Origin of the sequence: Amycolatopsis coloradensis (assembly GCF_037997115.1) — a bacterium.
In the GTDB taxonomy this organism is placed as follows: domain Bacteria; phylum Actinomycetota; class Actinomycetes; order Mycobacteriales; family Pseudonocardiaceae; genus Amycolatopsis; species Amycolatopsis coloradensis_A.
Map to the genome: position 1 here is coordinate 2,738,449 of NZ_CP150484.1, position 55,635 is coordinate 2,794,083.

The 55,635-nt window shown below is 69.3% G+C and carries 54 protein-coding genes and 2 pseudogenes (2 of these 56 cut by a window edge); 26 read left to right on the forward strand and 30 right to left on the reverse strand.

Annotation, left to right across the window (positions count from 1 at the left end; all coding sequences use genetic code 11):
* A protein-coding gene (locus LCL61_RS12995; RefSeq protein WP_340687074.1) for an acetyl-CoA C-acetyltransferase crosses the window boundary here: on the reverse strand, positions 1-139 show its start. The gene continues 1,082 nt to the left of window position 1, outside the view; 139 of the gene's 1,221 nt are visible here — the first part of the coding sequence; the start codon lies at positions 137-139; its stop codon lies off the left edge, out of view.
* A gap of 181 nt (positions 140-320) precedes the next feature.
* Between LCL61_RS12995 and LCL61_RS13000 the strand changes: the two genes are divergently transcribed.
* From LCL61_RS13000 to LCL61_RS13020, 5 genes are all read left to right on the forward strand, one after another.
* Entirely contained in the window at positions 321-1,691 is a 1,371-nt protein-coding gene (locus LCL61_RS13000) for a cystathionine beta-synthase (protein WP_219148392.1), read from the forward strand.
* 233 nt (positions 1,692-1,924) lie between these two features.
* A complete protein-coding gene (locus tag LCL61_RS13005; protein ID WP_340687075.1) occupies positions 1,925-3,334 on the forward strand; it encodes a hypothetical protein in 1,410 nt (469 codons plus the stop codon).
* 152 nt (positions 3,335-3,486) lie between these two features.
* Positions 3,487-4,047 carry a hypothetical protein gene (locus LCL61_RS13010; protein WP_340687076.1) on the forward strand — a complete coding sequence of 187 codons (561 nt, stop codon included), beginning with the start codon at positions 3,487-3,489 and terminating at the stop codon, positions 4,045-4,047.
* A gap of 43 nt (positions 4,048-4,090) precedes the next feature.
* Positions 4,091-4,663, forward strand: coding sequence for a hypothetical protein (locus tag LCL61_RS13015; RefSeq protein ID WP_340687077.1), 573 nt, complete (start codon positions 4,091-4,093; stop codon positions 4,661-4,663).
* 51 nt (positions 4,664-4,714) lie between these two features.
* Positions 4,715-5,872: a cystathionine gamma-synthase gene (locus tag LCL61_RS13020; protein WP_340687078.1), complete on the forward strand. Its 1,158-nt coding sequence runs from the start codon at positions 4,715-4,717 to the stop codon at positions 5,870-5,872.
* A 131-nt stretch (positions 5,873-6,003) separates the two neighbouring features.
* Here LCL61_RS13020 and LCL61_RS13025 read toward each other — a convergent pair whose 3' ends face one another.
* The 7 genes from LCL61_RS13025 to hppD all read right to left on the reverse strand — a co-directional run bounded on the left by LCL61_RS13025 (position 6,004) and on the right by hppD (position 15,735).
* Positions 6,004-6,282: a hypothetical protein gene (locus LCL61_RS13025; RefSeq protein WP_016337207.1), complete on the reverse strand. Its 279-nt coding sequence runs from the start codon at positions 6,280-6,282 to the stop codon at positions 6,004-6,006.
* Positions 6,283-6,391: 109 nt separating this feature from the next.
* Entirely contained in the window at positions 6,392-7,243 is an 852-nt protein-coding gene (locus LCL61_RS13030) for a ferredoxin (RefSeq protein ID WP_340687079.1), read from the reverse strand.
* Between the two features lie 11 nt (positions 7,244-7,254).
* Positions 7,255-8,805, reverse strand: coding sequence for a TNT domain-containing protein (locus LCL61_RS13035; protein WP_340687080.1), 1,551 nt, complete (start codon positions 8,803-8,805; stop codon positions 7,255-7,257).
* A gap of 36 nt (positions 8,806-8,841) precedes the next feature.
* Positions 8,842-13,434, reverse strand: coding sequence for a DNA/RNA non-specific endonuclease (locus LCL61_RS13040; RefSeq protein WP_340687081.1), 4,593 nt, complete (start codon positions 13,432-13,434; stop codon positions 8,842-8,844).
* Positions 13,434-13,748, reverse strand: coding sequence for a type VII secretion target (locus tag LCL61_RS13045; RefSeq protein ID WP_219148401.1), 315 nt, complete (start codon positions 13,746-13,748; stop codon positions 13,434-13,436). Before LCL61_RS13045 ends, LCL61_RS13040 begins: the two co-directional genes overlap by 1 nt.
* Before the next feature lie 32 nt (positions 13,749-13,780).
* Positions 13,781-14,323 carry a YbaB/EbfC family nucleoid-associated protein gene (locus LCL61_RS13050; protein WP_340687082.1) on the reverse strand — a complete coding sequence of 181 codons (543 nt, stop codon included), beginning with the start codon at positions 14,321-14,323 and terminating at the stop codon, positions 13,781-13,783.
* Positions 14,324-14,535: 212 nt separating this feature from the next.
* Positions 14,536-15,735, reverse strand: coding sequence for a 4-hydroxyphenylpyruvate dioxygenase (gene hppD, locus LCL61_RS13055; protein WP_340687083.1), 1,200 nt, complete (start codon positions 15,733-15,735; stop codon positions 14,536-14,538).
* A 122-nt stretch (positions 15,736-15,857) separates the two neighbouring features.
* Between hppD and LCL61_RS13060 the strand changes: the two genes are divergently transcribed.
* Positions 15,858-16,331, forward strand: coding sequence for an Lrp/AsnC family transcriptional regulator (locus LCL61_RS13060; RefSeq protein ID WP_034305441.1), 474 nt, complete (start codon positions 15,858-15,860; stop codon positions 16,329-16,331).
* Here the strand turns inward: LCL61_RS13060 and LCL61_RS13065 are convergent.
* From LCL61_RS13065 to LCL61_RS13075, 3 genes are all read right to left on the reverse strand, one after another.
* Entirely contained in the window at positions 16,328-17,131 is an 804-nt protein-coding gene (locus LCL61_RS13065) for an MBL fold metallo-hydrolase (protein ID WP_340687084.1), read from the reverse strand. The two genes, LCL61_RS13060 and LCL61_RS13065, sit on opposite strands and share 4 nt — an antisense overlap.
* A gap of 171 nt (positions 17,132-17,302) precedes the next feature.
* Entirely contained in the window at positions 17,303-17,803 is a 501-nt protein-coding gene (gene greA, locus LCL61_RS13070; RefSeq protein ID WP_016337198.1) for a transcription elongation factor GreA, read from the reverse strand.
* 199 nt (positions 17,804-18,002) lie between these two features.
* Positions 18,003-18,458, reverse strand: coding sequence for a DUF4307 domain-containing protein (locus LCL61_RS13075; protein WP_125674051.1), 456 nt, complete (start codon positions 18,456-18,458; stop codon positions 18,003-18,005).
* A gap of 144 nt (positions 18,459-18,602) precedes the next feature.
* Between LCL61_RS13075 and mca the strand changes: the two genes are divergently transcribed.
* A complete protein-coding gene (mca, locus tag LCL61_RS13080; RefSeq protein ID WP_340687085.1) occupies positions 18,603-19,496 on the forward strand; it encodes a mycothiol conjugate amidase Mca in 894 nt (297 codons plus the stop codon).
* Complete coding sequence (locus tag LCL61_RS13085) at positions 19,497-19,814, forward strand: hypothetical protein (RefSeq protein WP_340687086.1); 318 nt, start codon at positions 19,497-19,499, stop codon at positions 19,812-19,814.
* A 215-nt stretch (positions 19,815-20,029) separates the two neighbouring features.
* On the opposite strand, the gene LCL61_RS13090 is transcribed toward LCL61_RS13085, so the two are convergent.
* The gene (locus LCL61_RS13090; RefSeq protein WP_340687087.1) at positions 20,030-22,522 is read right to left on the reverse strand and encodes a polynucleotide kinase-phosphatase; all 2,493 of its coding nucleotides are present in this window, start codon (positions 22,520-22,522) and stop codon (positions 20,030-20,032) included.
* Positions 22,519-23,887: pseudogene (locus LCL61_RS13095) on the reverse strand (3' terminal RNA ribose 2'-O-methyltransferase Hen1). The gene LCL61_RS13090 and the pseudogene LCL61_RS13095 overlap by 4 nt, the downstream one beginning before the upstream one ends.
* A 63-nt stretch (positions 23,888-23,950) precedes the next feature.
* On the opposite strand from LCL61_RS13095, the gene LCL61_RS13100 reads away from it, so the two are divergent.
* The 4 genes from LCL61_RS13100 to LCL61_RS13115 all read left to right on the forward strand — a co-directional run bounded on the left by LCL61_RS13100 (position 23,951) and on the right by LCL61_RS13115 (position 30,082).
* Complete coding sequence (locus LCL61_RS13100) at positions 23,951-25,957, forward strand: thioredoxin domain-containing protein (protein WP_340688564.1); 2,007 nt, start codon at positions 23,951-23,953, stop codon at positions 25,955-25,957.
* A gap of 121 nt (positions 25,958-26,078) precedes the next feature.
* On the forward strand, positions 26,079-26,639 hold the full coding sequence (locus LCL61_RS13105; RefSeq protein ID WP_340688565.1) for a hypothetical protein: 561 nt from the start codon (positions 26,079-26,081) through the stop codon (positions 26,637-26,639).
* Positions 26,640-26,708: 69 nt separating this feature from the next.
* Complete coding sequence (locus tag LCL61_RS13110; RefSeq protein ID WP_340687088.1) at positions 26,709-28,064, forward strand: glycoside hydrolase family 28 protein; 1,356 nt, start codon at positions 26,709-26,711, stop codon at positions 28,062-28,064.
* A gap of 131 nt (positions 28,065-28,195) precedes the next feature.
* Complete coding sequence (locus LCL61_RS13115; RefSeq protein WP_340687089.1) at positions 28,196-30,082, forward strand: acyl-CoA dehydrogenase; 1,887 nt, start codon at positions 28,196-28,198, stop codon at positions 30,080-30,082.
* Here the strand turns inward: LCL61_RS13115 and LCL61_RS13120 are convergent.
* Both LCL61_RS13120 and LCL61_RS13125 read right to left on the reverse strand, forming a co-directional pair.
* On the reverse strand, positions 29,970-30,467 hold the full coding sequence (locus LCL61_RS13120) for a potassium channel family protein (RefSeq protein WP_340687090.1): 498 nt from the start codon (positions 30,465-30,467) through the stop codon (positions 29,970-29,972). The genes LCL61_RS13115 and LCL61_RS13120 overlap by 113 nt on opposite strands.
* Before the next feature lie 184 nt (positions 30,468-30,651).
* Positions 30,652-31,101, reverse strand: a complete 450-nt coding sequence (locus LCL61_RS13125) for a pyridoxamine 5'-phosphate oxidase family protein (protein ID WP_340687091.1) — start codon at positions 31,099-31,101, stop codon at positions 30,652-30,654.
* A gap of 507 nt (positions 31,102-31,608) precedes the next feature.
* On the opposite strand from LCL61_RS13125, the gene LCL61_RS13130 reads away from it, so the two are divergent.
* The 3 genes from LCL61_RS13130 to LCL61_RS13140 are packed head-to-tail and all read left to right on the forward strand — an operon-like array spanning position 31,609 to position 33,409.
* Positions 31,609-32,562 (forward strand): hypothetical protein, encoded by a 954-nt coding sequence (locus tag LCL61_RS13130; protein ID WP_340687092.1) that lies wholly within the window; start codon positions 31,609-31,611, stop codon positions 32,560-32,562.
* A complete protein-coding gene (locus tag LCL61_RS13135) occupies positions 32,552-32,938 on the forward strand; it encodes a roadblock/LC7 domain-containing protein (RefSeq protein WP_340687093.1) in 387 nt (128 codons plus the stop codon). Before LCL61_RS13130 ends, LCL61_RS13135 begins: the two co-directional genes overlap by 11 nt.
* A 48-nt stretch (positions 32,939-32,986) precedes the next feature.
* Positions 32,987-33,409: a hypothetical protein gene (locus LCL61_RS13140; RefSeq protein ID WP_340687094.1), complete on the forward strand. Its 423-nt coding sequence runs from the start codon at positions 32,987-32,989 to the stop codon at positions 33,407-33,409.
* 470 nt (positions 33,410-33,879) lie between these two features.
* On the opposite strand, the gene trhA is transcribed toward LCL61_RS13140, so the two are convergent.
* Positions 33,880-34,521, reverse strand: coding sequence for a PAQR family membrane homeostasis protein TrhA (gene trhA, locus LCL61_RS13145; protein WP_037342457.1), 642 nt, complete (start codon positions 34,519-34,521; stop codon positions 33,880-33,882).
* Between the two features lie 131 nt (positions 34,522-34,652).
* Between trhA and LCL61_RS13150 the strand changes: the two genes are divergently transcribed.
* Complete coding sequence (locus tag LCL61_RS13150; protein WP_061986121.1) at positions 34,653-35,429, forward strand: isoprenyl transferase; 777 nt, start codon at positions 34,653-34,655, stop codon at positions 35,427-35,429.
* A gap of 60 nt (positions 35,430-35,489) precedes the next feature.
* Here the strand turns inward: LCL61_RS13150 and LCL61_RS13155 are convergent, their stop codons facing one another.
* A complete protein-coding gene (locus LCL61_RS13155) occupies positions 35,490-35,738 on the reverse strand; it encodes a hypothetical protein (protein WP_340687095.1) in 249 nt (82 codons plus the stop codon).
* 726 nt (positions 35,739-36,464) lie between these two features.
* On the opposite strand from LCL61_RS13155, the gene LCL61_RS13160 reads away from it, so the two are divergent.
* Entirely contained in the window at positions 36,465-37,751 is a 1,287-nt protein-coding gene (locus LCL61_RS13160; RefSeq protein WP_340688566.1) for a PhoH family protein, read from the forward strand.
* A 52-nt stretch (positions 37,752-37,803) separates the two neighbouring features.
* Here the strand turns inward: LCL61_RS13160 and LCL61_RS13165 are convergent, their stop codons facing one another.
* Entirely contained in the window at positions 37,804-39,243 is a 1,440-nt protein-coding gene (locus tag LCL61_RS13165; RefSeq protein WP_340687096.1) for a GuaB1 family IMP dehydrogenase-related protein, read from the reverse strand.
* A gap of 35 nt (positions 39,244-39,278) precedes the next feature.
* Between LCL61_RS13165 and LCL61_RS13170 the strand changes: the two genes are divergently transcribed.
* Positions 39,279-39,755: a DUF309 domain-containing protein gene (locus LCL61_RS13170; RefSeq protein ID WP_340687097.1), complete on the forward strand. Its 477-nt coding sequence runs from the start codon at positions 39,279-39,281 to the stop codon at positions 39,753-39,755.
* Here LCL61_RS13170 and LCL61_RS13175 read toward each other — a convergent pair.
* A complete protein-coding gene (locus LCL61_RS13175) occupies positions 39,735-40,145 on the reverse strand; it encodes a helix-turn-helix domain-containing protein (protein ID WP_340687098.1) in 411 nt (136 codons plus the stop codon). The two genes, LCL61_RS13170 and LCL61_RS13175, sit on opposite strands and share 21 nt — an antisense overlap.
* Here LCL61_RS13175 and LCL61_RS13180 point away from each other — a divergent pair.
* Together LCL61_RS13180 and LCL61_RS13185 are read left to right on the forward strand one after the other, a co-directional pair.
* On the forward strand, positions 40,137-40,511 hold the full coding sequence (locus LCL61_RS13180; protein WP_340687099.1) for a nuclear transport factor 2 family protein: 375 nt from the start codon (positions 40,137-40,139) through the stop codon (positions 40,509-40,511). The genes LCL61_RS13175 and LCL61_RS13180 overlap by 9 nt on opposite strands.
* Before the next feature lie 74 nt (positions 40,512-40,585).
* A complete protein-coding gene (locus LCL61_RS13185) occupies positions 40,586-41,815 on the forward strand; it encodes an NADH:flavin oxidoreductase/NADH oxidase family protein (RefSeq protein WP_340687100.1) in 1,230 nt (409 codons plus the stop codon).
* Here LCL61_RS13185 and LCL61_RS13190 read toward each other — a convergent pair.
* A complete protein-coding gene (locus LCL61_RS13190; RefSeq protein WP_340687101.1) occupies positions 41,759-42,460 on the reverse strand; it encodes a Pr6Pr family membrane protein in 702 nt (233 codons plus the stop codon). The two genes, LCL61_RS13185 and LCL61_RS13190, sit on opposite strands and share 57 nt — an antisense overlap.
* Positions 42,461-42,577: 117 nt before the next feature.
* Here LCL61_RS13190 and LCL61_RS13195 point away from each other — a divergent pair, with 117 nt between their 5' ends.
* From LCL61_RS13195 to LCL61_RS13205, 3 genes are all read left to right on the forward strand, one after another.
* A complete protein-coding gene (locus LCL61_RS13195; protein WP_340687102.1) occupies positions 42,578-43,393 on the forward strand; it encodes an NBR1-Ig-like domain-containing protein in 816 nt (271 codons plus the stop codon).
* A gap of 179 nt (positions 43,394-43,572) precedes the next feature.
* A complete protein-coding gene (locus LCL61_RS13200) occupies positions 43,573-43,914 on the forward strand; it encodes a hypothetical protein (protein ID WP_340687103.1) in 342 nt (113 codons plus the stop codon).
* Positions 43,911-44,288 carry a hypothetical protein gene (locus tag LCL61_RS13205; protein ID WP_125791894.1) on the forward strand — a complete coding sequence of 126 codons (378 nt, stop codon included), beginning with the start codon at positions 43,911-43,913 and terminating at the stop codon, positions 44,286-44,288. Before LCL61_RS13200 ends, LCL61_RS13205 begins: the two co-directional genes overlap by 4 nt.
* 69 nt (positions 44,289-44,357) lie before the next feature.
* Here the strand turns inward: LCL61_RS13205 and LCL61_RS13210 are convergent, their stop codons facing one another.
* Together LCL61_RS13210 and LCL61_RS13215 are read right to left on the reverse strand one after the other, a co-directional pair.
* Entirely contained in the window at positions 44,358-45,869 is a 1,512-nt protein-coding gene (locus tag LCL61_RS13210) for an ATP-dependent DNA ligase (RefSeq protein WP_340687104.1), read from the reverse strand.
* 128 nt (positions 45,870-45,997) lie between these two features.
* A complete protein-coding gene (locus tag LCL61_RS13215; RefSeq protein ID WP_340687105.1) occupies positions 45,998-46,906 on the reverse strand; it encodes a helix-turn-helix transcriptional regulator in 909 nt (302 codons plus the stop codon).
* A 128-nt stretch (positions 46,907-47,034) separates the two neighbouring features.
* Between LCL61_RS13215 and LCL61_RS13220 the strand changes: the two are divergent.
* Positions 47,035-47,817 (forward strand): annotated as a pseudogene (locus LCL61_RS13220) (DMT family transporter); the annotation flags it as partial.
* Positions 47,818-47,862: 45 nt separating this feature from the next.
* Here LCL61_RS13220 and LCL61_RS42580 read toward each other — a convergent pair.
* Entirely contained in the window at positions 47,863-48,363 is a 501-nt protein-coding gene (locus LCL61_RS42580; RefSeq protein WP_425341996.1) for an SRPBCC family protein, read from the reverse strand.
* Between LCL61_RS42580 and LCL61_RS13225 the strand changes: the two genes are divergently transcribed.
* Positions 48,362-48,943: a TetR/AcrR family transcriptional regulator gene (locus LCL61_RS13225; protein WP_340687107.1), complete on the forward strand. Its 582-nt coding sequence runs from the start codon at positions 48,362-48,364 to the stop codon at positions 48,941-48,943. The two genes, LCL61_RS42580 and LCL61_RS13225, sit on opposite strands and share 2 nt — an antisense overlap.
* On the opposite strand, the gene LCL61_RS13230 is transcribed toward LCL61_RS13225, so the two are convergent.
* Positions 48,940-50,337 carry a class II fumarate hydratase gene (locus LCL61_RS13230; RefSeq protein WP_340687108.1) on the reverse strand — a complete coding sequence of 466 codons (1,398 nt, stop codon included), beginning with the start codon at positions 50,335-50,337 and terminating at the stop codon, positions 48,940-48,942. The genes LCL61_RS13225 and LCL61_RS13230 overlap by 4 nt on opposite strands.
* A 113-nt stretch (positions 50,338-50,450) precedes the next feature.
* On the opposite strand from LCL61_RS13230, the gene LCL61_RS13235 reads away from it, so the two are divergent.
* On the forward strand, positions 50,451-51,440 hold the full coding sequence (locus LCL61_RS13235; protein WP_340687109.1) for an NAD(P)/FAD-dependent oxidoreductase: 990 nt from the start codon (positions 50,451-50,453) through the stop codon (positions 51,438-51,440).
* Positions 51,441-51,501: 61 nt separating this feature from the next.
* Here LCL61_RS13235 and LCL61_RS13240 read toward each other — a convergent pair whose 3' ends face one another.
* From LCL61_RS13240 to LCL61_RS13265, 6 genes are all read right to left on the reverse strand, one after another.
* The gene (locus LCL61_RS13240; protein WP_340687110.1) at positions 51,502-52,272 is read right to left on the reverse strand and encodes a serine protease; all 771 of its coding nucleotides are present in this window, start codon (positions 52,270-52,272) and stop codon (positions 51,502-51,504) included.
* A gap of 9 nt (positions 52,273-52,281) precedes the next feature.
* A complete protein-coding gene (gene glpX / locus LCL61_RS13245; RefSeq protein ID WP_034305363.1) occupies positions 52,282-53,352 on the reverse strand; it encodes a class II fructose-bisphosphatase in 1,071 nt (356 codons plus the stop codon).
* A gap of 84 nt (positions 53,353-53,436) precedes the next feature.
* A complete protein-coding gene (locus tag LCL61_RS13250) occupies positions 53,437-53,670 on the reverse strand; it encodes an exodeoxyribonuclease VII small subunit (RefSeq protein ID WP_192743439.1) in 234 nt (77 codons plus the stop codon).
* A complete protein-coding gene (locus tag LCL61_RS13255) occupies positions 53,667-54,068 on the reverse strand; it encodes a hypothetical protein (protein ID WP_340687111.1) in 402 nt (133 codons plus the stop codon). Before LCL61_RS13255 ends, LCL61_RS13250 begins: the two co-directional genes overlap by 4 nt.
* Entirely contained in the window at positions 54,065-55,330 is a 1,266-nt protein-coding gene (gene xseA / locus LCL61_RS13260; protein ID WP_340687112.1) for an exodeoxyribonuclease VII large subunit, read from the reverse strand. Before xseA ends, LCL61_RS13255 begins: the two co-directional genes overlap by 4 nt.
* Positions 55,327-55,635 carry the end of a lipid droplet-associated protein gene (locus LCL61_RS13265; RefSeq protein WP_340687113.1) on the reverse strand. It continues 348 nt past the right edge of the window, so only the last 309 of its 657 coding nucleotides appear in the window; the start codon falls outside the window, past its right edge; it ends in the stop codon at positions 55,327-55,329. The genes xseA and LCL61_RS13265 overlap by 4 nt, the downstream gene beginning before the upstream one ends.

Genomic DNA, 55,635 nt, shown 5'->3' on the forward strand with positions numbered 1-55,635 from the left:
GGTCGAGTTCGGGGACCTTGTCGAGCGCGGCGCGGACCATCTGCGCGGCGAGGTCGTCCGGGCGGATGCTCACCAGCGATCCCTTGCCGGCGCGGCCGATCGGGGATCGGGCGGTGGAGACGATGACGGCTTCGGGCATGGAACGACACTCCCTTGTTTTCGATCCAGACACGCGCTAAGCGGTTGCTCACCTCGCATCCTCCACCGGAGGGAGGTGCGGGTCAAAGGCGAACGCGATCCACGCCACTCTTTCCGACTGCACCGCCTTACGCCGGAGTTCGAGTGGACACATCGCGACCTGCGGCGTTTAGGCTGTGGGAGTGGAATACGTCGAGCACATCGTGGACCTCGTGGGCAACACCCCTCTGGTCAAGCTGAACGCACTGGCCGAGGGGCTCCAGCCGCTCATCCTGGCCAAGGTCGAGTACGTCAACCCCGGCGGCAGCGTCAAGGACCGCATCGCGCTGCGGATGATCGAAGCCGCGGAGCGGTCCGGCGAGCTGAAGCCCGGCGGCACCATCGTCGAGCCGACGTCCGGCAACACCGGCGTCGGGCTGGCCATGGTGGCACAGCGCAAGGGGTACAAGTGCGTGTTCGTCTGCCCGGACAAGGTCAGCGAGGACAAGCGCAACGTGCTCAAGGCCTACGGTGCCCGCGTCGTGGTCTGCCCGACCGCGGTCGCGCCGGAGCACCCGGACTCCTACTACAACGTCTCGGACCGCCTCGTGCGTGAGATCGAGGGCGCCTGGAAGCCGAACCAGTACGCCAATCCGGAGAACCCCGCCAGCCACTACCACTCGACCGGTCCGGAACTCTGGCGCCAGACCGAGGGCAAGATCACGCACTTCGTCGCGGGCGTCGGCACCGGCGGCACGATCTCGGGCACCGGCAAGTACCTCAAGGAGGTCAGCGACGGCCGCGTCCAGGTCATCGGCGCGGACCCCGAAGGCTCGGTGTACTCCGGCGGATCCGGGCGGCCGTACCTGGTCGAGGGCGTCGGCGAGGATTTCTGGCCGGACACCTACGACCGGAACATCGCCGACCGGATCATCGCGGTGTCGGACGCGGACTCCTTCGACATCACCCGCCGCCTCGCGCTCGAAGAGGGGCTGCTCGTCGGCGGCTCGTGTGGCATGGCCGTCGCCGCGGCGCTCAAGCTCGCCGAGGGCCTCGGCCCGGACGACGTCGTCGTCGTGCTCCTGCCCGACGGCGGCCGCGGCTACCTCACCAAGGTGTTCAACGACAGCTGGATGTCCTCCTACGGCTTCCTGCCGCCGGACTCCAGCGGCAGGACCGTCGGCGACGTCCTGACGAAGAAGAGCGGCTCGCTGCCCAGCCTGGTGCACAGTCACCCGAACGAGACCGTCGCCGAAGCTGTGGCGATCCTTTCCGAGTTCGGTGTCAGCCAGATGCCCGTGGTCAGCGCGGAGCCGCCGGTCATGGCGGCCGAAGTCGTCGGCGCGGTCAACGAACGCGACCTTCTCGAGGCGCTCTTCACCGGCAAGGCCCAGCTGGCCGACCGGCTCGAGCAGCACATGTCGCCCCCGCTGCCGACCATCGGCGCCGGTGAACAGGTGAGCGTGGCGATGAACGCGCTCTCGGGCGCGGACGGTGCGCTGGTGCTGGTCGACGGCAAGCCGGCGGGGGTCGTCACCCGGCACGATCTGCTCGCGTTTCTCGCGGGACGGTAAAGAGGCATTTCATCGGATGGTCGGGCCGGGGCGTTACGAGCGGTCCGACCGGCTATCCGATAGCGTGTCCGGTGAGTTGAACTTTTATGTCCTCGTCAAGGGGGTTCAAGACCCAAATGAGTGCTCCGCAGCCACCGAATCAGCCTTGGGGTGGCGCCCAGCCACCGCAGGGACCCCCGAGTGGCCCTCAGCCGCAGCAAGACAACCCGTTCGGTTCCCCGGAACCGACCCAGGTGGTGCAGCCCGGCCAGCCCGCCCAGCCCGACTACGGGCAACCGCAGTACGGGCAGCAGCCCTCCTATGAGCAGCAGCCCCAGGGAGGCGGGTTCGGCGACACGCCGGAGCCCACGCAGGTCGTGCAGCCGGTCCAGCCGGGTTCCAACGACGCGAACGCGACCCAGGTCGTGCAGCCGGTGAGTGGCGGCGGGGAAAGCCCCACCGCCGAGTCCACCCAGCTCGTGCCGCCGGGTTCGCAGCCGCCCGCCATCCCGTACGCCCCGCCGCCGAGCGCGGCCGACAACCCGTCCGCCGGTGCCTACGGCGCCCAGGGTGGCGGCTTCGGTCAGCAGCAGGGCTTCGGCCAGCCCCAGCAGGGCGGCTTCGACCCCTCGCAGGGCCAGCAGCAGCCTGGTTTCGGCCAGCCGCAGCAGGGCTTCGGCGGACCGCCGCAGGGCGGCTTCGGCCAGCAGCCCGGTTTCGGCGGACCGCCGCAGGGCTACAGCCCCGCAGCCTCGGGCGGTGGCGGCGGGAACCCGATGTTCGGGTTCATCGCCGGTGGCGTCGTGGCGTTGCTCGGCCTGATCGCCTTGATCGTGTCGTTCGTCTACTTCGGTGACGCGAGCGACTACTCGAAGGTCTTCGACAGCGCCCCGAACCAGGAACAGATCGACAAGTTCCTCGACGAGGCGGGCGTGGCCGGTCCGGGCGCCACGTGGTTCTACGTGATCATGCTTCTGGTCGGATCGCTCGTTTCGCTCGCCGGTGGTGTCGGGCTCGCCCTCGCGGGCAAGCTCCCGGGCACGGTGAAGAAGATCGCGCCGATCGTCGCCGCCGCCGGTGGCGCGCTTCTGGTGCTGTTCGGCGTCCTCCTGCTCGTCGGTTCGACCCCGTCGTCGGACTTCCTGGAGAAGCTGCCGCCTTCCGCCAGGGAAGGCGCCGGTATCGGCGGTGGCCTGCTGCACCTGCTTCTCGGAATCGTGATCCTGATCGTCGGTGTGCTGGGCCTGATCCCGGCGACCGCGCAGTTCGTGGGTCTCGGTGGCGGCGGTTCGGTGCTGGGTGCCCCGCAGAGCGGCCAGCCCGGCGGTTTCGGCGGTCCGCCGCAGGGAGGCTTCGGCCAGCCCGGTCAGCCGGGCCAGCCTGGTCCGTACGGACAGCCGCAGGGTGGCTTCGGCCAGCCCGGTCAGCCGTCTTCGGGTGGTTTCCCGCAGCCGGGGCAGCAGCCCGGTGGTTTCGGGCAGCAGCCCGGCCAGCAGGGTCCGCCCAGCGGTGGTTTCGCCCAGCCGGGCCAGCAGCAGGGCGGCTTCGGCCAGGCTCCGCAGCAGCCCGGTGGTTTCGGGCAGCAGCCCGGCCAGCAGGGTCCGCCCAGCGGTGGTTTCGGCCAGCCGGGCCAGCAGCCCGGTCAGCCCCCGCAGCAGTGGTGATTCGCCGCCACTGAACGGTTTCACTCGGAACACCCCCGGCCGCTGCCGGGGGTGTTCCCGTTTTCGCCGGGGTATCCCGATTCGCCTGCCGCGGCCAGGTCCCGCGGGCTAGGGTGAGCGCCGTCAACCCACACCTGGCCGACGGGAGCGACGTGACCGGTCCGTACGGATATCCCGCCCAGCAGCCCGGACCGCCGGCTTTCGGATATCCCGCTCCGCAGGCCCGGCCCTCCGGGGCGACGGCGATCATCGCCGCCGTGCTCGGCCTCGTCGGGGCCCTCGCGTCGGGCTTCATCCCGATCCGCTACTTCATCGAGCTCCCGTCGGGGTTCAGCCTCTCGAACCTGCCCGGCTTCGCGCTCGTCGAACTGGTGCTGTACCTGCTCGCCGCGTTGTTCCTGCTGATGGGCGCGTTGACGACGTTCTTCCGTTCGCTGATCGGTGCCATCCTGCTGATCCTCGGCTCGCTGCTCGCCATCCTGGCCGTCGTGCTGGAGCCGATCGCTTTCCGCGTGCCGTACCGGATCCACCTCGACATCCTGCTCCGGTTCGCGACCTTCGACGGCGTCCTCCGCCTGGCCATGGTCGTGTTCGGACTGCTCGCGCTCCTGCTGGCGGTTCTTCCGCCGACCTTCCGGTACCTGCGCTGGCGGCCCGCCCCGGTGCAGCCGTACCGGCCGCAGAACCAGTTCCCCCAGCAGGGCGGACGGTGAGATCCGGCGTACTTCACGGCCTAGGAATTCGACAGGGGGAGACATGACCTTCCAGCAATACCCACCGCAGGGCTATCCGGCACCCGGTGCCTACCCGCCGCCGATGCGGCAGCCGAGCGGCGCGACCGCGATCATCGCCGGGATCCTCGCGGTTCTCGGCGGGCTCTGGTTCCTCGCCGGGCTGACGTCCCACGTCATCGAGCTGTCCCACTACGTCATTTCGTTCCTGGTGGTCGGAGCGGCGCTGGACCTCGTCAGCACGGCTTTGCTCTTGGGCGGCGGGATCATGCTGCTCCTGCGCAAGCGGGCCGGACGGGTGCTCACCGTGATCGGGGCCGCGTCGGCCATCGGGTTCGTGGCGCTGACCTTCCTGCTCCGGGCGATCGGGCATTTCTACTTCTCGTACGGCGGGGTGAGCCTGCACTTCGGCTTCGGCTGGCTCCTCTTCGTGGTCCTGATCCCGGCGATCGCGACCCTCGTGCTGGCGCTGGTGTCGCCGACGGCGCGCTGGCTGGCGGCCAAGCCGAAGGCCGACGGCGCCGTGCAGCCGCCGAACTTCGGATACCCGCCGGCTCCCGGTGCCCAGCAGCAGGGACAGCCACCCGGGCAGTGGTGAGTTCGATCCCAGACGATGGGATCCCGCACGGGTGGTCGTACCCTTGACCGTATGGCCGACGATTACTCTCTGCTGGGCTTCGAGACGCGCGCGATCCACGCCGGGCAGACCCCTGATCCCCGGACCGGCGCGGTCATCGTGCCGATCTATCAGACCTCGACTTACGCGCAGGACGGCGTCGGCGGCACGCGCGAAGGCGACTACGAGTACTCCCGCACCGCGAACCCGACGCGCACCGCGCTGGAGGTCGCGCTGGCGGCGCTCGAAGGCGCGCGGCACGGTCTGGCCTACGCGTCGGGTATGGCGGCCAGTGACGTCCTGCTGCGGGCGACCCTCCGGCCCGGAGACCACCTCGTGCTCGGCAACGACGCGTACGGCGGCACGTTCCGGCTGATCGACAAGGTGCTCAGCCTGTGGGGCGTCGAGCACACGGTCGCCGACCTGGGGAACATCGACGAGGTCCGCGCGGCGATCCGGCCGGAGACGAAGCTGATCTGGTGCGAGTCGCCGACGAACCCCATGCTGGGGATCGCCGACATCGCCGCGTTGGCCGAGGTCGCGCACGGCGCCGGCGCCCGCCTGGTCGTCGACAACACCTTCGCCACCCCGTACCTGCAGAACCCGCTTTCGCTGGGCGCCGACGTCGTCCTGCACTCGACGACCAAGTACCTCGGCGGGCACTCCGACGTCGTCGGTGGTGCGATCCTGACGAACGAGGACGAGTTGCGCGAGCAGCTGTTCTACCTGCGCAACGCGGCGGGCGCGGTACCCGGCCCGTTCGACGCGTGGCTGACCCTGCGCGGGGTCAAGACGCTCGCGCTGCGGATGGAGCGGCACAGTGACAACGCCGAACTGATCGCCCGGATGCTGCTGAAGCACCCGAAGGTCGATCGTGTCTACTACCCGGGCCTGCCGGAGCACCCTGGCCACGAGGTCGCTTCGAAGCAGATGCGCCGCTTCGGCGGGATGATCTCGTTCACCCACATCGACGGCGAGCAGGCCGCGCTCGACGTCGCGTCGAAAACGAAGCTGTTCATCCTCGCCGAGTCGCTGGGCGGGATCGAATCGCTCATCGAGCACCCGGGGCGGATGACCCACGCGAGCACCGCCGGGTCGACCCTGGAGGTGCCGGACAATCTGCTGCGGCTGTCCGTCGGCATCGAGGACGGCAGCGACCTGGTCGACGATCTGGCCAAGGCCCTGGGCTGACCGCCGCCGAGCCCAGAGAGTGAGCAAGGGACCTTTGCTGTCGTTCGCGTAGCCATGCTAAGCAAATGACAGCAAAGGTCCCTTGCTCTTTTCGCGCTGGTCAGCGCGGTGTGGTGGGAGGAATCGCCCGGTTAAGGGCGGAAGTTGCTGGGCGTGACGCCGCTCTTGGCGTCCGCCTCGTGCGAAGTCCCCTGCGGCGCGGCGGGCAGCTCCGAGCCGTCGACGCAGCCGCCGACGAGCTCGATGTGGTTGTCGTGCCGGATGTACTGGCCCGGGTCCACGCAGCCGGCGCGGTCGACCGTGTAGACGGCGGCGCCGGTCAGCAGCGCGGCCGAGGTGAGTGCCAGCACGACCGGGAGCATCCCGGCGGAGCGGGTCGCCCGGACCCTGCCGATGTTCCCCCGTGCCATGCGCGCTCCCTGGTCGCCTTCGCCGACGCCGTCAAGAGTACCCGGACCGCGAACTTGTCACGTGACGTATCCGTCAGGTGGCATCATGCGGCCGCGAAATCAATGGGTCCTAAGTGGACGGCGGACCGGTGATCGCGGCGACCGCGAGTTCCCGTTCGGGCTCGCCGACCTCGGGCAGGGTGAACCGCAACGCCCGGATGTGACCGAGGAGTTCGGGATCGGGAGCGACGTCGTGCTCGCGCAGGTAGTAGGCGACCGCGCCCGGCCAGTACCACCGGCCGTCCGTGCGGAAGTTCAGCGGCACCAACGGCTCCCTGTCGGGGTCGAAGGCGTCGGCGTCGTAGGACCGCGACGCCAGCACGACCGGCGCGCCGTCGAGGTACTGCAGCACCCGGTCCCGCTCGGCCGGGGACAGCGGCTCACGGTTCACCACCGGGCGGCCCGACTCGTCGAGACCGTCATGGACCCGTGGAGACCGCAAGGCTTCCGGTGCGTCCGCCGGCGGGGTGGCCACCAGCGCCGGTGCCAGGCCTGCCCGCTGTCGCAGCCACGGCGGGATGTACTGGTCGGTCCGCGGGAAGAACCGGAGTTCGTCCTGGAAGCCGATCGGCGGCGGAGTGCGACGCCAGGCGGGCTCCTGGTCGAGCATGAAATCGACGGAGGTGCCTTGAGCGGCGTCGAAGGTCAGCGTCGCGGCCAGCCAGGTGCCCTGGCCGGGCTGGTACATCCCGGCCCGCAGCGTGCCGAGGAGCTGGACCAGTTCCGGCGGTGCCGCGATCGGCTGCGTCGTTCCGTCCGGTCCGGTGATGAGCACGTCGGTCTCGAGGTGCCTCCCGACGGCCCGGTGCTCGGTCCGCAGCCGTCGCCAGCCGGGCGGGGCCATCGACGCGAGACCGTTGCCGATCTGGGCGACGATCTGCTGTTGCTGTTCCGGGCTCAGCGGTCCGGGTGGCGTGGTCATCGATGCTCCCCTCAGGTCCGCGGCGGCGGGGGCTGCGTCGTCGCCTGCGGGATCTCCACGAGGGAGCCGTCGGCGAGCAATTCCGCGATCGAGCGTTCGAGAACGTACGCGGTACCGCCGCCGGCCTGGTCGTACCAGGGGATCGGCGATCCGACGATCGCGCGCACGGGACGGAGCGTCCGGTACACGTGGTACTCGAACCGCTGCTCTTCGGCGGGCTGCGATCGATGGGTGAACTCGGTGCGTGCCGCGTAGAGCGTGTTTCCGGACGGAGCGCCGTAGCGGTCCATCTCGGTGCCCGGCGGCAGGGTCGCTACCCGTTTCCCGCCGTACAACTGAAGCCCGACGTCACCGCCGACGGGCTGGATCGGCCAGTCCTCGGTCGGCCGCTTGGCGTCCGGGGGGAGTTCGCCGCGGAACTCGGCCTGGTTCAGGTAGAGGTGCCCGACGAAGTACCGGAGCGCCTTCCGTGCTGTGTCGAAGACGACCTCTTCGAGCCGGTTCTCGCCCTGTGCCTGGAAAACCGCCCAGCCACCCTCTTCGGCCACAAGGCACCAAGCGCCGTCGGCCACCTCGCCCACGCGGTACCGGGCCGGATCCAGCTCCAATTCGGCGGCCACGTCGAGGGCTTCCTTGGCGACGGCTTCGGGGTCCTCGTCTCCACCGGCCGGCCGCCCGGCGGCGAGCCGTTCGTTCAGCCAGTCCGGGACCCGTGCCGGATCGCGGGGGAAGGCGGTCAGTTCGGCGGCGAATTCCGCGGCGGGCGGCTCGCCGTCCCAAGCGGGTTCGTCGTCCCAGGTGTACTCGTATTCCGCGCTCAGGTCGTGCGGGACGTGGGCGACGGCCTGGAACCACGTCCCCCGGCCGGGCCGGTACATCCCGCTCCTGAGTTCGGCCAGGAGCAAGGGAACCTGCTCTGGCGGATCCCACAGCTGAAGACCGCCGTCGCTGTCCCGGCGGACCATCACCACCAGCTCGGTGTAGCCGCCGATCACGCGATAGGTCAGCATGACCTGCGCCCAGTCGGTCGGGACGTTCAGCGCGACGACGTTCGCGATCCGGACCCAGAGCCGGTTCTGTTCGGCCGAGTCGAGCGGCTCGCCGCGTTCTTCCGCCGCCGGTGCGGCGACCGGCTGCCCCGCCTCGGCGAGCTTCTCGCGCAGCCACGCCGGGATGTACTCGGCGTCCCGCGGAAACGCCTCCAGGTCCCGCGCCCAGCCGAGGGGATCGATCGACGGCTGCCACCGCGGATCCCATTCGAGGTTGTGGATGATCCGGAACCGGGTCGGCGGATCGACGATGAACCGCATGGAGAACCAGGTTCCCTCGCCGTCCTCGTAGTACAGCTCCCGCATCCGGAGCGCGATCCGCACGGCCTCCTGCGGTACCTCGATGGTCGCGTACCCGCCGTCGCCCATCAGCACGGCGATGGTGAAGTCGTGCACGTCGACGTTGGCGCGGCAGACCAGGTCGATCCGGCGCCAACCCTCGGGCGCGGCGTCCGACAGCGCGTAAACCATGTCGTACTTCAGCTGCTGGAGCTCTTCCGCGTCACGGGGCATCGGAGGGGTTCCTTTCTTCTGGTGCCACCGCGGTCATCACGTACTCGCCGGGGGATTGTTGGGGAAGCTGCGCATGTGGACGTTGCGGTTGCCGAACTCGTCGACCTCGATCCAGCGTACTTGGATCGTGTGCGGCACCTGGCTGCCGTCCCGCATCGGGAAGACTTCCATACCTTCGATTTTCCGGTTCTTGTCCTTCTCGAGGAAGCTGGCGAGGTCGCTTTCGAAGGCGTGCCAGTGATCCGGCCCCGCGATCTTCCGGCCCTGATTCTGTGGCCGCCACTGGGCCATCATGTTCAGCAGCTCACCGGGACTGTCGAACTGCTTGCCGAACAGATGGCCGCCGTCGTACTTGCCCGGCGTCCCCGCGGCCTGCTTGTTCGACGTGTCCTGTGCCGACGGGTCCCGGTTCGGCGCCGCGCCGTCTTCCTGCAGTTTCAGATCGTTGGCACGCCCGCGCACCGTGTCCACCTTGCCGCCGTCGAATTCGGGGCCGGTGTGGTAGACGAACTTTCCGCCGTCGACGTTGTAGACCATGTTCGGCGCCGGATTGTTGAGGTCGGGGCTCGACGGCCGATAGGTCTCGACGACGACGTTGCCGTGCTCGTCGGTCCAATAGATCGACCGTGTGTGCGTCTCGCGACCGGGATTCCGGTACTCGCTGCTGACGACGTACTTCTTGTTCGGTTCGAGCTGCGGCTTTCCATCCGCGTCCTTGGGCAAGGAATCGAGGAACGACTCGCCACGGCGGAGGGTGACGTCCACCTGCTCGTTGCCGCGGAAACGGTCCGGATCCTTCGCACCGTGCGGTACTTCGGCTTTCGGGTCGAGGCGCTGGCGGACGATGGGGTCGCCTTCGCCGATGCCGTGCTTCCGATTCGCGTCGATGTCCGGGTTGGTGCGCATCATCCGGCCGGACTCGAGGTCCGCCCATCGGACGTGTCCCTTGGCGTCGGTGTAGAAGGTGCCGCGGTGCACGCCCGCCGAGTCCGTGACCTTGTACTGGGTGTGCGGTGCGTACGGACCGCCGCTCGCGAAAGACGCTTTGGGGTCCGGCGCGTGGGGGTGACCGGGCCCGACCGTGACCGGGTCGCCCACGAAGTCCGGCCGGTGGAACTTCACCGACGGATGCGGGACCCCGTCCGCGTCCGTCGCGAACGTCTGGTGCCTGCCCTCGATCTCCACCCGGTACGTCGTGTTCGGGTGGGGGTCCGCGACGTCGGGATTCGGGTTGTACTTCGGGTTCGGTTCGTAGACGACGTTGCCGTTCGCGTCCTCTTTCTTGACGCGCGGCTGTTCGTTCGGGTGATGGGTGTCGATGTGGGTGACCCGGCCGGTGCCGTCCGTGTGGTAGACACCGCGCCGGTTTCCGGCGTCGTCGAAGACCTCGTACGCCCGGTTGCGCTCCAGTTTCTGCTCGCCGGGGAACCGTTCGCCACGGGCAGGCGGCCGGATGTCGGTGTCGGGGTCCGGCCCGCCGATCCGCGAAGGGGTGGCGTTCGGTGGGGTCGGCGGGTCGAAATCGCTCTGGTGCTGCGGGTTGCGATGGATGTTCTGTTGACGGGTGTCGTCGAGCAGATCGGCTTCCTGTTGAACCGAATGCGGGTTTCGGTCCTTGGGGATGCCGGTGTCGGTGTCCGCGCTGGGCGGGGGGTCCTGACGCCGGGGTGTCGTGTCGGGGTCCGCGCCCGGCGGCGGCTGGTCGCGCCGGGACGAGGTGTCGTCGTCGCCGTCACCGCGGCTGCGGGAGCTGTCGGCGTCCACGTCCTGCTTGTCCGCGTGCGAGGTGTCCGGGGTGAAGCCGTCGTCGCTCGCCCGGCGGGCGGTGCCGTCGGGGCTGTGGACGTCCCATTCGCCGTTCGGCGGGATCTTGGGCCGGGGGCGGCCGTCGGGACCGATCTCGTAGTCGGACGAGAAGACACGCCCGTTCGAGTCGGTCCAGGCCGGCTTGCTCGGCGCCATCACTTCGGTGTCGAGCTCCCGCGACAGACGGCGCGCGAAGTCGTTCGAGCCGGCGTCGCAGCCGATCAGCCGGATCGGGCGGCCGTCGTAATCCCCGTTGCGGCGCAGGATGTCCGCGAACTCTTCCGGGGTGTAGGTGCGGTTGCCGATCCGGGCGTGCCCGTCCGGCGTCACGTGCACGTCGACGGTGTAGCGGCCGTCCGGATCCGGCTGGACGCGGTGCGGCAGGTCGCCCATGTCCGAGTCGCCGCGGTGGTACGAGCTGCCCGCGGGAGTGCTCTCGGAATGCCGTTGGTTGACCTCGTCCGGCGTCAGCGGACGATCCGGCTCGACGTCGGGCCCGCGGTCGTGCGGTGTGCCGTCGGGGTGACCGTTCGGGTCCTGGCGCGGTCCGTGCCCGTCGGGGCCGTGACCGTCCGGCGAACGCGGCGGCCCGGAGTGACCACCGGGGCCGCGCCCGCCCGGACCGGTGTTGCCGGGACCCGTGCCGCCGGGCCGGTTGCCCGGGCCATGTGTGCTCGGTGAGCCAGTGTGCGGCTGGACGCCGGGGCCGAAGTCGTTGCCCCGGGCGACCGGCTGCGGCTGATGCGGTTGGTTCGGCCGTCCGCCGGGACCGGTCTGGCCGGGACCGCGGCTGGGGCCGGTGTGGGTGTCGGGTGTGCGCGGGGCGTTCGTGTCCGGGGTGCGCGGCGAACCGGGCGTTCCCGTCCAGCCGCCACCCTGCTGCCTGCCGCCGGGCGAACCCGGGGTGCCGACGGGCGTGCCACCCGGAGCGCCTTGCGGTGGCATGCCGCCGGCGATCGGCTGGCCGCCCTGCGGCGGGACACCGTGCGAAGCGTCGCCGCCGGGACCGCCGCGCTGCGAAGGCATATGTGACGGGCCGGCGTCGCCGAGGCGTGGTGCCGTGGGCGCGGTGCCGCTCGTCGTCGTTCCGCTGTCGGTCGGCCGGGTGGGGCTGCCGCCGTCGTTGCCGCCGTGGTGGCCGGGCGACGGGTCGGACCGAGGAGTGGGCGAGCCGCCGTCACCGCCGTGTGTCCGGGGCGAGCCGCCGCCGTCGCCGGTGTGGCTCGGGGAGCTGCCGGTGTCGGCGCGGGTGTGTGGTGCCGGGGAGCCGCTGTCGGGGGTGTGGCTGGGGGAGCCGCCGGTGTCCGTCCGCGTGTGCGGGGTGGGCGAGCCACTGTCGGGGGTGTGGCTCGGGGTGCCGCCGGTGTCCGTCCGCGTGTGCGGGGCGGGCGAACCGGCATCAGGGGTGTGGCTCGGGGAGCTGCCGGTGTCGGCGCGGGTGTGTGGTGCCGGGGAGCCGCTGTCGGGGGTGTGGCTGGGGGAGCCGCCGGTGTCCGTCCGCGTGTGCGGGGCGGGCGATCCGCCGGTGTCCGGGCGGTTCGGGGTGGGCGAGCCGCCATCGGACGCGCGGTTCGGGGTGGCGGAGTCTCCGGGAGAGCCACCGTCGGACCGGGTGTGCGGCGTCGACGTGTCGGAACGGGCGGTGCTGGGGGAACCATCACCACCGGCGGAGTTTCCGTCCGAAGTGGACGGTCCGTCGCCGGTACGGTTGGGAGAGCCGGCGTCGGAGCGGGTGGACGAGCCGCCACCGTCACCACCGCGGGTGGTGTTCGACGGGGTGTCTCCGCTGGAGCCATCGTTCGGGCCGCTGTTGGTGTCGCCGGAGTTGCCCCCGGAGTTGTCGCCGTTGGAGCCGCTGCCGGACCCGTCGCCGCTGCCGGAACCGGAACCGTCGCCGTCCGGGCCGTCGCCGGAGCCCGAGCCGCCACCGCCGGTCCCACCGGATCCGCCGCCGCTGCCACCGCGCTGGATGAACCCGCCCGGCTTGATGTTCCTGGTGTTGATCACGTCGAGGCCGGTGACCTTGCCCGCGATCTTGCCGAAGATCTTGATGATCTTCTCGAAGACGTCGGCCAGCTTGCCCAGCAGCGGTGAGACCCGCCGCATCGCGTCGCAGAGTTCCTTGAGCTTGTCGGCGATCTTCGCGGCCCACTTGGCGATCGCGGTGACGGCCTGCGCGACCACCACGGGGGTGCCGAAGCCGAGGGAGAACACCGTCTCCATGACCCACGCGATGAGCTTGCCGACCGCGTCCGCGATCAGCTGGCGGATGAACTCGCGGACGAACGCGACGATCTCGCCGAAGATCATCACGACGGTGCTGATCGCCCCCGCGACCGTCGCCGCGCCGCTGATCGCCTCGGCCTGTTCCGCGGCCTGCTTGCGGTACTGGTCGGCCGCGTCGCCCGTCCAGCCGGACGTGCCGTTCTTGACCGCGTTCGAGAACTCGACCTGGGTGTCTTCCAGTTTCTTGGCGACGTTGCCCCAGGTTTCGGAGTACGACTGGATGACCGGCGGATCGCCGGCGACCGCGTCCAGCATGTCCTTGAGCGGCTGCATGTGTTCCATCAGGAACGACGCCACCGACGACATCAGGTAGCCGAACGGGTCGATCGCGGCGCTGGCCATCTCGCCGGCGAGGCTCAGCACGCCGAGCCCGCCACCGATCCAGTCACCGTTCGAGATGCCGTTGAAGGCGTCCATGGCCGACTCGGCGACGCCGATGCCCGCCGCGTAGCCGTACTCGCTGTTCCCGGCCGTCAGCGGTCCGGGACCGTCGCCGTCGGTCGGTGCCTTCGCGACGAGCGGGTTTCCCTCAGGCATCAGTCAGGCACCTGCACGTTCTTGAATTCGGCGGCGAAGTTCTCGTCCTGCGTCTGGTAGGCGTTCGACGCGGACCGCACGTTGTTCGCCACCGCCGTCGCGGCCTCGACGGCCTTGTTCAGCGCGTTGATGCCGAACTCCTCGACCGGGTCGAGCATCATCCGGAACGGCTGGCAGATGATGCCGTACGCGTCGGTCGGCATGCTCACCTGCTGCGCGGCGTCGACGGCCGTGCGCAGGCCGTCGGCGATGCCGTCGATCTGCTTGGCGTGCGCGTCGAGGTCGGCGCCGAGCTCATAACCCTTGCCTGCCATGGTTTCTCCCCTCTACCAGGCCGGATGGACGTCTACGAAAGAATGCTGCCGCCGAACTCGTCGTCATCGTCGTCCTGTGTGCGGCGGCGGCGCGGGATCGGCTTCGGCTGAGGTGGATTCGCCTGCGCGGGCGGCGGGGGCTCTTCCTCCTCCGGGCCGAAGCGGTGGTGCCGCTCGGGTTCCGGCGGTGCGAGGTCCTCCTCCGGCGGGGCCTCCGGGAAGGTGCTCTGCGCCTCCGCGATCACCCGGTTCGCCGTCTCGTCGGTGGTCCCGACCGTCTCGGCCATCGCCGCCTGCAGCAGCTCCGGGATCCGGGACTGCGCGAGCTGGACGAGGCGCATGACCTGTGACGAGACCTCCGCCATCCGTTTGCCGCTCGCGGCTTCGGAGATGACCAGGTTCGTGAGCAGGCCCTTCGAGTCGATCGTGACCTCGATGGTGTTGTCCTTCGACCGCTCGGTCACGGTCTGGCCCTGCATGCGTGCGGCCATCGCCTGGTAGCGCGCGGCGGTCTCCTGGATCTGCTTCGTCCAGTTGTCCACCATTCGTTCGCTGGCGTCGACGTTGTCCGGCATCGGGACCCTTCCAAAGCTGCATGCTGACGTCTTCACACTGACGGTCCGAAGACGCCACCGGTTCCGGTGTGCTCGAAGTTGCGTCGAACAGCCTAGTGCTCATCCGGTGTACCACTCAGGCACGACAAAGTCGGCCCCGTCACGCAGCGAAAGGGCCCCTCACCGCACAAAGTGCGATGAAGAGCCCTTTCACTCCCTGCGAACTGCCGGGGTCAGAGATTGCCGCGGCGCTCCTGCTCACGCTCGATGGCCTCGAACAGGGCCTTGAAGTTGCCCTTGCCGAAGCCGAGCGAACCGTGCCGCTCGATGAGCTCGTAGAACACCGTCGGGCGGTCGCCGATCGGCTTGGTGAAGATCTGCAGCAGATAGCCGTCCTCGTCGCGGTCGACCAGGATGCGGTGCGCCTTGAGCGTCTCGATCGGCACCCGGACCTCGCCGATCCGCGCGCGCAGCTCCGGGTCGTCGTAGTAGGAGTCCGGGGTGTCGAGGAACTCGACGCCCGCGGCGCGCATCGCGGTCACCGTCGCGACGATGTCGTTGGTGGCCAGCGCGATGTGCTGGCAGCCCGCGCCGCCGTAGAACTCGAGGTACTCGTCGATCTGCGACTTCTTCTTGGCGATCGCCGGCTCGTTGAGGGGGAACTTGACACGGTGGTTGCCGTTGGAGACCACCTTGCTCATCAGTGCCGAGTACTCGGTCGCGATGTCGTCGCCGACGAACTCCGCCATGTTCACGAAGCCCATGACGCGGTGGTACCAGTCGACCCAGTAGTCCATCTTGCCGAGTTCGACGTTGCCTACGCAGTGATCGACGGCCTGGAACAGCCGCTTCGGCGCGCCTTCCGGGCGGACGACGCTGCTCTCGCGCGGCTCGTAGCCGGGCAGGTAGACGCCGGTGTACTTCGACCGGTCGATCAGCGTGTGGCGGGTCTCGCCGTAGGTCGCGATCGCGGCGATGCGCACGGTGCCGTGCTCGTCGGAGACGTCGTGCGGCTCCTCGAGGACGGTGGCGCCCTGCGAGCGGGCGTGTTCGATGCACCGGTCGACGTCGGCGACCTCGAGCGCGAGGTCGATGACGCCGTCGCCGTGGCGGCGGTGGTGGTCGAGCAGCGGGGAATCGGGCTTGACGCCGCCGGTGATCACGAAGCGGGCCGAGCCCGACTTCAGCACGAACGACTTGCGCTCGAAGTTCCCGGTCTCGGGGCCGGAGTACGCGACGAGCCGCATGCCGAAAGCGACCTGGTAGAACCACGCGGTCTGCGTGGCGTTGCCCGCGATGAACACCACCGCGTCCATCGACTTCACCGGGAAGGGGTCGGTCGAAGAGTCGTGATCGACGAGGCCGACGAGCTGACGCAGCTGGTCGTAGCTCACGTCGTCAAGAGCACCCTGGGGTTCCACTGTGTGCGTCATGCCCTGAAGCATCCGAGCGCGTGACAAAATGCGCAACGGTCAAAGATTTTACTGCGCACTATGACCAGTCGAGGGCCGGGTGGCGCAGTCAAAGTGGACAACCTGCGTAGGAGGTAGGCCCGATGTCGGAAGCACTCGACGCGCTGGACGCGCGGCTGCTGCTGTTGCTCACCGACTCCCCCCGGCTCGGCGTGCTCGAATGCGCCCGCCGTCTCGGTGTCGCGCGTGGCACCGTGCAGGCCAGGCTGGACCGGCTGACCGAACGCGGGATCCTCGGCGGGTTCCCGCCCGAACTCGACCTCGCGGCGATGGGGTACGGCCTCACCGCCTTCGCCGTCCTGGAGATCGCGCAGGGCCGCCGGGCCGAGGTCGCGGAGGCGCTGTCCGCGATCGACGAGGTGTGCGAGGTCTACGCGACGACCGGCCAGGGCGACCTTTTCGTGCGGATGGTGGCGCGCAACAACGACGACCTGCAGCGTGTGGTGGACGAGGTGGTCGGCGCGCCGTACGTGCGGCGGACGTCGACGTCGATCGCGTTGTCGACGCCGGTCCCGCCGCGCGTACGGCCGCTGCTGGAACGGCTGGCGCGAAGCTAGCCGACCTGGCTCAGGTACCGCTTCGCCGACCGCTGGACCGCCTCGTGCCCGTCGGTGCGGATGATCGCGTCCCACCAAGCGCCGTAGATCGCCTCGAACTCGTACGGTTCGAGCATCTCGGCGGCGCGGCGGACGACCTCGGGACGTTCCGGGATCAGGTTCGGATAGCTGTACATCATGCCGACGAAGCGGCGGTCGGGGATGACCTGCAGGATGTCGCCCGAGAGCACCGCGCCGCGGCCGTTCTCGCCGTCCGGCCAGTGCAGCACGGTCCCGCCGGCGAAATGCACGCCGAGGTTGATCAGCCGCAGGCCGGGGGCGACGTCGAGGGTCGCGCCGCTCCACAGCTTGATCGCCGGATCCGGCCTGCCGATCCACTGCCGGTCGCCCTCGTGCAGGTAGATGGGCGCGTCGAAGGCGTGGGCCCACTCGACCATCGTGGTGTAGTAGTGCGGATGGCTGATCGCGATGCCGGTGATCCCGCCGAGTTCGCGGACCTTCGCGACCAGATCGTCGTCGATGTAGCCCGCGCAGTCCCACAGGAAGTTGCCGGATCCGGCCTTGACCAGCAGCGCCCGCTCGCCGATGGCGAAGTTGGGAGTGGATCCGACCCCGATGAGGCCGGGTCCCTGCTCCTCGACGCGAGCCGTGTACGTCCCGCTCGCGCGGACGGTGTTCAGATCGGTCCAGCGCTGCCCGGCCTGCGGGACGTACTGACGTTCGTCCTCGCAGATCGGGCAGTCGGACCTGGGTTCCGCGTACTGCATGCCGCAGGCGACGCAGATCGGTAGCTCGCTCATGATTCCCTCCAGAATTCTCCGGAGGTCACGCTAACGGCTCATATGCGTGCCCGGCCATATCGGGCCGGGTGACGCCGAAGAGGCGCCGCCCGCATCCGACTCGCGTTGTGTGCGGAGGGCGCCCCTTCATCGATTTCCCTGGGCCTTCGGCTGAAAACAGCGCGCGGAGGCTCACTTGCCGGTGTACGGCACCGCCTTGACCAGCGTCACCTTCTGGATGCTGCCGTTGGGCAGCTCGTACTCGCGGGTTTCGCCCTCTTTGGCGCCGAGCAGCGCCTTGCCGAGCGGGGACTCCGGCGAGTAGACGTCCAGGTCGCCCTCGGTGCCCTCTTCACGGGTCGCCAAGAGGAAGTTCTCGTCTTCGTCGTCACCGTCGTAACGCACGGTGAGGACCTTGCCCGGTCCCGCGCTGCCGTCGTTGGCGGGCGGCTCGCCCACCTTGGCCGAGCGGAGGAGCTCCTGGAGGTGGCGGATGCGGGCCTCGTGCTGGCCCTGCTCTTCACGGGCGGCGTGGTAACCGCCGTTCTCCTTGAGGTCGCCCTCTTCCCGGCTGTCGTTGATCTTCGCAGCGATGACCGGGCGGAGCTCGATGTAGTGGTCGAGTTCCTGCTTGAGCCTGTCGTAGGCATCCTGGGTCAGCCAGGTCACCTTTGTGTCGCTCACGGTCACCATCTCCTAGTAGGGCCTGCCAGGCTTGGGTGTACAAGCCGGCCACCGGACCGGCATGGCGCGCCGGCCTGGCTGAGATAAAGGAAAAACACGGCCCGTCTTGGGCCGTGCCGGTAGATCAGAGTAACACGGCGCGAGGCATCGCCGCCGGTGGAATTCGGTCGCGCCTCGGCGTTGGGCGCCGGTTTCACCCCGTTGGCCGCTATGGCCTTGACAGGTACCGTGGTACGTCGTATGAGCACCCGAAGATATCAGCCGTGACCGGCCTTCCGATGCTCTTGATGGTGGTTGTCACCCTGCTGTTCTTCGAACCAGGCTGAATCAAGACCTCTTTACGGCCGCTTTCGGCCCCCGCCTTGTCGCGGACCCGGACGACGCACACGCCAGGCCGGTTCACATCGTCCCTGGTCACGTTGATGGTGATCTCCATCGCGTCGCCCGGTTTCTCATCGAACGAGACGCGCTCGCCCTCGATGGGCGCGCTGCCGAAGTTCGTGTACGCGACATAGGCGATTCCGCCGCTGACCAGCAGCGCGACCAGGCCGAACACCAGGCGCCGCCAGCGTGCGGGCTTCGCGGCGCGGGTCTTGCCGTAGCGGTCCTCGGGCACGTCCGTCCGGGTGCTTTCCGCGCTGGGAGCGTCCTGTCCCGTGCTCAACCCGGGCCTCCGGTAGGTCTCGTCGTGCTCGCAGGGACAATGAGGTCGTATGCGAGTGGTTCCCCTCGAGTATCCGCGCCCGGCCGGGCGGGCCGTCAGGCAGGGTCGCAGGGGAATAGGGAACGAGAAGGGGACGTTCGGAGCATGGTGTCAGCCAATGAACCGCCGAAGTCACGCCTCCGCCTGATGGCGGTGCACGCGCACCCCGACGACGAGTCGAGCAAGGGTGCCGCCACCATGGCCAGGTACGCCGCCGAAGGGCACGAGGTCATGGTCGTGACCTGTACCGGCGGCGAAGCGGGCAGTGTGCTGAACCCGGCCATGGACCGTCCCGACGTACTGGCCAACATGACCGAGATCCGCCGGGAGGAGATGGCCCGCGCGGCCAAGATCCTCGGCGTGAGCCACACCTGGCTCGGGTTCGTCGACTCGGGCCTGCCCGAGGGCGACCCGCTGCCCCCGGTGCCGGAGGGCTCGTTCGCGGTCATCCCGCTCGAGGAGTCCACCGGTGTGCTGGTGAAGGTCATCCGCGAGTTCCGCCCGCACGTGATCGTCACCTACGACGAGAACGGCGGGTACCCGCACCCCGACCACATCCGCACGCACGAGATCTCGGTCGCGGCCTTCGACGCCGCCGGCGAGGAGGGGCGCTACCCGGACGCGGGCGAGCCGTGGCAGCCGATGAAGCTGTACTACGTGCACGGGTTCTCGCGCGCCAGGATGACGGTGTTCCACGAGGCCCTGCTCGCGCGTGGCCTCGAGTCGCCGTACGAGGAGTGGCTCAAGTCGTGGGACCCGGAGAAGGCCGACGTCATGGAGCGGGTGACCACCCGCGTCGAATGCGGCGACTACTTCGAGCAGCGTGACGAGGCCCTCAAGGCGCACGCCACCCAGATCGACCCGAACAGCCGCTGGTTCGCCGTCCCCCGCGACCTGCAGCGCGAGGTCTGGCCGACCGAGGAGTACGAGCTGGTCCGCTCACTGGTGGACAGCACCCTGCCGGAGGACGATCTGTTCGCCGGCTTGAAGGAGGGCTAGATGAGTTTCGTGGTGCCGGCGTTCGCCGTCGTTCCGGTGACGGTGTCGTCGCAGTTCCTGGCGCAGCAGCCCGGCAACGGCGACAACGGCGGCCAAGGTGAGGACTTCGGCAAGTCGTCGCCGGTGGGTTTCCTGATCCTGATCCTGTTCCTGATCGCCGTCGCGCTGCTGGTGCGGTCGATGACCAAGCATCTGAAGCGGGTTCCGGAGAGCTTCGACGAGCCTGCCGCTCCGGCGGAGGAGGCTCCTGAGGATCCGAAAGCCGACGCGGAGGAGTCTGCGGCGAAGGCCGAGAAGCCGACCGCCAAATCCGACTGACGCTCGTGAGTGGTAAGGACGGTTCTAGCCGTCCTTACCACTCACGAGGCATGCCCCACTACGCCACCGCCACNCTTCCGATCTGGCCTCCTTCCTTACCTTCAGGGTAGGGAAGGAGGCCTTCACGGACTCACGACCAATGCCGCCACATCAATAGGTGGTGCCTGAGACACCGTTGGCTCTGACCGTCCTTACCACTCACGAGCGAAAGCGCGTCAGAGGCGCGGGTCGACCGGATCCGACTCCAGTGCCAGCACGGCGAACACGCACTCGTGCACCCGCCACAGCGGTTCCCCGCGCGCCAGCCGCTCCAGTGCCTCCAGCCCCAGCGCGTATTCGCGTGACGCCAGGGCCCGCTTCCGGTTCAGCCCGCGTTTACGCAGCCGCTCCAGGTTCTCCGGCAGCGTGTAGTCCGGCCCGTAGATGATCCGCAGGTACCCGCGCCCGCGCACCTTCACCCCCGGCTGCACCAGCCCCCGCGCGCCGCGCGTCAGGTTCGCCGCCGGTTTGACGACCATGCCCTCGCCGCCCGCGCCGGTCAGGTCCAGCCACCAGTCGACGCCGCGCGCCACCGACGCCGGGTCGGTGGTGTCGACGGCCAGTGTCCGCGTGCGGATGAACAGGTCGCCGGTGAGCCGGTCCAGCAGTGAAAGGTGCCACTCATGCGGCCGGTCGTGGTACGCGTGTCCCTCCGACGCCAGGATCTGGAACGGCGCCAGCCGGACGCCGTCGAGGCCGTCGGTCGGCCAGCAGTAGCGCCGGTACGCCCGCCGGTACGCGTCCACAGTGGACTCGCGCACCCGTGTCCGCTCCATCAGGTCCGACACGTCTGCCCCACGAGCCGCGGCCGCGTCCAGCGCGGCGACGGCGGCGGGCAGCACGGCTTGGGCCGCCGCGCCGACGGCCGCGTACTGACCCGAGATCAGCGACCCCGCTTTCGCGCTCCACGGCAGCAACTCCGTGTCGAGCAGCAGCCAGCCGGTGTCCAGCTCCTCGAACAGTTCCGACGCCGCTTCCCGCACACCGGCGAGCAGCCGCGCGTTCTGGTCCGGGGTGAAGAACGGCCGCCCGGTGCGGGTGTAGACCGCTCCCGGCCCCTGGATCCCGAACCGCGCGGGCGCCACGTCGTCGTCACGGCACACGAGCACGACGGCCCGCGAGCCCATGTGCTTCTCTTCGCACAGGACGTGGTCGACACCCGCCGCGCGGAACTCGGCGAAAGCCTCCTCGGGATGTTCGAGGTAGCCGTCCGTGGCGGACGTCGAACACGGCGCCATGGTCGGCGGCAGGTACGGCAGCCAGCGCGGGTCGACGGCGAAGCGGCTCATCACCTCGAGCGCCGCCGCCGACTGTTCGGCGGAAACCCCGACCCGGCCGTGGTGCCGCGTCTCGATGATCCGCTTCCCGGTGACGTCGCCCAGTTCCAGCACCGCCGGTTCGCGTCCGCCCAGCGGCCGCGCCGGTTCGAGCGGGCGTGACGGCTCGTACCAGACCTTCTTGGCCTTCACCGAGACGACTTCCCGCTCCGGGTAACGCAAAGCGGTCAGCTCGCCGCCGAAGACGCAGCCCGTGTCGAGACACATGGTCCCGTTGATCCACTCCGGTTCCAGCGTCGGCGTGTGTCCATAGAGGACCATCGCCTTGCCGCGGTAGTCGCGCGCCCACGGCAGCCGCACCGGCAGGCCGTATTCGTCGGTCTCACCGGTGGTGTCGCCGTACAGCGCGGTGCTCCGGACCCGGCCGGACGCGCGCCCGTGGAACTTCTCGGGCAGGCCCGCGTGTGCGACGACAAGGTTGCCGCCGTCGAGGACGTAGTGCGCGATAAGGCCTTCGCAGAAAGCGTGCGCCTTCGCGCGGAAGTCCTCGTCCTGTGCGGCAAGCTGTTCCAGCGACTCCGCGAGACCGTGCGTCGTCTTGACGTTGCGCCCGTTCAGCGCGCGGACCAGTTTCTGCTCGTGGTTCCCGCAGACGACCAGCGCGCTGCCCGCCTCGGCCATCGCCATCACCCGGCGAAGCACCCCCGGCGTGTCGGGGCCGCGGTCGACGAGGTCGCCGACGAACACCGCGGTCCGGCCTTCCGGGTGCACGCCGTCGACGTAACCCAGTTCGGTGAGCAGTTCGTCCAATTCCTCCCGGCAGCCGTGGACGTCGCCGATCACGTCGAACGGCCCGGTCAGCTCGCGGCGGTCGTTGCGCAGCGGCTCGACGACGATCTCCGCTTCGGCGACCTCGGCTTCGCTCCGCAACACGTGCACGCGACGGAAACCCTCGCGCTCCAACGACTTCAGCGAACGATGCAGCTCGCCGCGCTGACGCCGGACGACGTGCTCGCCGAAGTCGCGGTCGGGCCTGGCCGCGTTGCGTTCGTGGCAGACCTTCACGGGCAGATCCAGCACGATCGCCGTCGGGAGGACGTCGTGCTCCTTCGCCAGCTTCAGCAGGCTCGCCCGGGACGCGCGCTGGACGTTCGTCGCGTCGATGACGGTGATCCGGCCCGCTTCGAGCCGCTTCGCCGCGACGTAGTGGAGCACGTCGAACGCGGCGGCCGACGCGCTCTGGTCGTTCTCGTCGTCGGCCACCAGACCTCGGAAGTAGTCGCTGGACAACACCTGCGTCGGCGCGAAATGCGTCCGCGCGAAGGTCGACTTGCCGGAGCCGGAGGCGCCGACGAGCACGACGAGGGACATGTCGGGGATGGCCAGTTTCATGCCACGGCCTCCTTTCGAGACGTGAAGACCGCCATTTGGGTCGGCGGTCCTGATTCCTGGGACTCCTGTCCCACCGGCAGATGGCGGACGTCGTAGCCGTGTCGTGCCGCGACGCCTTCGGCCCACGAGCGGAACTGCGCGCGTGTCCATTCGAAACGGTGGTCGGCGTGCCGGAACCGGCCTTCTCCGAGGAATTCGAAGTGCCGGTTGTACTCGGCGTTCGGCGTCGTGACGAGCACGGTCCGCGGCGCGGCGACACCGAACACGGCGTGCTCCAGCGCGGGCAGGCGCTCCTCGTCGACGTGCTCGATCACCTCCATCAACACGGCCGCGTCGTATCCGGCCAGCGACGGATCCGCGTACGTCAGCGCGGACTGCTTCAGGGTGATCCGCGTCTTGTCCTTCAGCCGCTTTTCGGCGATGTCGAGCGCGCTCGCGGACACATCGACGCCGACGATCTCGGTGAACGACGGCTCCTTCTGCAGCACCCGCAGCAGCGCGCCACCACCGCAGCCGAGGTCGAGCACACGCCGCGCGCCCGCCGCCCGGAGTGCCGCGAGCACACTGCCCTGGCGCTGGACGGCCAGCGGCTCTGGCCGGTCCGGCAGCTCGGTGACCAGGGCCTCGGCTTCGGCCGGCACGTCGTCCGCCTCGGCGAGTCGGGCGAGCGCGTACGAGACGATCGGGCGACGTCGTTCGAGGTACCTGTTGGTGATCAGGTCGCGTTCCGGATGCCCGGCGAGCCAGCCTTCGCCGACGCGCAGCAGCTTGTCCGCTTCGTCCTGGCCGATCCAGTAGTGCTTGTCGCCGTCGAGCGCGGGCAGCAGGACGTACAGGTGCCGCAACGCGTCGACGACGCGCTGGGTGCCGGTCAGCTGGAGATCGACGTAGCGGGAATCGCCCCACTGCGGGAATTCGGGATCGAGGGGGATGGCCTTCGTTTCGACCTGCCAGCCGAGGGGTTCGAACAGCTTGTGGACGACCTCGGCGCCGCCGCGCGCGGTCAGCGACGGCACGCGGATCTCCAGCGGGAGCCGCTCGTCGGCCAGCTCCGGCCGGTTCGCGCACCGGCCCGCCAGCGCCGTCGTGAAGACCGCCCGCAGCGCCACCCGCCAGATACGAGCCGCCCGCGTACGGCCGGTCGTTGACGTACTGGGTCAGCGACGTGCCGCCCCCGCGCACGAGCTCGACCGGGTCGATCTCGACCAGCAGCGCGACGGTGCAGCGCTCGTCGGACGCCTCGGGGTAGAAGACGTGGGCCGTTCCGGCCGAGAGCGTGAAGGACTGCGCCTTCTCCGGATGCTTGTGCAGGAGAAAGCCCAGGTCGGTGGCGGGGTTCCGAGTGGTCGTCATGGTCAGGAGCACCGGATGAGTGTCGCGCAGAAGGCCGTTCTGCGCGCCCGCTTTTCCGCGTGCGACCCTGGTGACATGTCGAACCGCCTGAAGGCCGCGACCAGTCCGTACCTGCTGCAGCACGCCGGCAACCCGGTGGACTGGTGGCCGTGGGGTGAGGAAGCGCTGGCCGAGGCCAAACGGCGGAACGTGCCGATCCTGCTTTCGGTCGGCTACGCGGCTTGCCACTGGTGTCACGTCATGGCGCACGAGTCCTTCGAGGACGAGGCCACCGCCACGCTGATGAACGCGAACTTCGTCAACATCAAGGTGGACCGTGAGGAGCGCCCGGACATCGACTCGGTGTACATGGCGGCCACGCAGGCGATGACCGGCCAGGGCGGCTGGCCGATGACGTGTTTCCTGACGCCGGAGGGTGAACCGTTCCATTGCGGCACTTACTATCCGCCGTCACCGCGGCCGGGGATGCCGTCGTTCTCGCAGCTGCTCGTCGCGGTGGCCGAAGCCTGGGGCGAACGCCCGGACGAATTGCGTTCCGGTGCCCGGCAGATCATCGCCCACCTCACTGAGAAGAGCGGGCCACTGCAGGAGTCCGTTGTGGACGGTGCCGCGCTGGATTCCGCGGTCGCCACGCTGCGCAAGGAGTACGACACCGGGAACGGCGGATTCGGGGGAGCGCCGAAGTTCCCGCCGACGATGGCGTTGAACTTCCTGCTGCGTCACCACGAGCGCACCGGTTCCGGCCTCGACATGGTCGAGCACACGGCCGAAGCGATGGCGACGGGCGGCCTCGGCGATCAGCTCGCCGGAGGGTTCGCGCGCTACTCGGTCGACGCGCGCTGGGAAGTGCCGCACTTCGAGAAGATGTTGTACGACAACGGTTTGCTGCTGCGATTCTACGCGCAGTTCCATGGGGTGACCGGGCATGAGTACGCGCGGCGGACGGTCGAAGAGACCGCGGAGTTCCTGCTGCGCGACCTCGGGACGGCCGAAGGCGGTTTCGCCGCGTCGCTCGACGCGGACACCGATGGCGTCGAGGGGCTGACCTACGTCTGGACTCCCGCGCAACTGGCCGAAGTGCTCGGCGAGGAGGACGGCGCGTGGGCGGCCGAGCTGTTCCAGGTGACCGAGCGGGGCAATTTCGAGCATGGTGCTTCGACACTGCGGCTGCGCGAGCCGCATCCAGAGGACGAAATGCGTTATGAGCGAGTTCGCCGCGTGTTGCTGACCGCGCGAAACGAGCGACCCCAGCCCGCCCGCGACGACAAGGTGATCGCCGCGTGGAACGGGCTCGCGATCGGCGCGCTCGCCAAAGCGGGCGCGCGGCTCGATCGTCCACAGTGGATCGAAGCGGCGGCTCGCGCGGCGGCTTTCCTGATGGACAACCATTTCGTGGCCGGACGCCTGCGCCGGACTTCCCGCGACGGCGTCGTCGGCACGACGGCCGGGGTGTTGGAGGACTACGCGTGCCTCGCCGAGGGGGTGCTCGAACTCCACCAGGCGACCGGGGAACCGCGGTGGCTCGCCGACGCCATCACCTTGCTGGACCTCGCCTTGGCCCACTTCGGTGTGCCGGACGCGACGGGGGCCTACTACGACACGGCCGACGACGCGGAAGTCCTGGTGCAGCGGCCTTCCGACCCGACCGACAACGCGAGCCCGTCGGGGGCTTCGGCGCTGGCGAACGCGTTGCTGACCGCGTCCGTGCTGGCCGGGCACGACCGGGCGGGCCGCTACCGCGAGGCGGCCGAGCAGGCGCTGGCCCGGGCGGGACGGCTCGCCGCCCACGCGCCGCGGTTCGCCGGGCACTGGCTCACGGTCGCCGAAGCCGCCGCTGCCGGCCCGGTGCAGGTGGCGGTCGTCGGTCCGGATACCGCTGCACGCGCGGATCTGCTGGCCGCCGCCCTCGCTTCGTCGCCGGACGGCGCCGTCGTCGTGAGCGGCACGCCGGACGCGGACGGAGTACCGCTGCTGGCCGATCGGCCGCTGGTCGACGGTGCCGCCGCCGCGTACGTATGCCGTGGGTACGTGTGCGAACGGCCCGTCACGACCGCCGAGGAACTGCGCTCTCAGCTCGGCTGATTCCTTTTCGCCGGGGGAGAACACACCTGACTCTCCCTTGATGCGCGCGTAGCGTCGGTAGCGTTGTAATCATGTAATCGCGGAGGCGAGCATGCACACCTACTTCAGGACGGCGAGGCAGATGGGACGTGGAGGCTGGAAGGGCCGGGGCGGCTGGCAGCAGGCGGACATCCCGTCGGCGGACGACGCGGCCGCGTGGTTCGGCGGCAGGCTCCCGGAGGGCTGGTTCACCGGGGATCCCGAGGTCACGGTGGATCGCGAGGAGATCGTCATCGTCGGCGAGCTCCAGCCGCTCACCGCTGACCACGCCGACGCCGCCGCCCGCGCGGCGGCCGAAGACGGCCGGATCAGCCGGTTCCGCGAGGAGACCCGCGACGAGCGGATCGAGATCGCGCGCCAGGCCGAGCACCGGTATCAGCGCAAGGTCGCCTGGGGCGCGAGCCTCGGCGGCACGAGGCACCTGTTCACCACGCATTCGGCACCGGTCATGACCAGGCTGCGGCAGCCGGAACGCCTGGTCCTCGACACCCTCGTCGACGCCGGCGTCGCGCGGTCGCGGTCGGAGGCGCTCGCCTGGGCGGTCCGGCTGGTCGGGGAGCACGCGGACGCGTGGCTCGCCGAGCTTCGGGAGGCGATGACCAAGGTCGACGATCTCCGCTCACAGGGACCGGACCTTTCCTGAGGCCGGGGCCCGCCCGTAGAGTCGGGATTCCGCCGTCTTCACCGAAGTCCTCTTGCGAAAGAAGGCGTCATGGACGGCAGATTCCCCCGGCGTTGGCTGATCAAGGGCGGTCTCGTGGTGGCCGCGAGCCCACTGCTCGCGCCCACCGCCTGGGCGGCCCCAGCTCTCCCGTGGCCGGCGGCCAACGACATCGTCGCGCGGACGAAACGGCCGGTCTTCCCGGACCGGATTTTCTCGGTGCTCGACTTCGGCGCCAAGGGTGACGGGAAGACCGACAACACCGCCGCGATCAGGAAGGCGATCGACGCGGCCAACGCACGCGGCGGTGGGCACGTCGTCGTGCCGAAAGGCACCTTCGTCACCGGCGCCGTGTATCTCAAGAGCAACGTGGACCTGCACCTCAAGGCGGGCGCCGTGCTCGCCTTCGGTTCCGACGCCTCGAAGTTCCCGAACGTGCTCACCCGCTACGAGGGCATCGAGTGCGTGAACCGGTCGCCGATGATCTACGCGTACCAGGAATCCAACATCGCGGTGACCGGGCAGGGCACGCTCGACGCGGCGGGCACGGCGTCCTGGAACAAGGGCAAGGACCGTGAGTACCTGGAAGCGCTGGTGGCCGACGGAATCCCGCCGGAGAAGCGGATCGTTCCCGGTTCCGGGCACGCCATGCGGTCCACGTTCGTCGAGCCGTATTCGTGCGACACCGTGCTCATCCAGGGCATCACGCTGAAGAACCCGATGTTCTGGCAGCTGCATCCCACGCTGTGCCGGAACGTCACGATCGACGGCGTCCGCACGGACGCGAGCACCGCGCGTTCCAACACCGACGCCTGCGATCCGGAGTCCTGCGACCACGTGGTGATCGTGAACTCCCACCTCGGGGCGCACGACGACAACGTCGCGCTCAAGGCGGGCCGGGACGACGACGGGCGCAGGGTCGGCGTGCCGTGCCGGAACATCGTCGTCGCGAACTGCGTGATGGACGGGAACTGGGGCGCGATCACCTGCGGCAGCGAGCAGACCGGCGGCATCCGCGACGTCTACGCGTACAACCTCACCGTCACCGGCGAGACGAAATACGGGCTGTACGTCAAGTCGAACACCTTGCGCGGCGGTTTCACCGAAAACGTCAACCTCCACAGTGTCTCCGGCACGTTCGTCCGCTCGGTCGCGTACGTCCTGCCGGACTACAACGGACAGACCGGCGCGTACGTCCCTCGGTTCGGGCCGTTCACCATCAGCCACTCCGCGAGCACGAGATGCGGGCAAGCGGCGTTCGACGTCCGAGGGTTGCCCAACTCACACGTTCGGGGACTGCGGGTGAGCGAGTGCCGCTTCGACGGCGTCGCGAACACGGAAAACGTCCTGAAACACGTCGATGACCTGCGGTTCGAGAACACGACGATCAACGGGCGGCCGGTCTGATTCGTGCTGCNACACGTCGATGACCTGCGGTTCGAGAACACGACGATCAACGGGCGGCCGGTCTGATTCGTGCTGCGCCCCCCGATGCGGTGCGGCAGGCTGAACGCAGACCGCACCGCATCGGAGGAATCGTGGACACACCAGGACTTCCCGCGAAGATCGACCCGGACGCGCTGACCACCGTCCTCGATGGACGGTGGGCCGGGCTCCGCCGCGCGGTGCGCGCGCAGATGGCGGCGGAGTACTTCAAAGACCCGGTCGACATCGACACCGAAGCCCATCGCGCCCAGGTGCTCGAATGGCTGCGGCTGCTCGCCCGCACCGACCGGCCGGGGCTCGGCTTCGACCCGGAGTACGGCGGGGGCGGCGACGTCGGTGGTGCGTTGACGTCGTTCGAGATGCTGGGATTCGGCGACCTCTCGCTGATGGTGAAGGCCGGTGTCCAATGGGGTCTGTTCGGCGGTGCGGTGCAGCTGCTCGGCACCGCACGCCACCACGAGCGCTACCTGCGGAAGATCAAGGACCTGGAGCTGCTGGGCTGCTTCGCGATGACCGAGCACGGTCACGGCTCGGACGTCCAGCACCTGCGCACCACCGCGACCTACGACCCGGCGACACGCGAGTTCGTCGTGCACACGCCGGACCGGGGCGCGATGAAGGAGTACATCGGCAACGCCGCCCGCGACGGCGAGCTCGCGGTGGTGTTCGCGCAGCTGATCACCGGTGGCGAGTCGCGCGGCGTGCACGCGTTCCTGGTGCCGATCCGCGGCGGGAAGGCGCGCGGCGTCGAGATCGAGGACTGCGGCCGCAAGGCGGGTCTCAACGGCGTCGACAACGGGCGGCTCACCTTCACCCAGGTGAGGGTTCCGCGCGAGGCACTGCTCAACCGGTTCGGTGACGTCGCCGAGGACGGCACGTACAGCAGTCCGATCGAAAGCGACGGCCGCCGGTTCTTCACGATGCTCGGAACCCTCATCCGCGGCCGGGTCAGTGTCGCGGGCAGCGCCGGCAGCGCGACGAAGCGCGCGCTCGCACTGGCCATCCGGTACGGCGAGCAGCGGCGGCAGTTCGCGCGGCCCGGCGGCGAGGAGGTCGTCATCCTCGACTACCGCGCCCACCAGCGGAAACTGCTGCCCGCGCTGGCGACGTCGTACGCACTGCACTTCGCGCAGGAAGCACTCGTCTCGAAGCTGAACGACCTCGCCGAGGACGCGCCGGAGGAAGAGCAGCGAGAGCTGGAATCACGCGCCGCCGGCATCAAGGCCGTCTCGACCTGGCACGCGACCGCGACCATCCAGGCCGCCCGTGAGGCATGCGGCGGCTCCGGCTATCTCTCGGAGAACCTGCTCGCCGGGCTGAAAGCGGACACGGACGTCTTCACCACCTTCGAGGGTGACAACACCGTGCTGCTGCAACTGGTCGCGAAAGGGTTGCTGACCAGCTACAAGGATCATTTCGAGGACCTCAGCCCGCTCGCGACCGCGCGGTTCGTGGCCGAGCAGCTCGTCGAGGCCGTGATCGAACGGACGTCCGCGAGGAAGGTGGTCGAGCGGCTCACCGAAGCGGATGACGGCGACGTCCTCTACTCGCGCGAATGGCACCTGAAGCTGTTCGAAGACCGCGAAGAGCACGTACTCGGCGGCGTCGCGCAGCGCCTGCGTAAGGCGGGTTCGGACCCCTTCGGTGTCTTCAATGACGCGCAGGATCACGTGCTGCGCGCCGGGCGCGCGCACGTCGACCGGGTGGTGCTCGAAGCGTTCGTCGACGCCATCGAGCGCTGCGCCGACGCGGAAGCCCGTGAGCTGCTGGAGCGGGTCTGCGACCTCTACGCGCTCGCGAACATCGAGGCCGATCGGGGCTGGTTCCTCGAACACGGGCGCCTGACCTCCGGGCGCTCGAAGGCCGTCACCGCCGCGGTGAACGCGTTGTGCGCCGACCTGCGCCCGCACGCGCGGACCCTCGTGGACGCCTTCGCCATCCCCGAGCAGTACCTAGCGGCTCCGATGCTGCGGGACTGACCACCGCACGCTGTGCGGCGAGCTCGGCCCGCGACGCCTTGACCTCACGGGTCACGGCCTGCGCGTTCTCGTCGGCCTCGGTCACCCGGCGGATCAGCCACGACGCGAGCGTCGCGGTGACCACACCGAGCAGGGCGATCCCGGCCACCATCAGCCCGACCGCGACGAGCCGGCCGGTGCCGCTGACGGGATAGCGGCCGCCGTAGCCGACCGTGATGATCGTCGTGATCGACCACCACACCGCGTCCGGGAACACGATGAGCGCCGTCGCGCCCACCGTGTAGACCACGACGCGGCCGCGCAACGACAGGCCGGCGTTGCGGTTGAGGACGTTGAGCACCGTGACCAGCCGGAGCAGACGCAGCTGCCGGATCAGCGGGAGCACGATGATCAGCAGGTCGAAGAGATTGTGCTTCAGGAAGGCGCGCTTGTCCTCGGCGTGCTTGAGGCGGACGCCGTAGTCCAGGGCGAAGACCGCCCACGCGAGTCAGGTGACGATCTCGCACCGGACCCGCCCGGTGTGCCCGAGCCCGAACGTCTCCGCACCCGGCCTTTCCCAGCTGCGTACGTCAAGCGATGTCGAGGGCCGTTCCATAGAGTTTGTCGGTTTTGAGGGTGATGTAGAGCCTTCGTTCGGCCGCGATGGTCTCGAGGAACTCAGCCTCGTCGTCGGGCTTTTGCCGTTGCGCCGCCAGGTATTCGAGACCGGCGGTGTCGCCGGGTGTCCGGGTGACTTCGGACAGTTCCGCTTTTCCCTCCACGACAGCGAATTTCCAGTGGTCGGCGCTGGAGACGTAGAGGGAGGCGGTGGGGTTGTTGCGGAGCTGCTTGACCTTGAGGCGGTCCTCGGTCGTGCTGATCCGGATCTCGCGCGTCTCGGGGTCCCACGTGTAGACGACGGTGGAGAGATGCGGGCGGCCGTCACGTTTGACGGTCGCGAGGGCGCCGAAGGTGTGTTCGGCGAGGAAGTCGCTGAGGGCCGCGTCATCGAGGCGGCGGGGCGGTGCGTTCTTGGCCATGGTGGTGATCATGGCTTACGCGGCGGGAGGTGCGGAAGAAGGCACTTTCTTGTGCCAGAGGGAACACGCGTGTGCCCGTCCTGGTCAGACCGTCGGCGTGGGTCGAGAATCGGCCCGCGGCCCGCGCCGGGCGTGATCTGGCGAGAAATGAATTTGGCCAGAATCCGCCACGGATATTCCACAGTGGATGCGCGTGCCGTGCGAAAGATATAAAAGCCCCCGGTGGTATGGACATTTCCCATCGCCCTTACCCTTCGCGACCTGCGCGTAGACGGCATGCCGGTGATTTGTCCGCAGCTCACCGTTGTCTGTGATAATCCCTCCGATTTCGATTGCGCCCCAAGGGGTGTCGAGAATTTTCGAACGTTGCGAGAAATGGGGGAACGTCCTGGGAATCCTTGTTCCGATGTCATAGAGTCGGCCACTTCCGCGAGGGCGGCGCGACGATCACCTGTCGTATCGCGTTTCCATTCCGCACGCCTGAAGAGAAAGTAGTGAGTGGCGCTTATGCCCCGGTCTTCCTTCGAACTGCTCGCGCGGGCGCTGACCGTATGTTGCGACGACGGGGTGTCCGGCGCGTTGTCTCTGTCCGGCAGGCCCGGCGGGGTGATCCACCTGCGCGAGGGCGCGGTGATCGCCGTCGACACCCCTGGTGCTCCAGGGGTGGACTCCGTGCTGCTGCGGTCCGGGCGGATCAGCGAGGACGACTGGTCCGCCGCGTTGCGGGCGGGGCCAGGCGGTCCGACGCCGCGGGACGAGCTTCTCGCTCGCGCCGGGGTCGGGAACACGGAACTGCAGCTGGTCGCCACCATGGCCGCGCAGGACGGCGCTTTCGTCATCGTGACGGGTGACATCGAGGAATACGCCATCGACTACAACCGGTTCGACGTGCTGGTGCCGGTCACTCCGGCGATCGAGCTCGACTGGCTGCTCGACGAGACCAGGCGCCGCCTTGACGCTCTCGCGTCATTGCCGGTGGCGGTCTCGCCGCATCGCGACCGGATCGCGCCAGTGGCCGGGGTGGCCTCGTCGGGAGTCGCGTCGACCGCGGTCCGGCGCGACATCCTCGCCGGCGCCAACGGCCGCCGCTCCGCCCGCGACATCGCGTTCGTGTCGGGGCGCAACGTCTTTCCCGTGACGATCGAGATCTCCCGGATGATCGGCGACGGCCTGGTCGAGATCGCCGTCGAGTCTCCCGAGGATCCCGGCGGGGGCTCGCGGAAGCCGCTGCGTCCCCGGATGCCCGCAGCCGGAGCCCAGTCGGTTTCCGGCGGTGACATGAAAGGCCTTCCCCTGCGCAGCCCGGGGGCGAGCGGTGTGTCGGAACTGCTCAAGCCGTCACGGGCGGCCGGCTGGCAGGTACTGCCCAGGCTGCTCAACCGCGTCCGGGCCGGGCCTTCCGTGAACCGCACGAACTCGGACGAGATCTCGCAGCAGAAGGGAACACCAGGTGGATCGTGAAACGCTGGTCGACGAGCTGAACGACTTGAGAAGGCAAGTGAGCGGGGTGACCGGAGCCCTGATCGCCGGCGTGGACGGCCTGCCCATCGCGGCCGACGCCGAGGACCGGATCGATCCCGGCGCGGTGTCCGCACTCGGCGCCGCTCAGCTGGGCCTCTCACTGACCATCACCTCCGCGGTCGCCCAAGGCGCGTTCCGGCACGCGGTGGTCCGTAGCGGCGGCGGTTACCTGGCCGTCTACTCCATCGACAGCACGTCGTTGATGGTCGTCCTCGGCGACGAGGGCCTCGACATCACCCGGTTGCACCGGGCTTCCCTGGTCACGATCGAGCGCGTCCGCTCGATTCTCGCGGCCGTCATCGCGAACGCCTGCTGAGCCCCCTCCACCCGAACTGACGGACGAACACCGAAAAGGAGAATGGACATGCTGGGTAACGGCCAGAATATGTCGGACCAGATGACCTTGATGGTCAAGCAGTTGCGCCAGGAGGTGCCCGACTGCCTCGCCTCCGGAGTGGTGGATCTGGCGACCGGCATGTTGTTGGCCGTCGAAACCACCGACAGCCATCCGTCGGAGGTCCTCGACCTCCTCGCCGGCGCGACCTTGGATCTGTTCCAAGGCCGCACGGTCGTGATGATCGAGAACATCTTCAAGGAGCGCCGAGGCGTCAGCAGTGCCGAGCACTACTTCCAGGAGATCCTCGTCAACAGCGCCAACCTGACGCACCTGTTCATCAGGAACAACCACAACGCCGACGTCGTGGCCGTCGTGGTCTGCCCGAAGTCGGTGAACATCGGGATGCTCTTCGCGGGTACCCGGCGGGTGATCAAAAACCAGGCGTTGTGACCGGCCGCCTGCCAGGGCCCGCGCTGGTGTCGGCAAGGATGCCTTCCCTCGCCCGCGAGGGTCCATGCCAGGAACTTGAGCGCCGCAACGAGGTTTCCCAACCGTCCATAAAGGATACCCGGGAAGGCGAATTATCCGATTAATGCTCGCTTGACCGAGTGGTCCGGTGCGTGAAGGTCCCTTCCTTGCGGCCAGCGCAAGGAAGGGACCTTCACGTACTCTGACCGACCGAGCGCCACGGGATCACGACGGCTCCCCGCCGATGGTCCACCAAGATTCGGCACCGCTCCACCAAAAGTCACTCCGAACAGGGAAACACGCCGGAAACAGGACCATGCCACTCTTGAGCTCCTGGCATGCCCTTGAGGGTGGCCAAGGCGCCTTCGCGGACCCCGCGACCGGCCGTCAGTCAGCTCCGGTAGGTGGTAAGGCGTCTTCGGTGCCAACGACCCACATCACTCACGACCTGGCTAGGCGTACATGGCCAGCCAGATCGCGATGTAGTGGGAAACCGCGGCGAGAACCGTGCAGGCGTGGAAGTACTCGTGGTACCCGAAGGTGTCCGGGAAGTGGTTCGGCCACTTCACCGCGTAGAACACCGCCCCCAGCGTGTAGAACAGCCCGCCCACGCAGAGCAGGACGAGCGCCGCGACACCGGCGTGCGTGGCCAGTTCCGGCAGGACGAAGACGGCGACCCAGCCCAGCGCGATGTAGATCGGCACGCCGAGCCAGCGTGGCGCGTTCGGCCACAGCATCTTCAGGGTGACGCCGCCGATCGCGCCGCCCCATACGATCGCGAGCACGATGTACCCGGTCGGCTGGGACATCGCCAGAAGGGTGAACGGCGTGTAGGTGCCGGCGATGAACAGGAAGATCATCGAATGGTCGGCGCGCTTCATCCATTCGTATGCTCGTGGGCTCCACAAGCGACGGTGGTACAGCGCGCTGACGCCGAAGACGCCGAGCACGGTCAGGCCGTAGACCGAAGTGGACAAAGCGGCGATACCCGACACAGTGGACGCCGCGAGGCTGATGAGAGTCGCGGCTCCGGCGACGGCGCCGAAGAAGGACCAGAAGTGGATGTGCCCACGCAACCGAGGACGCGTGTCCACTACGGGCGCGGGGCCGGACGGCTGGGGTTCGGTCACTACGCTCACTCACCCAGGTTACGGCACCGTAGGTTTTTCGCCAGTGTCCGTGGCGCGTCCCACTGAGGCTCGCGAGGTGACTACTCTCCACTGACGTGAGTCTTCGGTCCTTCTTGTCAGACGTCGTGTACAGCGCCTACGGCAGGCGCCTGATCCAGCAGGCCAAGGGGCGCCATCCACGCCACATCGCCATCATGCTGGACGGGAACCGCCGCTGGGCGCGCGAAGCGGGCTTCACCGACGTCGCCGACGGGCACCGGGCGGGCGCCAAGAAGATCGCCGACTTCCTGAGCTGGTGCAACGAGGCCGACGTCGAGGTCGTCACCATGTGGCTGCTCTCGACGGACAACCTCGGCCGCGCGGCCGAGGAACTGAGCCCGTTGCTGAAGATCATCACCGACGTCACCGACGAACTCGCCGCGCCGCACACGCCTTGGCGGCTTCGCATCGTGGGGGCACTCGACCTGCTGCCCCCGGAGGTCGCGAAGGCCCTCAGCGCGGCCGCGGAGCGCACCGAGGGGCGCACCGGGATGGAGGTCAACGTCGCGGTCGGTTACGGAGGGCGTCAGGAGATCGCCGACGCGGTCCGCAAACTCCTGCTCCAGCACGCCGACGAGGGCACCTCGATCCGCGAGCTCGCGAAGATATTGGACGTCGACCACATATCCGAACACATGTACACCTCGGGTCAGCCGGATCCGGATCTGATTATCCGCACCTCGGGTGAGCAGCGGCTTTCCGGATTTCTGCTCTGGCAATCGGCGCATTCGGAATTCTGGTTCACCGAAGCTTATTGGCCCGCGTTTCGCCGGGTCGATTTCCTGCGCGCCATGCGCGATTACGCGTGGCGGCACCGGCGCTTCGGTTCCTGACCGGTGACATGACGAAGGCCCCGGCGTGCACTCCGGGGCCTTCGACGTCGACACTGAAGATCAGTGGTGGTGGTGCTCCAGCGAGTGGAGGATCAGAGCCGGCGTGGTGGCGACGCCCGCGTAGGCACCGGCGACCAGGGAAGCGGCGCCGTAGCCCAGCGCGCCACCGCCCTCGATGAAGGTGTTGTAGGCGTCGCCGAACGTGGGGTCCGGGGTGCCCGAGGTGTCACCGGTGGCGGCGAACGCGGTCCCGCCGACCATCATGATGCCCGCGGCGACGGCGGAAACGAAACCAGCCTTCTTCAGCACTTCGCACTCCTTGGTAGAGATGTTCAGGGATCGGGGGCACCGAATCCGGTGGGGGTGTCCCGCAGTGAGAAAATTACTCGCTATTCAGGATTTGTGACCGTCTCGTAAGCCCATTGTGTGAGGCGAAAAAGGCGCGTTTCACTCGGTCCGGTTCTCTGTCTCGGGCACAAAATGCGTCCCGCCACGATGCGTGGTAGAACCCTCCGTCTCATCAGGTGAACGCCCTGTGTCGCGTTAATCCATCCGGGTCACGTCGACGAGCGTCCCTGAATGGAGATCATCACTACGCACCGTGATGGTGACCAGGCGTTGATGTCACGCGACCGACAGTGAGATGACGGTTTGGCGAATCACCGTGGTGGCTGCCTGCGCGATCGGCCGGACGCAGGTACCTTCCGGAAGTGAGGGTTCGCGTCCCATGCGGACTCTCACGGGAGGCCCTGGTCGTGGCGGTTGTCGACAGGGCGGCACAGCCGCCCAGTGGATGCACGAGGGGGCCGGCACCCGGCCCTCGTGGCCGTGCCGACTGACGTGAAAGACGTCGGAAGGAACGGTTAGCCAGGGAAGTGCCCGGCCCAGCGAGTGCGGGCGTGGTGCCACGCCCACGAGGGAGATGCCGTCGTGACTGCGCAGCGTTCACCCCGCAAGGCCTCTGGCCGTTCTTCGACCGGTGCCCCTGGCCCGGAGAAAGCCTCGATCTCGCCCGAATCCCAGCGGTCCACTTACGTGCTCGACACGTCGGTCCTGCTCTCTGACCCCTGGTCGGTGACCCGGTTCGCCGAACACGCGGTCGTGCTCCCGCTGGTCGTCATCAGTGAACTGGAGGCGAAACGTCACCATCCCGAACTGGGGTGGTTCGCGCGCGAAGCGCTTCGCATGCTCGACGACCTGCGTCGTCAGCACGGCAGGCTCGACGCGCCGATCCCGATCGGTGAGCACGGCGGCACCCTGCAGGTGGAGTTGAACCACTCCGACCCCACGGTGCTCCCGGTCGGCTTCCGCACCGACTCCAACGACCACCGCATCCTCGCCTGTGCGCTCAACCTGGCGGCGGAACGCGCGTCGGTCACGCTGGTGACGAAGGACATCCCCTTGCGTGTCAAAGCGGGCGCCGTCGGCCTCGAAGCCGACGAGTACCGCGCGCAGGAGGTGACGCCCTCGGGCTGGACGGGGATGGCGGACGTGGACGTCCCGCAGACCCTGGTCGACGCGCTGTTCAGCGGGTCTTCCGTGGATCCGGCGGAATTCGGGATGCCGGAGGTCGGTGAACTGCCCTGTCACACCGGGCTCAGGCTGCTCGCGGGCAGTTCGAGCGCGCTGGGGCGGGTCACCGCGGACAAGCGGATCCGGCTCGTCCGGGGCGACAAGGAGGCGTTCGGGCTGCACGGCCGGTCGGCCGAGCAGCGGGTGGCGCTGGATCTCCTGCTGGACTCCGACGTCGGCATCGTCTCCCTGGGCGGACGAGCGGGCACGGGCAAGTCGGCGCTCGCGCTCTGCGCGGGCCTGGAGTCGGTGATGGAACGCCGCCAGCATCGCAAGGTGGTCGTGTTCCGGCCGGTGTACGCGGTCGGCGGCCAGGATCTGGGCTACCTGCCCGGTTCCGAGAGCGAGAAGATGCAGCCGTGGGCGCAGGCGGTGTTCGACACCCTCGGCGGGCTGGTCAGCCAGGACGTCCTCGACGAAGTCTTCGATCGCGGCATGCTCGAGGTGCTCCCGCTGACCCATATCCGCGGCCGGTCGCTGCACGACACGTTCGTCATCGTCGACGAGGCGCAGTCCTTGGAGCGCAACGTGCTCCTGACCGTGCTCTCACGGCTCGGCACCGCTTCGCGGGTCGTGCTCACGCATGACGTCGCGCAGCGCGACAACCTGCGGGTCGGGCGGCACGACGGCGTTTCGGCGGTGATCGAGAAACTCAAGGGTCACCCGCTGTTCGCGCATATCACGCTGACCCGGTCCGAGCGCTCGCCGATCGCGGCGCTCGTCACCGAGATGCTGGAGGACCACGGATAACCGGAACCGGTGGAGTCCTCTTGGGACAGTCCTAAGAGGACTCCGCCGGGTTTCACCAGCCCGACGGCAGGGGGCGTCCTTCCGCGAAGCCGGCGGCGGACTGGATCCCGAGCAGCGCGCGCTCGTGGAACTCCTCCAGCGTGCGCGCACCCGCGTACGTGCAGGCGGAGCGGACACCGGAGCCGATGGAGTCGAGCAGGTCTTCGACGCCGGGGCGAGCCGGGTCCAGCGCCATCCGCGACGCCGAGATGCCCTCTTCGAACAGGCCCTTCTTGGCGCGTTCGAAGACGTTGTCCGTGCGCGTGCGGGCGCCGACGGCGCGCTTCGACGCCATGCCGAACGACTCCTTGTACGGCTTGCCCTGCTCGTCGTAGCGCAGGTCGCCGGGGGATTCGTGGGTGCCCGCGAACCACGAGCCGACCATCGCCGCCGACGCGCCCGCGGCGAGCGCCAGCGCGACGTCGCGCGGGTGCCGTACGCCGCCGTCCGCCCAGACGTGTTTGCCCAGTTCGCGCGCCGCCGCGGCGCATTCGGCGACGGCGGAGAACTGCGGGCGCCCGACGCCGGTCATCATCCGGGTCGTGCACATGGCGCCGGGGCCGACGCCGACCTTGACGACGTCCGCGCCCGCGTGGATCAGGTCGCGTGTGCCCTCCGCGGTGACCACGTTCCCGGCGACGACCGGGACTCGCGGATTCACCGACCGGACGGCCTTCAGCGCCGAGATCATCTTCTCCTGGTGGCCGTGCGCGGTGTCGACGACCAGCACGTCGACGCCCGCCGCGAGGACGGCCTCGGCCTTCGCCGCGACGTCGCCGTTCACGCCGATCGCGGCGGCGACGCGCAGGTTGCCGCCGTCGTCGACGGCCGGGGTGTAGATCTCCGCGCGCAGCGCCGCGATCTCGGTCAGGACGCCGGCGAGCCTGCCGTTTTCGTCGATGCCGAGCGCGAGACGGCCTCCGTGGTCGTGCAGGCGCTCGAACACCTCACGCGGCGGCGTGTCCAGCGGGACCGTGACGACCGCGGGCTCCGCGACGTCGGCGAGACGCGCGAAGCGGTCTACGCCGGCGCAAGCCGCTTCGTCGACGACGCCGACGGGCTTCCCGTCCTCGTCCACCACGACGACGGCGCCGTGGGCGCGTTTGCCGACCAGGTTCAGCGCGTCGGCCACCGCGTCTCCGCCGGTCAGCACCAGCGGGGTGTCCCACACCGTGTGACGGCTCTTGACCCAGCTGACGATGTCGGCGACCGCGGCCACGTCGACATCCTGTGGCAGGACGACGAGCCCACCTCGCCGGGCGACCGTCTCGGCCATCCGGCGGCCCGCGACGGCGGTCATGTTGGCCACCACGATCGGGATCGTCGCGCCGGTGCCGTCCACAGTGGACAGATCGACGTCGAAACGGGACTCCACGTCCGACCGGTTCGGCAGGAGGAACACGTCGTCGTAGGTCAGGTCGTGAGCGGGCCGATGCCCGTCGAGAAAGCGCACGAGGCCCCAGGATACCCGCGTGGGACACTGTCGGCATGACCGACCGGGACCGTGACGAAGCCGGACGAGCCCGCAACGCGCGCCCGCGGGATGGTCTCGGCAGGCCGCTTCCGTACGGCGCCGACGGTGTCGAACGCCAGCCCGAGGGCATCGAACGGAGCCCCGAGGACACCGTTTCCGAGGCGCAGCGCCTGCTCGACGCGGGCCGCCCGTTTCACGCGCACGAGGTGTTCGAGGACGCGTGGAAGTCCACCGACGGGCCCGAGCGGGAGCTGTGGCGCGGTCTCGCGCAGCTCGCCGTGGGCCTGACCCACGCGGCCAGGGGGAACGGGAACGGCGCGGCGTCGCTGCTGGAGCGCGGCGCCGAGAACATCGAGCCGTTTCGCGAGGCCCGGCCGCACGGGATCGACGTCCCGGGCTTGCAGGTTTGGGCGCGGACCATGGCTGAAGAGGTGAAGGTGCGTGCGCGGGTGGAGCCGGTCGCGCCGCGCCTACTGCGTGAGGGCCTGTAGCGCCGAGCCCGAGCGGTACAGCTCGATCAGCAGCGGCCGCAGCGAGAGTCCCGCCTCGGTGAGCCGATAGCTGGTCCGGCTCGGGAAGCCCGGCAGTTCCTCGCGGACGGCGAGGCGGCGCGCGGTCAGGTCGCCGAGGCGCTCTGTCAGCACCTTCGCGGACAAACCGGGCAACGCCGTGCGGAGGTCGCTAAAGGATCGGGCGCCGCCCATCAGCTCCCGAAGGACCAGCGTCGTCCAGCGGCCCGAGATCGCGGCGAGCGCGACCTCGACCGGACAGTCCGGCTCCGGCCTCCGCGTCCGGCCGCGGGCGTCCGGGACGAGTTCGCCGTCGAAGGTTTCCGTTTGGTGACCTGCTTCGCGGTCGGTTTCGCTGTCCGCATGACGCATTTCCCCAGTGTGCCGTTGACCGCCGGCCCCGCCGAACACCCCTTCGTCTTCCAAACCGCCTTCAACACCGGATCCGCCGAAATCCTCGACACCGTCTACGAGCCGGACGCCGTGTTCGTCCGCCGGGACGGCGTGCGGGTGAGCGGCGCGGAACGCCGGGCCGCGAACGGCGGGATCCTCGCGCTCGGGCAGCCCATCAAGGTCACTCCGCGCCAGGTGCACGTGTCCGGTGACCTGGCCTTGCTGATCGTCGACTGGGTCATCGAGGGTCACCTCGCCGCGACGGCCACCGACGTCGCGAGACGGGGAGAGGACGGACTCTGGCGCTACGTGATCGACAACCCCTTCGGTCTCGGCGCACCTTGAGTACTCGACATACCGCGAGTATGTTACTTCGAGTAGGGATACTGCTCAGTAGGTAACGGCGGGAGGAAGCGCAGATGAGCGAGCCCAAGGAACTGCTGGCCGAACCGCTGAAACTGCGGTGTGGCGCGATCCTGCCGAACCGGCTGGCCAAGGCCGCGCTCAGCGAGCAGCTCGGCGATCGCCGCAACCGGCCGACCGCCGAACTGGCCGAGCTGTACCGGACGTGGTCGCGAGGCGGGGCCGGGACACTGATCACCGGCAACGTCATGGTCGATCCGACCGCGCTGGGTGAACCGCGCAACGTCGCGGTCCCTCGGGAGCCGGACGCGACCGAGTTCAAGCCGTGGGCACGGTCGGCGGACGGGACCGAGTCCCGGCTGTGGGTTCAGCTCAACCATCCCGGTCGTCAAAGCCCGCGCTTCCTGTCCCGTCAGCCGGTCGCGCCGTCGGCGGTGCCGTTCGGCGACCGCGGCATCCGCTCGGTGTTCGCGACGCCGCGGGCACTGACCGTCGGCGAGATCGAAGCGATCATCGACCGGTTCGGCGTGGCCGCGCGGACCGTCGTCGACGCCGGGTTCGCCGGTGTCCAGATCCACGGGGCGCACGGCTATCTCGTCTCGCAGTTCCTGTCGCCGCTGACCAACCGGCGCACCGACGGCTGGGGCGGTGACGCGCTCCGGCGGCGCCGGTTCCTGCTGGAAGTGGTCGCCCGCGTGCGCGCCGAGGTCGGCGACACGGTGCCGATCGCGGTCAAGCTCAACAGCGCGGACTTCCAGCGCGGCGGGTTCAGCGAAGAAGAGTCGCTCGAAGTCGTCCGTGAACTGGGCGAAGCAGGCATCGACCTGCTGGAAGTCTCCGGCGGCACCTACGAGAAGGCCGTCATGATGGGTTCCGCCAAGGCGAGCACCCTCAGCCGTGAGGCTTATTTCCTCGACTACGCCGCGAAGGCGCGGCAGGTCACCGACGTCGCGCTGATGGTCACCGGTGGCTTCACCAGCGCGCGAGGCATGGCGGAGGCGTTGCGCTCCGGCGCGCTGGACGTCATCGGTCTCGGCAGGCCGCTGATCGTCGACCCGGCACTGCCCGGGCGGCTGCTGGGCGGCGAGGACGTCCGTGCGCAGCGCACGGCGCCGAAGACCGGCATCCGGCTGGCCGACAGCCTGCTCGAGATCCAGTGGCACACCCAGCAGATGCACCGGGTGGCCGCCGGGAAACCGGTGGACCGGCGGCTCGGCGCGGTGCGGACGCTAGTACGTGCCGGCGTCGCGGATCCGCTCAACGCTTTCCGCCGGGTCCGGGGCTAAGTAGTCGTCGGGTTCGTCTCGCCGGCTGAACGTGCGGTCGAAACCGACCGCGGCCGCCGCGAGGCCGATGAACAGCACACCGATCAGCACGCAGTTGAACGCGACACCGCCGTAACCGTTGATGCCCGGATCGACGAACGGGTACGGGTAGAACCCGATGATCGCGCCGCGCACCAGCGTGACCGCGAGCCAGGCCAGCGGATACAGCAGCGACCACCACAGGATCCGCCACGACAACTGGCCGCGTGGCCCGAACAGCAGCCAGCCCGCGACGCACATCAACGGCGACACCTTGTGCAGCATCGTGTCGGCGAAAACGGCCCAGCCGTGCAGTTCGTAGAGATCGGCGAGCGCGACCTGGAAGACGACACCGGTCACGGTGATGCCGACGAGACCGGTGAGCCGCAGCACGCCGAACAGCGTCGACCGGCCCGCGACGCCGAGCGCGAGGAGCAAGCTGCCGGCGCCGACCAGGATGTTCGAGTCGATGGTGAAGAAGGCCAGCAGGTTGGCCACCCGTCCGGCCGGAGTGTGGAAGGTGCCGCCGGTGGTGCCCGCGGAGACCGGGATCTGGGCGGCGAGACCGGCGATCACCACCAGCGCCGTCGCGCCGAACCAGGCACGCGCGATCTTGGAAGCCTGCATTCGCCTACTTTATGGGTGATCGGGTGGGGACGTCCCGTCACCACCGCACGCCGCCACTCGATCGGGGGCGGGACGCCGCCGGGTCTTCCCGGCCATCGGGTCATATCGTGGGAAGCGATGGACGTCGAGCGGAGGCCCGGACGCCGCGGACGGGTCGCGCGTGGTCCGGCGGAGGACAGTGGACCCGTCGCCGAGTTCGCGCGGCGGCTGTGGGAGCTGAAACGGGCCGCCGGTGACCCTTCCTACGACCGCATGCGCGACGAGTACGGCGCGCTCGCGTCGAAGTCCGCGCTTTCGGCAGCCGCCCGCGGCGAGCGGCTGCCCAGCTGGGAGACGTCCTGGGAGTTCGTCCGCGTGCTGGCCGCCGGAGTGCTCGGCGGTGACGAGGACGAGGTCCGGCACGAATGGCGCGGTGAATGGGAACGCGCGCGCGACGCGCTGGCCGCCGGTGCGGCGCCCGAACCCGCGCCGGAGCGTTCGCGCCGGACGGCGTTCCTCCTCGCCGGAGCCGTGGCGGTCGTCCTCGTCGCGGCGCTGGTGTTCGTCTTCGCCGCGCCGTTCGGTTCCGAGCCCGCCGCCCCGGCCGGCGACGCGTCGGAATTCGTCGCCGACGTGACCGTGCCCGACGGCAGTGAGGTCGCGGCCGGGTCGACCTTCGTGAAGATCTGGGAGTTCCGCAACGCGGGATCGGTCGGATGGGTCGGCCGCTACCTGGTCCGCGCCGGTTCGTTCGGGAACCCCGGCGAGTGCCGCACCCCCGACCGCGTCCCCGTCCCGCAGACCGCGCCCGGCGAGCGCGCGCGCGTCTCCGTCGAGGTGCGTGCGCCCGACCGGCCAGGACATTGCCAGGTGTACTGGAAGATGGCCGACGAACAAGGGCACATCCTGCTGCCGAACACCCGCGCGGTGTTCTTCTCGGTCCGCGTCATTTGACCTTCCGGGCCGATGGTCAAAGCGCTGACCTGCATGGACATTGATCTGTCGGCCATGGCCATTTCGCGGTCGTGAATCGCTTCCGGAGTGGCTTCGGTGGCCTTTAACGTCATCGGCGTCCGGGAATTCCGGATGGGATTTTCCGAAACACTCTCACATTAATTGCGGAAAGGGAATCCATGCGTCCGTACGTCAAGGTCGCCGCACTGGCCGGGGCCGCGCTCACCGTGGCGCTCCTGCCGGTCACCGCCGCACAGGCGGCTCCGGTGCCCGCTTCGGGCAGTGATCCGATCATTACCTGCGAATCCGGCTACCACGGCTGGATGCGCCGGGCCGGGAAGGACGCGATCTGCCTCAAGCCGGGCACGCGCACCTGGGACGTCAAGGTGTTCGAATGCGCCGGGGATCTGACGGTGCATTTCAAGAACGGCCAGAAGGCCTATTGCGGGGGAAACATGAAGATCGGCCTCGACCTGGCCGTCCAGTCCAATGTCGTCAAGACCGTTGTGGGGAACCGATGAAGAAGAAGCTGTTCGCCGTCGTCCCGGTCGCGCTGGCAGGCACCCTGCTGATGGCACCGTCCGCTTCGGCGGCGTCGAAGGTCTGTGAGGGCGGGCCGCTGATGGGCGGGAAGACCAAGGTCGTCGAGGTGAGCGCGGGGCAGAGCATCGACATCACCGTGCACAACCACGACTACCGGGGAATGCTCGTCCAGATCATCGACGACGTCTTCGACAAGGGACTCTGGAGCGGGGCCATCGCGCCGGGCAAGGAGCGCACGGTCAAGCACGGCGTGCTCGGGGAGCCGCCGGTGTACCACAAGATCCGGTTCGAGGTGACCTCCAACCTGTCGAACAACTACACGTACCGGATCTCTTCGGACCGCTGCTACTGAGGCGTTTCGTCCTCTGAACGCGGTAGTCGCACGCGCAAGGCCCGCGTTCAGAGGACTGAATGCGGGAGTTCAGGGCTTGAGGAGGCCGCGGACGGTGTCGATGGTGTCGGCGTCGGCGGCCTCCTTGTCCGGCCGGTACCGCACTACGCGCGCGAAGCGCAGCGCCAGTCCGCCCGGATATCGCGTGCTCACCTGAGCCCCGTCGAGTTCGATCTCGACGACGAGCTCCGGCCGCACGTGCACCGCCCAGTCCGTGCGGTGGGTCTCGATCTCCTGGAACGTCTTCGTCTGCCAGGCCAGCAACTCGTCGGTCATGCCCTTGAACGTCTTGCCGACCATGATCGGCGGCCCGCCGTCGGGGTCGCGGGCGCCGAGATGCAGGTTCGACAGCGTGCCGGTGCGCCTGCCGTGACCCCATTCCGCGGCGAGCACGACCAGGTCGATCGTGTGCACCGGTTTCACCTTGAGCCACGCGCGCCCGCGGCGGCCCGCCGCGTACGGCGACGCGAGGCCCTTGACCATCACGCCTTCGTGTCCGGCGGCCATCGCCGCTTCCAGCACCGCCTCGGCCGAGGCGGGCGCGATCTCGCCCGGGATGACGTGCTCGCCCGCGACCTGACGCAGGGCGGCGTTCCGCTCGGACAGCGGCGCGTCCAGCAGGTCGACGCCGTCGAGGTGCAGGCAGTCGAAGAAATACGGCCGCAGCAACAGCGCCTTGACCTGCTCCTCGCGTGTGCTGCCGAACCGGCTCATCGTCTCCTGGAACGGCCTGGGCCTGCCGTCGTCGGTCAGGGCCAGCGTCTCGCCGTCGAGCACCACCGATGTGCAGGGCAAGGAGCGCACCAGATCCACCAGCTCGCCGACGCTGCCGGTGATCTCCCGCAGCGTCCGCGTGTAGACGTGCACCTCGTCGCCGTCGCGGTGGACCTGGATCCGCGCACCGTCCATTTTGTACTCGACGAGCGCCTTGGCGTGCTCGGTGATCGCCTCGTCCAGCGACTCCGCCGGGGAAGCCAGCATCGGCCGGATCGGCCTGCCCAAGGCCAGCTTGAACTCCGCCAGCCGCTCCTGGCCGCCTGTCATGGCCGCCAGGCCCGTCACCGGGAGCTGCCCGGACAGCATGAACGCCCGCCGTACGTCTTCGGCCGGGATCTCGGCCGCCGCCGCGATGGCGTCCACCATGATCCCTTCGAGCGCGCCCTGCCGGAGCTCGCCGGTGAGCAGCCGGAACAGGAACTCCTGCTCCTCCTTGGTCATCTTGGTGAACAACGCCCGCAACGTCTCCGCGCGCAACTTCACCGACCCCGAACCCGACGCCGCCCCCACCGTGCCGAACGCCGTGTCCACCTCGGCGACGGTCAACGACGGCTCGGTGGCCGGGGCCGCCTTCAGCTCGGCCAGCGTCCGCCAGCCGGTGCCGATGCGGCCCTGTGTCGGCTGGCCGGTGAGGAACGCGATGACCGCGGGCAGTTCCAGTTCGCCCGCGGCGCGCAGGACCGCGGCCAGGGTGGCGATCTTCGCCTTCCTGGACCTCGTGGCGGCCAGTTCGGCCGACGCGGTCACCACCTCGGTGAGCAACATGGGTCCATCATGGACCCGGGCACCGACAGTTTCGCGCTGAGCGGGCTCGGACGGCGACGTAGTGAAGGCCTCCTTGCCTACTCTCAAGGTAGGGAAGGAGGCCTTCACGGACTTGGCGCCATGTGGGCTCAGGCGTGCGCGGGATCGGCGACCCAGCTGGCGAGCAGGCGGAGCGCGCGTTCGCTGTCGGAGCCGGGCTCGGCGGTGTAGATCACCAAAGCCTGGTCGGGATCGTCGGGCAGCCGCAGCGTCTCGTAGCGCAGCCGGAGCTCACCCACGATCGGGTTGATCATCACCTTCCAGGCGTGCGCCTTCTCGCGCACGGTCTGCTTCGCCCACAGTTTCCGGAAGACTTCGCTGCCGAGGGAGAGCTCGCCGACGAGCTGGGCGAGGTACGGGTCATCCGGATACCTCCCGCTTTCCGAGCGCAGGTTCGCGACGATCTCCTTCGCCACGGCTTCCCACTCGGGATGCAGCTCGCGGGCGTGGTCGTCGAGGAAGAACATCTTCGGGATGTTGCGTTCCCCCGCCGGCCGCGAGGCCAGGTCGAAGGAGAGCGAGCCGCCGAGGGAATTCCAGGTGAGCACGTCTCCGTAGCGGCCGAGGACGAGCGCCGGGGAGTGGAGGGCGTCCAGCATCATCTGGAATTCCGGCCGGATCCGCTGGGTCTTCGGCCGTGCGACGCGTTTGCGTTTCGGGGCGGCCAGATTGCGCAGGTAGGTGGCCTCGTCACGATGCAGCCGCAGCGCCCGGCTCAGCGAATCGAGGACCGAGTCGGACACGTTGCGCGCCCGGNCACGATGCAGCCGCAGCGCCCGGCTCAGCGAATCGAGGACCGAGTCGGACACGTTGCGCGCCCGGCCCTGTTCCAGCCGCGTGTAGTAGTCGACGCTGATCCCGGCCAGCTGCGCCAGCTCCTCGCGCCGCAGCCCGGCGACCCGCCGCTGGTTGAACCCCGTCGGCAGGCCGAGGTCCGCCGGGTCCAGCGCCGCCCTGCGTGCCTTGAGGAATTCGCCCAGTCCGGCCGTCTCGGTCATGTCGACAAGTATCCCGGATCTCCTGGGGCCGGTGCCTGGTCCTGACAGACCCATGCTGGTTATGGTCCTGCGCAGAACCCTCGATTTGGCTCTTCGATATGGACCATAAAGCCGCCATCGTGAGGGGCATGGACAACGAACGAAGAGGCGTGACGATCGGCGTACTGGGGGTGCTGATCGTCGGCGCGTCCGTGCCGGTGACGGGAATGCTCGACGGGTACCCGGTGATCACCGGGCAGGCGCTGCGGTACGCGCTGGCGGGCGTGCTCCTGCTGGCGTGGGCGCGGCTGAGCGGGCGCCCGCTGCCGTTGCCGGGAGCGCGCGACGTGCCGTCGCTGATCGCCCTCGCGGCGACCGGGATGATCGGGTTCCAGGCCTGTCTGCTGTTCGCGCAGCGCTACGCCGAACCCGGTCTGGTCGCCGCGTTCCTCGGCGGCACGCCGCTCGTGCTCGCGCTGGCGGGCCCGCTGGCCAAGGGGAAGCGGCCCTCGTGGGCGCCGGTGACCGGAGCGGTGCTCGCCGGCCTGGGGATCGCCGTGCTCTCCGGCGGCGGCGCGGCGCGCTGGCAAGGGCTGGTGCTCGCGGCGCTGGCCATGGTGTGCGAAGCGCTCTTCACGCTGCTCGCCGTCGGCGTGCTCGAAAGGCTCGGCCCGTTGGCGACCGCGACCTGGGGATGTTTCGCCGCGGGGGCCGGCGGAGCGGTCGTCGGGACGATCGTCGACCCGTCCGGCGCCTGGGCGTGGCCGGTCGGGCGTGAACTGATCGCGCTCGGCTACCTGACGGTGGTCGTCACCGCGATCGCGTTTCTTCTTTGGTACTCGGCGGTTTCGGCGCTGGGCGCGGACCGGGCCGGGGTGCTGGTCGGGCTGATGCCGGTCTCCGGCCTCGCCGTCTCGCTCCTGCTGGGCATGCAGGATTTCCGCTTCTCCCAAGTGATCGGGGTCGCGCTGGTGTCCTCAGGCGTCGTGATCGGCCTGCGCCGCCGCGAGCTCCGCGAGTCTGGCGCACTTGACGTCGAAGTGCTTGACGACGTCACCGCCGATGATCGCGACCATGACCGAGCGCAGCGGCCCGCCGAAGGTGACCTTCTGGACGAATTCGGTCCCGCCGTCGACCTCGGTCAGGTTCAGCACGAGCTCCATGGCCCCCAAGGGAATCGGCTGGCGGAAGGCGATCTCGCGGTGCTCGGTCAGGGACGTGATCGTGAACGGCTCGGCGACCCGTGAGTGCACGCGGCCGCGGAATCCGTCCGGTACGAGGAAACCGGTCGAGCCCACCGCGGCGGGGCCGTGCAGTTCGACGCTGGCGAGGTCGGGATCCCAGTCGGGCCACCGGGTGAGGTCGGCCAGCGGCGCCCAGAGCGCGGACGGCGGGCAGGGGAGGATTTCGCGGGAGGTTCTGGTCCAGGCCATACCCGGACGATATACGGAACTGTCAGTCTCGTAAACTGGGGGCATGGCGAGAGGCAGGCCGAGGGAAGAAGGAATCGACGACGCGGTCCGCGAGGCCGTGCGGGCGTTGCTGGCCGAAACCGGCTACCAGCGCTGCACGGTCGACGCGGTCGCGGCGCGGGCGGGTGTCGGCAAGGCCGCGGTGTACCGGCGGTGGCGGTCCAAGGCGGAGCTCGTGTTCGCGGCGGTGATCCATCCCGTCGAGCTCGAACCGCCGTCGGACACCGGCTCGCTGCGGGGTGACGTGACCGCGGTCCTCGAAGTGATCCAGTCCTCTTTGGACGGTGTGGAACTCCGGCAGGCGCTGCCTTCGCTGCTCGCCGACGTCCGGGCGGATCCGGCGCTGGAAACGCGGTTCGGCGAGGTGTTCCTCGGCCGCGAACGCGGCTATCTGGTCCAGATGCTCGATCGGGCCGTCACGAGGGGGGAACTCTCGCGACGGCCCGATCCGGCCCTCGTGCACGCGATCCTGCTCGGCCCGGTGCTGACCTGGCTGCACCTGTTCGCCGAGACACCGCCTTCGGGTGGGCTGGCGGCTTCGCTCGCCTCACCGCTCCACGCGGCTGTGGTCGCTCTCGGCGCTTAGCGGCCTCCGCGTGCCATGCGGAGTACGTCGAGGGCTTCGTCCAACTGGGCTTCGGTGAGCTTGCCGTTCGCGACGTGACCACGTTCGATCACGACCTCGCGGATCGTCTTCAACTCCTTGAGCGCCTGCTTCGCGATGGCGGCGGCCTCTTCGTAGCCGATGTATTTGTTGAGCGGCGTCACGATCGACGGCGAGCCCTCGGCGTACTCGCGCGCGCGGCCGGCGTTCACCGTCACACCCGCGAACACCTTGTCCGCCAGCAGTCGCGAGACGGCCGCGAGCAGCCGCGCCGATTCGAGCACGTTGCGCGCGATCACCGGCAGGTTCACGTTGAGCTGGAAGTTGCCCGCCGCGCCCGCGAAGGCCACCGCCGCGTCGTTGCCGATCACCTGGGCGACCACCTGGAGCGTCGCCTCCGGGATCACCGGGTTCACCTTGCCCGGCATGATCGACGAACCCGGCTGGAGATCCGGCAGCGCGAGTTCGGCGAGCCCGGTGCGCGGGCCGGAACCCAGCCAGCGCAGGTCGTTCGCGATCTTGTTCAGCGACACCGCGACCGTGCGCAGATGCCCGGACGTCTCGACGACGCTGTCCTGCGTCGCCTGCGCCTCGAAGTGGTCACGTGCCTCGGTCAGCGGAAGTCCGGTCACCGAAGCCAGTTCCTGCGAGACCGCCGCGCCGAAGCCCTCCGGGGCGTTCAGCCCGGAGCCGACCGCGGTCCCGCCGATCGGCAGTTCACCGAGCCGCGGCAGGCCCGACTTCAGCCGCTCGACCCCGAACCGGACCTGCGACGCCCACGCGCCCGCCTCCTGGCCGAAGGTGATCGGCACGGCGTCCATCAGGTGTGTGCGGCCGGACTTCACGATGTCCGCCCATTCACCCGCGCGCGTCTCGATGGCGGCGGCCAGGTACTCCAGCGCCGGGATCACGTCGGACAGGACGGCCTCCGTCGCGGCGACGTGGATCGTCGTCGGGAAGGTGTCGTTGGAGGACTGCGAGGCGTTGACGTGGTCGTTCGGGTGCACGTCGCGGCCCAGCGCCTTCGACGCGAGCGTGGCGATGACCTCGTTGGCGTTCATGTTCGACGAGGTCCCGGAGCCGGTCTGGAACACGTCGATCGGGAAGTGCGCGTCGTGCTTGCCCTCGGCGACCTCGTCCGCGGCCTTCGCGATGGCCTCGGCGACCTCGGCGTCCAGCACGCCGAGCCGCGCGTTGACGCGCGCCGCGGCGGCCTTCAGCAGGCCGAGCGCGCGGATCTGGGCGCGCTCCAGGCCCCGGCCGGAGATCGGGAAGTTCTCGACGGCGCGCTGCGTCTGCGCGCGGTAGAGGGCGTCGACGGGGACGCGCACCTCGCCCATGGTGTCGTGTTCGATCCGGTATTCCTGTTCAGCCATACCTCAAGTCTCGCGCAGCGCCTCTCGGCGCGCTCCGTGTCTTTCGGCACGCGAGGGCTAGGATCGATTGTGTTCTCGATCACGCCGCCCACCACCGGCCGGGAGAGTGCCGAATGAGCGAGTCCGCTGGGGAAACGTCGTACGACCTCGTCATCATCGGGGCAGGTCCGACAGGGCTTTTCGCCGCCTACTACGCGGGATTCCGCGGCCTTTCGATGGCCGTCGTGGATTCACTGCCGGAAGCGGGCGGCCAGGTCACCGCGATGTACCCCGAAAAGATGATCTACGACGTCGGCGGGTTCGCCGAGGTCCGTGGCCGCGACCTGGTGCGGGGCCTGCTCGACCAGGCGGCGCCGTTCAAGCCCGCGTATCTGCTCGGACGCAAGGCCGAGAAACTCGAAAGCGTCGAAGGCGGCGTCACCATCACCCTCGACGGCGGGCAGGTCCTGTGCGCCGGCGCGGTGCTGATCACCGCCGGGATCGGCGAGTTCACCCCGCGGCCGCTGCCCGCGGGCGACGGCTGGCTCGGCCGCGGCATGGTCCATTTCGTGCCCTCGTTGAAGGCACACGAAGGGCAGCACGTGGTGGTCGTCGGCGGCGGGGACTCGGCGTTCGACTGGGTGCTCGCGCTGCACCCGGTCGCCGCGAGCGTCACCCTCGTGCACCGGCGCGCGAAGTTCCGTGCGGCCGAGTCGATCGTGCGGCAGGCGCGGGAACTCGGCGTGCGGATCGTCACCGACGCCGAGGTCACCCGGTTCCTCGACCGTGACGGCACACTGGCCGAGGTCGAGATCCAGGTCAAGGGCGCCGAACCCGAGATCCTGCGCGCCGACACGGTCGTCGCCGCGCTCGGTTTCACCGCGGATCTCGGGCCGATCGAGAGCTGGGGGCTCCAGATCGACCATCGCGCGATCGCCGTCGACTCGACCATGGCGACCCCGCGGGAGCGGGTCTACGCGGCGGGCGACGTCGCGGCGTATCCGGGGAAGGTGAAGCTGATCGCGACCGGGTTCGGGGAAGCGGCGACGGCGGTGAACAACATCGCGGTCATGCTGGACCCGGACGCGCATCTGTTCCCGGGGCACTCGAGCAACGCCGAGTAGCGCGTGCGATGAAGGGGCCTTTCATCGCGAAATTTGCTATGAAAGGCCCCTTCATCGCACGTCAGGCGGGCGTCGGCGGCGTGATCTTCTCCGCGATCCACTGCGCGTACGCCACCACCGAGGTCGCGATCGACGGCGAGGTCGCGCACACCGGATCCGCGTTGCCCGGGCGGCTGATCGTGCCCAGCAGCACCCACTTCTCGTCGACCTTGGCGATCTCCGGCCCACCGGAATCGCCGTAGCACGAACCCGTGTTCCCGCCGGGGTTGTCGGTGCACAACTCGACCGCGCCGTCGAACTTCGCGGTGCACCGCGTGCCTTCGACGATCTTCGTGTCCAGTTGCCGCAGCTTCGCCGGACCCTTGCCGCAGCCCGAAGTCGGGCACGTCTGGCCCCAGCCGAGCAGCCGCGTCGGCGTTCCGGGAGCCACGACGGCCCCGATCGTGATCGGCGCCGCCTTCACCGGTGCGGCCAGCCGCACCAGGGCGAGATCACCGCCCGCGTGCTCGGGTTCGGGGTTGTAGGACGGGTTCACGACGATCTCGGCGAGCTTCGCGATTTCGCCGCCCTGGGTGTTGTCGGTGCTGCCGATCCGCGCGCTCAGGTTCGCCGGGTTCTTGCCCTCGACACAGTGCCCTGCCGTCACCAGCCAGTCCGCCGCGATCAGCGTCCCGGCGCAGAAAGCCTTACCGGAGGCCGAATGCAGGGACGCGATGAACGGATACGGCTCGTCGGCCTCTCTGCCGCCGACGAGGTCGCCCGCGCCCGTGGCCTGCCCGGCAGGCGTGAGGAGCATCGCCGCGAGCAGGACCACGAGCACGCGCTTCAGCACGGTTTCTCCTTAGGGGAGAGGGGGAACTACGTCGTCTTCCAGCGAATCGTCGAGGTGGCCGTCGAAGTTGACGGACGAGTACGAGCGGAGCTTGGTCAGCCGGTGGTAGCCGTCGATCATCCGGACCGTGCCGGACTTCGAGCGCATCACGATCGACTGGGTCGTCGCGCCGCCCGCGCGGTAGTGCACGCCGCGCAGCAGGTCGCCGTCGGTGACACCGGTGGCGCAGAAGAACACGTTGTCACCGCGGACGAGGTCGTCGTTGCCGAGCACGCGGTCGAGGTCGTGGCCCGCGGCCAGCGCCTTCTCGCGCTCCGCGTCGTCCTTGGGCCAAAGGCGGCCCTGCAGTTCGCCGCCGAGACACTTCATCGCGCAGGCCGCGATGATGCCTTCGGGGGTGCCGCCGATGCCGAGCAGCATGTCGACGCCGGTGCTCGGCCGGGCCGCGGCGATCGCGCCCGCGACGTCACCGTCGGAGATGAAGCGGATCCGGGCGCCCGCCTCGCGGACCTCCTTGATCAGCTTCTCGTGCCGCGGCCGGTCGAGGATGCACACGGTGACGTCGGAGACGCTGGAGTTCTTGGCCTTCGCGACCCGGCGGATGTTCTCCGCGATCGGGGCGGCCAGGTCGACCTTGCCGGCGGCGTCCGGGCCGACGGCGAGCTTCTCCATGTAGAACACCGCGGACGGGTCGAACATCGCGCCGCGTTCGGCGACCGCGAGCACGGCGAGCGCGTTCGGCATGCCCTTGGCCATCAGGGTCGTCCCGTCGACCGGATCGACCGCGACGTCGCAGTCCGGCCCGTCGCCGTTGCCGACCTCTTCCCCGTTGAACAGCATCGGGGCTTCGTCCTTCTCGCCCTCGCCGATGACGACGACACCGCGCATCGACACGGTCGAGACCAGTTGGCGCATCGCGTCCACCGCGGCACCGTCCCCGCCGATCTTGTCCCCGCGTCCGACCCAGCGGCCCGCGGCCATCGCGGCGGCTTCGGTCACGCGGACCAATTCCATCGCGAGGTTGCGATCAGGGGCTTCAGGGCGTCGAGAAGAGCTGGCGGACGAGGTGGGGGTGGGCATGCGGCCTCCCGGGTCAGGAACTCGGCGGGGTCCCAGTCTCTCAGATACCCACGATGGTTCGGTGGCGCAGGAGCATGGTGAACGTCACTGACCGTCGCCGGTCTCGTCTTCCACGGAGGACAACGCTGCCTCGATCCGCTCCCGAGCGCCTTCGAGATGGTGCTCGCAGACCTTCGCCAGCTGCTCGCCCTTCTCCCACAGAGCGAGCGACTGTTCCAGGGACAGCCCGCCGGCTTCGAGCTCGCGGACGACCTCCACCAGCCTGTCGCGGGCCTGCTCGTAGCCGAGTTCGGCGGTCTCGCCACCGGGTTTGCTCACGCTGTGCTTCCTTCTACCGGACGTCGGTGCTTGCCGATACCCGCGCACACTACCGCGCCGGCCATGGCGTTGTCGTAACCCACGAAGGCGAGGGCGAACTCCTGGCCGTCACTCTCCGCGATCGCCGCGACCAGGTTCTCCTGGGCCCGCGCCACCCGTTTGCGGTGCACGGTGCCGTCCGCGAACCACCATCGGGTGCCGACATGCTCGGCCGTCGCTTCGGAGAGTTTGCGCAGCTGGGCGTCGAGACCTCGCTTCGTGGCGAACTCGCAGCCCGCGAGCAGCACGGTCCAGCACTCGGCGGCCGCGCGGTCGGTCAGCATTGCGTTGCGCAGCACATCGGGGGCATCGGCCCGTCTCGCGGCGTCGATGGTCAAAGGCAGGAAACTCGCCGTCAACGCCCCTCCTCCGGCTCCCCTGAGACGACGGCGCCGAGCGCGCCGTCGACCACGCGGACGCGCAGTTTCGCGCCGTCCACGACCTCGGAGACGGACCGGAGTACCTGGAGGTTGCCTTCGGAATCGGTGTACTGCACCACGGCGTAGCCGCGTTCGAGGGTCGCCGCCGGGCCGAGCGCGGTCAGCCGCGCGCGGGAGCTGGCGATCTCGGCCTGGTCCTTCGCGAGCAGGGTGAGCATCGCGCGGCGACCGCGTTCGCGGTGGATCTCGACGTCGTCCGAGCGCCGCTGGATCGGGCCGAGCGGGTCGGCGAGCACGGGACGGCTGCGGATCTGGTTCAGCAGCCTGACCTGCGTGTCCACCCACCCGTGCAGGGCGCGGCGGCCGCGGTCGCGCATCTGACGGACGCGCTGGGTCTCCTCGCGCACGTCGGGCACGATCCGTTTGCTGGCGTCGGTCGGCGTCGAACAGCGGAGGTCGGCGACGTGGTCGAGCAGCGGGGTGTCGGGCTCGTGCCCGATGGCGCTGACCACCGGGGTCCCGGCCGCGGACACGGCGCGGCACAGCGCTTCGTCGGAGAACGGCAGCAGGTCTTCCACGCTGCCGCCGCCGCGCGCGATCACGATGACGTCGACGTCCGGGTCACGGTCCAGTTTGGACAGTGCCTGGAGAATCTGCGGGACGGCGAGTGAGCCCTGCACGGCGGTGTTGATCACCTTGAACGCGACATGCGGCCAGCGGGCCTGCGCGTTCACCAGCACGTCGCGTTCGGCGGCGGACGCGCGGCCGGTGATCAGCCCGATCCCCTTGGGCAGGAACGGGATCTTGCGTTTGCGCTCGGGCGCGAACAGGCCCTCGGCGGCCAGCAGCCGCCGCAGCCGCTCGATCCGCGCGAGCAGCTCGCCGATGCCGACCGCGCGGATCTCGTTGGCGCGCAGGCTCAGCGACCCGCGGTTCATGAAGAACGTCGGCTTCGCGTGCACCACGACGCTCGCGCCCTCGCGCAGCGGAGGTTCGATCGTGCGCAGCAGGCCCATCGGGCAGGTCACCGACATCGAGACGTCGGCGGACGGGTCGCGCAGCGTCAGGAACGCGGTGTTGGTGCCTTGGCGGGCCGAGATCTGCGTGACCTGACCTTCGACCCAGACCGCGCCGAGCCGGTTGATCCACTCGCCGACCTTGCGGGCGACCGTGCGGACCGGCCACGGGTTTTCGGCGGTGGTGGACGGACCCGCCGCCGCGGAGGTGGGTTCGGCGCTCACTGGCCTTCCGCGCCGTCGCCGTCGGCCTTCTTCACGTTCCCGATGCGCCGCGTGAGCATGCCGACGAACGAGGCCCTGTCGGCGTTCGCCCGTTCGTAGGTCAGCAGCTCTTCCAGCTGCGCGAGGTCGAACCGGCGCAGGCGGGCGCGCAGCTGCGGCAGGGTGAGCGTGTCGTAGTCGTCGAGCCCGGCCGGACCGGAGGTCACGGGCGCGCTCGCGCTGTCGAACTCGCCGTCGGCGTGGTCCTCGGCGAGCGCGCGCTCCTCCTCGGCCCACGGGTCCTCAGTGAGCGCTTCGAGGTCCCG

What these genes read in the sequence shown, in the direction of transcription:
- LCL61_RS13200 (WP_340687103.1), top strand. Translation starts at nt 43,573, where the DNA reads ATGCGTCCGTACGTCAAGGTCGCCGCACTGGCCGGGGCCGCGCTCACC.
- LCL61_RS13195 (WP_340687102.1), top strand. Translation starts at nt 42,578, where the DNA reads ATGGACGTCGAGCGGAGGCCCGGACGCCGCGGACGGGTCGCGCGTGGT.
- LCL61_RS13110 (WP_340687088.1), top strand. Translation starts at nt 26,709, where the DNA reads ATGGACGGCAGATTCCCCCGGCGTTGGCTGATCAAGGGCGGTCTCGTG.
- LCL61_RS13060 (WP_034305441.1), top strand. Translation starts at nt 15,858, where the DNA reads ATGTCGGAAGCACTCGACGCGCTGGACGCGCGGCTGCTGCTGTTGCTC.
- LCL61_RS13235 (WP_340687109.1), top strand. Translation starts at nt 50,451, where the DNA reads ATGAGCGAGTCCGCTGGGGAAACGTCGTACGACCTCGTCATCATCGGG.
- LCL61_RS13065 (WP_340687084.1), bottom strand. Translation starts at nt 17,131, where the DNA reads ATGAGCGAGCTACCGATCTGCGTCGCCTGCGGCATGCAGTACGCGGAA.
- LCL61_RS13225 (WP_340687107.1), top strand. Translation starts at nt 48,362, where the DNA reads ATGGCGAGAGGCAGGCCGAGGGAAGAAGGAATCGACGACGCGGTCCGC.
- glpX (WP_034305363.1), bottom strand. Translation starts at nt 53,352, where the DNA reads ATGCCCACCCCCACCTCGTCCGCCAGCTCTTCTCGACGCCCTGAAGCC.
- LCL61_RS13045 (WP_219148401.1), bottom strand. Translation starts at nt 13,748, where the DNA reads ATGGCAGGCAAGGGTTATGAGCTCGGCGCCGACCTCGACGCGCACGCC.
- LCL61_RS13025 (WP_016337207.1), bottom strand. Translation starts at nt 6,282, where the DNA reads ATGGCACGGGGGAACATCGGCAGGGTCCGGGCGACCCGCTCCGCCGGG.
- LCL61_RS13030 (WP_340687079.1), bottom strand. Translation starts at nt 7,243, where the DNA reads ATGACCACGCCACCCGGACCGCTGAGCCCGGAACAGCAACAGCAGATC.
- LCL61_RS13020 (WP_340687078.1), top strand. Translation starts at nt 4,715, where the DNA reads ATGGCCGACGATTACTCTCTGCTGGGCTTCGAGACGCGCGCGATCCAC.
- LCL61_RS13180 (WP_340687099.1), top strand. Translation starts at nt 40,137, where the DNA reads ATGACGCATTTCCCCAGTGTGCCGTTGACCGCCGGCCCCGCCGAACAC.
- greA (WP_016337198.1), bottom strand. Translation starts at nt 17,803, where the DNA reads ATGGTGACCGTGAGCGACACAAAGGTGACCTGGCTGACCCAGGATGCC.
- LCL61_RS13090 (WP_340687087.1), bottom strand. Translation starts at nt 22,522, where the DNA reads ATGAAACTGGCCATCCCCGACATGTCCCTCGTCGTGCTCGTCGGCGCC.
- LCL61_RS13185 (WP_340687100.1), top strand. Translation starts at nt 40,586, where the DNA reads ATGAGCGAGCCCAAGGAACTGCTGGCCGAACCGCTGAAACTGCGGTGT.
- LCL61_RS13170 (WP_340687097.1), top strand. Translation starts at nt 39,279, where the DNA reads ATGACCGACCGGGACCGTGACGAAGCCGGACGAGCCCGCAACGCGCGC.
- LCL61_RS13205 (WP_125791894.1), top strand. Translation starts at nt 43,911, where the DNA reads ATGAAGAAGAAGCTGTTCGCCGTCGTCCCGGTCGCGCTGGCAGGCACC.
- LCL61_RS13125 (WP_340687091.1), bottom strand. Translation starts at nt 31,101, where the DNA reads ATGGCCAAGAACGCACCGCCCCGCCGCCTCGATGACGCGGCCCTCAGC.
- hppD (WP_340687083.1), bottom strand. Translation starts at nt 15,735, where the DNA reads ATGACGCACACAGTGGAACCCCAGGGTGCTCTTGACGACGTGAGCTAC.
- LCL61_RS13085 (WP_340687086.1), top strand. Translation starts at nt 19,497, where the DNA reads ATGAGTTTCGTGGTGCCGGCGTTCGCCGTCGTTCCGGTGACGGTGTCG.
- LCL61_RS13230 (WP_340687108.1), bottom strand. Translation starts at nt 50,337, where the DNA reads ATGGCTGAACAGGAATACCGGATCGAACACGACACCATGGGCGAGGTG.
- LCL61_RS13035 (WP_340687080.1), bottom strand. Translation starts at nt 8,805, where the DNA reads ATGCCCCGTGACGCGGAAGAGCTCCAGCAGCTGAAGTACGACATGGTT.
- LCL61_RS13100 (WP_340688564.1), top strand. Translation starts at nt 23,951, where the DNA reads ATGTCGAACCGCCTGAAGGCCGCGACCAGTCCGTACCTGCTGCAGCAC.
- mca (WP_340687085.1), top strand. Translation starts at nt 18,603, where the DNA reads ATGGTGTCAGCCAATGAACCGCCGAAGTCACGCCTCCGCCTGATGGCG.
- LCL61_RS13140 (WP_340687094.1), top strand. Translation starts at nt 32,987, where the DNA reads ATGCTGGGTAACGGCCAGAATATGTCGGACCAGATGACCTTGATGGTC.
- LCL61_RS42580 (WP_425341996.1), bottom strand. Translation starts at nt 48,363, where the DNA reads ATGCCCCCAGTTTACGAGACTGACAGTTCCGTATATCGTCCGGGTATG.
- LCL61_RS13175 (WP_340687098.1), bottom strand. Translation starts at nt 40,145, where the DNA reads ATGCGTCATGCGGACAGCGAAACCGACCGCGAAGCAGGTCACCAAACG.
- LCL61_RS13015 (WP_340687077.1), top strand. Translation starts at nt 4,091, where the DNA reads ATGACCTTCCAGCAATACCCACCGCAGGGCTATCCGGCACCCGGTGCC.
- LCL61_RS13050 (WP_340687082.1), bottom strand. Translation starts at nt 14,323, where the DNA reads ATGCCGGACAACGTCGACGCCAGCGAACGAATGGTGGACAACTGGACG.
- LCL61_RS13040 (WP_340687081.1), bottom strand. Translation starts at nt 13,434, where the DNA reads ATGCCTGAGGGAAACCCGCTCGTCGCGAAGGCACCGACCGACGGCGAC.
- LCL61_RS13190 (WP_340687101.1), bottom strand. Translation starts at nt 42,460, where the DNA reads ATGCAGGCTTCCAAGATCGCGCGTGCCTGGTTCGGCGCGACGGCGCTG.
- LCL61_RS13210 (WP_340687104.1), bottom strand. Translation starts at nt 45,869, where the DNA reads ATGTTGCTCACCGAGGTGGTGACCGCGTCGGCCGAACTGGCCGCCACG.
- LCL61_RS13130 (WP_340687092.1), top strand. Translation starts at nt 31,609, where the DNA reads ATGCCCCGGTCTTCCTTCGAACTGCTCGCGCGGGCGCTGACCGTATGT.
- LCL61_RS13105 (WP_340688565.1), top strand. Translation starts at nt 26,079, where the DNA reads ATGGGACGTGGAGGCTGGAAGGGCCGGGGCGGCTGGCAGCAGGCGGAC.